This is a genomic window from Massilia rubra (assembly GCF_011682065.1).
Taxonomy (GTDB): domain Bacteria; phylum Pseudomonadota; class Gammaproteobacteria; order Burkholderiales; family Burkholderiaceae_D; genus Telluria_A; species Telluria_A rubra.
Map to the genome: position 1 here is coordinate 282,321 of NZ_VUYU01000008.1, position 57,671 is coordinate 339,991.

The following is a 57,671-nucleotide window of genomic DNA, read 5'->3' on the forward strand; positions in this document are numbered from 1 at the left end:
GGCTCGGCCACCTGCTGGCGGCGCCAGCGGTTGCGCAGGGCGATGGCGACGGCGCGCTTGGCCTTGCCCTGGCCGACCACGTGCTTGTCGAGTTCGGAAACGATGTCGCGCGGCGTCATGTTCATGTTCATGGAGTTTGGCATGGTGCTTCCCCTTAATCCAGTGTTTCGATGATGTGCGACATATTCGTATAGATGCACAGCTGGCCGGCGATGGTCAGCGATTTTTTCACGATCTCGGCCGGCGACAAATCGGTGTTTTCTTGCAGGGCCTTGGCGGCCGACTGGGCGTAGGTGCCGCCCGAGCCGATGGCGCCGACCCCGTCTTCGGGTTCGAGCACGTCGCCGTTGCCGGTGATGACCAGGGTCGATTCATGGTCGGCCACCAGCAGCATGGCTTCCAGGCGGCGCAGCACGCGGTCGGTGCGCCAGTCCTTGGCCAGTTCCACCGAGGCGCGCAGCAGGTTGCCCTGGTGCTTTTCGAGCTTGCCTTCGAAGCGGTCGAGCAATGTGAAAGCGTCGGCGGTGCCGCCGGCGAAGCCGCACAGGACCTTGCCCTGGTAGAGCTTGCGCACCTTGCGGGCCGTGCCCTTCATGACGATGTTGCCGAGCGTGACCTGGCCATCGCCGCCGATCGCCACTTGCTTGCCGCGCCGTACGCACAGGATGGTGGTGCCGTGAAATTGTTCCATTATCGTTGCCTCTCAGTGATGGAGCGGCCGGCCGGAGATGGCTCCCGCGCGGCTGCATGCCCCCCAGAAATGGGGATGCTCACGGAAATTGCAAGACAGTTAACGGCCGCTTGCCCATGCCGCGCACCGGCCGGCCATGCTCGGCGGCGCTGGTCAGTACTTGTGCGGGAACAGCTTGGCCACTTCCGTGAAGCCCAGTAGTTTGAACAGTGCGGCGACCAAATGGTTCAATTCGCGCAGCTCGATTTTTTTCTCGGCCGCGATCGGGCGCAAGCGGTTGAGCAGGGCGGCGGCCGCCGAATAGTCGACCCGCGCCAGGCGCGAGCAGTCGAACAGCACCGTTTCGGCGCTGTCGGCGGCGTAGGCGTCGATGGCGTCGAACAGGGCCGTGCCCGACCCTTCGATCACCGACGGCAGCATGAAGCCATCGGTGGCCGGCGGCGTGTGCAGGATGCTGACCGAGGTGGCGGTGCTCAAGGACGGTTCGAACGACGGCGGCGACACCTCGTAGGTGACGCAGTAATCCATCGCCGTTTCTTCGAAGTCTTTTTCGCGGTCGAGCAGCTGGAACAGGGCCAGCAGCAGCAGCCAGGGCGCTTCGCTGGCGTCGCGCTGGCCGATCTCGATGGTCGAGTGGACCAGCTCGGCCAGTTCGGCGGCGCCGGCCACGATCAGTTCGCGGTCGCTGGCGCGCAGGCGGTTCATGGTTTCGAGCAGCAGGGCGCAGCCGTCCGGCGTCACGCTCTGGATGCGCGCAAATTCGAGGCGCAGCACCGGGTTTTCGCTGGCGCGCTGCAACAGGCGTTCCAGGCGCGGGGCCACTTCGCCGTCGAGCACGCCGCTGAACACTTCAGTCGGGGTGACGCCGGCAAAGGTGCGTTCTTCCATGCCCGGAGGCATCAGCGGCGGCGACCACGACGGCGGCGAGGTTTCGAACTGGCTGGCGTAATCGATTGCAATGTTGTCAAAATCCTCCTGGCGTCCGCCGACCTGGTACAGGTCGAACAGCATCCACCAGATGGTGCGGTCGTCCTTGCCCAGCTCGGCCAGGCTGTCGAGCAGCATGTGTTCGGTCACGGCCATCTGGTCGTTGGCGAACATGATGGCGATTTCTTCGATCACGGGCGCGGTCTGGGGCGCCACCAGTGCGTCCGGCAAGTCTTCGTCGGCCAGCAGCTCGGTGGTGGCCAGTTCCAGCATCGGCAGGGTGTCGGTGGTGGCGCCATCGGCGGCCGCGGCCTTGGCCTTGCGCGGGCCGCTGCCCCAGGCCGGCTCGGGCGTGTTGAAAATATCGTTCGACATGGCCGATTCGATCGCGTCGATCTTGGCCGCGGTGGCGCGCGCGATTTCGCGCTGGCGCGCGCGGTCGGCGTCGGTGTCGGCGGCCAGGCGCGACGGTTCACCGACGCGCAGGCGCGAGTCCGGCGCATTCTTGGCGCCGGGCTGCTCAGTTTTCTTCTTGTTGAAGATGGAGAAGATACCCACGTCGTTCCCTGTCTCGTTCTACGCTGCGTACTGCGCCAACCGCACCGGGCGCATCGAGCGCAGCAAGCGCCCTGGTTGATCTGACTGCGGATCTGTCTGCGGAACCAACCGCACCGTCAAGCCGCACGGTAGCATGCCGGCCGGCACCACGCCACCCACCCCTCCTGTCCACTTGCCTGGACAATCCGACATAGTGTAGCCGATAGGCAAGCTTCGAGTCGGATTGGCGGGAGCGGCAAAACAAAAAAGCATGCGGGGGCGAACCCGCATGCTTCTTCGGAGGTGGCGCGCGGCGCGGCTCAATCGCCGTACAGCTTTTGTTTCAGCTCGCGGCGCTGCTGCGCTTCGAGCGAGAGCGTCGCGGTCGGGCGCGCGATCAGGCGTGGAATGCCGATCGGCTCGCCCGTCTCTTCGCACCAGCCGTAGTCGCCACCGTCGATGGCGGCGATCGATTGCTGCACCTTTTTCAGCAGCTTGCGCTCGCGGTCGCGCGTGCGCAGTTCGAGCGCGTGCTCTTCTTCGATGGTGGCGCGGTCGGCGGGATCGGGCACGAGCACGGTTTCGCGCAGGTGCTCGGTGGTCTCGCCGGCATTCTTGAGCAAGTCTTTTTCGAGCTGCTGCAAACGCGCCTTGAAAAACGCCAGCTGCGCCGGATTCATATAGTCCTTCTCACCCATGGCACGGATTTCGTCCTCGGAGATGAGATGGCCTTCTGTATTGACGGCGGGGGTCGATTTAGTTGTTTTAGTCATGACTTCACTTACCTTCGATACGACGGTGGTTTCATTTTATCAGCTAACCCGGTCGCGGCACCGGTAAAGCGGCGGTGCCTGCGCCCGAAGCGCCTACCTTGACGGCTTGCTGAACTGCCGCCTTGTTCGTGTCTTTCCGCCCCGGAGGACTTTTTACTGCCGGTGCGATAAAGCGGGCATCTTAAAACCCGGATAGTTTATACCAAACATTGTTCCAAACCGCTGACAAAGACATCTTTCGGTAAATTTTTGCCAATAAAAACCATTTTGCTGCCACGTTCCTCGTTTTCGCCCCATTTTGCGCCCAGATCGCTGCCCATCATCTGGTGCACGCCCTGGAATACCACCTTGCGTTCGGCGCCCTGCATCAGCAGCACGCCCTTGTAACGCAGCATGCGCGGACCGAAGACATTGACCAGGCTGGCCAGGAATTCGTCGAGCTTGGCCGGATCGAAGGGACGGTCGCTCTTGAAGACGAAGGCGGCGATGTCGTCGCTGTGGTGGCCGTGGTGGTGGTCATGGTGGTCGTGCTCGTGGTTGCAGGCGTCGGTGTGCACATGCCCGTGATCGTGGTCGTGGGCTTCTTCGGCCTTGAGGAAGTCGGGGTCGATTTCCAGCTTGTCGTTCAGGTTGAAGCCGCGGATGTCGAGCACCTCGGCCAGCGGCGCGCGCCCGAAGTCGACCGTGCTGATCGGCGCGCGCCCGAAGTCGACCGTGCTGATCGGCGCGCGCGGGTTGATGCGCATCAGGCGCGCCTTGAGCGCGTCGAGCTGGGCCGTATCGACCAGGTCGGTCTTGGAGATCAGCAGCTTGTCGGCAAACCCGACCTGGCGCTGGGCTTCCTCGTAGTCGTCGAGCTGGGTCATGGCGTGGCGCGCGTCGACCACGGTCAGCACGGCATCTAACATGTAATGCACGCCCACTTCCTCGTCCATGAAGAAGGTTTGCGCCACCGGCCCCGGATTGGCGAGACCCGTCGTTTCGATGATGATGCGGTCGAAGTGCAGCTCGCCCGCCTCGCGCTTTTGCGCCAGCTTGGTCAATGCCACGATCAGGTCGCCGCGCACGGTGCAGCAGATGCAGCCGTTGTTCATCTCGACGATCTGCTCGCTGCTGTCCTGCACCAGGATTTCATTGTCGATGTTTTCCTGGCCGAACTCGTTCTCGATGACGGCAATCTTCAGCCCGTGATCCTCTTGCAGGATGCGGTTCAGGAGCGTGGTTTTGCCGGCGCCGAGGAAGCCGGTCAGGATGGTGCTGGGTATCAAGGCCATGTTGTCGTCAATCAGTGTGCCGCCCGGGAGCGGGCGAATAATCGAGCGATTATGCCGGATTTCGCCATTTGCTTCCAACTACCGCCAGATCGCTTGACGCGGATCATGCCGCAAACGCGTATCCGGCCCTGTTGCAAGCCTATTTCGCCTTGGCGCGCGGATGGGCCTGGTCGTACACGGCGGCCAGGTGCTGGAAGTCGAGCGCGGTGTAGACCTGGGTCGAGGTGATGCTGGCGTGGCCGAGCATGTCTTGCACGGCGCGCAGGTCGCCCGACGATTGCAGCACATGCGAGGCGAACGAGTGGCGCAGCATGTGCGGATGCACGTGCACCGGGGTGCCGGCGTCGATCGCGTGCTGTTTCAGGCGCAGCTGCACCACGCGCGGCGACACGCGCGTGCCGCGCTCGGACAGGAACAGGGCGCCGCTGCCATCGGCCGGCGGCGGGCGCACCGCCAGCCAGGCCGCCAGTGCGGTGCGCGCGTGGCTGCCCACCGGCACCGTGCGCATCTTGTTGCCCTTGCCGGTGACCAGCACGTCGCCCGAGGCCAGGTCGATCCAGCCGAGCGAGGCGGCCTGGCCCTCGCCGCCCTTGGTATAGGTCACGTCGAGCCCGGCCAGCTCGGCCACCCGCAAGCCGCTCGAATACAGCAGCTCGAACATGGCGCGGTTGCACAGCTCGGCGCTGGTCGGGCTGCGGCCGGGCGGCGCGCTTGACACCAGCTGCACGGCGTCGTCCACCGCCAGCGCTTTCGGCAACGGGGCCGGGCGCTTGGGGGCGCGCACGCCGTCGGTGGGGTTGGCGGCCAGGGTGATGTGCTCCGACAGCCAGCCGAAAAAGCCACGCCAGCTCGACAGCTTGCGGGCGATCGAGCGCGGTCCCAGTTGCTGGCTGTGCAAAATCGAGGTCAGGCGCCGGATGTCGGCCTGGCGCACCTGCTGCCAGGGCATGCCCTTGGCCAGCGTATGCAACTGGTGCAGGTCGCGCCGGTAGGCGTCGATGGTGTGCGGCGAGAGCTGGCGCTGCGTGGCCAGCTGCTCGAGGTAGCGCCCGACCCAGTCGGTGGCTTCTAGCGCGACCGGATGATCCATGTCAGGCCCGCAAGGCCGCCAGCGCGGCGCTGGCGGTTTCGCCGATGTGCACCAGGAAATCGGTGCCCATGCTGGCGGTAAAGCGTTCCGGATCGGGCGAGCCGAGGATCAGCAGGCCGAAGGCGCTGCCGTTGCTGCGCAGCGGCAAAATGACGGTCGACTGCACCGCGCCCGCGTCGGCCAGCCAGCGCACCGCTTCGAAATCGTGGTTGCTGCCGCAGTAGGGCGCCAGCAGGCTGTTGGCGAACAGGCGCGCATCTTCCGACACGCCGTTGACGTACCAGTTGCCGGCGTGCGCCGGCGCCAGGTTCCACAGGCGCAGGGTGGCCTGGGGCACGCCGAAATGGGTGGCCAGGCCATCGACCAGGGCGCGCGGCATGTCGCCGTCGTGGCGCGTCTTGAGCAGGGTCTGGGTCCAGCCGTGGAACTTGTTGGCGATGGCGGCGTTCGCTTCGGCCAGGCGGACCAGGTCCGACATGCGCAGTTCGAGCGCCTTGTATTTGTCGCGCATCACTTCCATCTGGCGCTCCTGGAGCGAGACGGCCTTGCCGGTCAGCGGGCTGGACAGCTTGACCTCGCCCAGCAGATTGGCGTGTTCCTGGAAAAAAGTCGGATGGTCGGCCAGGTAGTCGGCGACGGCGGTGGAGTCCAGAGTGGCGGTCATTGAAAGTCTTTACGTGAAGTCTTAAGTAAGTGCGCATAAATTCTTGTAATTTCTGCACACTTACTTAGTGCGGGGAATCGTGTTGCATGCGAAAAAACGTCCCGCAATTCTAACCGACAGCTTGCGCTCACACGCAAAAAGACGCCCGAAGGCGTCTTTTTTGCAGTGCGGGATGGTCGCGCGCCGTGCTTAGAAGCGGTGACGCACGCCGACCTGGATGGCGTGGCTGTCTTCGCCAGCGACTTTGGTGAAGCCGCCCGGCGAACCGGCCGCGCCCGGCGTGTACTGGCCGTCGTTCTGGTTCTTGATATGCGACAGCACGGTGTAGACATCGGTGCGGGCCGAGAGGTTGTAGTCGTAACCGACCGCCACCAGGGTCGCATCGCTGTTCGACACGGTGCGGTCGTTCTGGCGCGCCGCCGAGGCCATCAGGCGGCCCTGGCCCATGCGGTAGTGCAGGCCGAACTGGTAGCTGCTGGCATCGACCTGGCTGTTGCGGGTGATGTTGGTGGTGTAGATACTGGTCAGGGCAGCCACGTTGGCAGCCGGCACGCCGGCGGCGCGCAGGCCCGGCGCGACCTGGCCGTTGAACACGGCGAGGTAATCGGCCAGCAGGGCCGAATTGCGGTTGACCTGGTCGTGGTAGCCGGCGAAGAACTTGAAGTCGCCGACCTTGACCGAACCGCCCACGGTGGTGGTGGTCAGGCTCTTGCGGCCTTGCAGGTCTTCACCCTGGTTGTGGCCGACGCCGATGTCGAAAATGCTGGTCTTGTAGGTGATCGCGCCGCCCATGAACTTGTTGTAGCGGCCCAGGTAGCCGGAGTTCTTGGTGCCGTACATGAGCGAGCCGCCGAAGCCGGACGGGGTGGCGATGCGGTACTGGATCGATTTCTGCGAGCGGATGTCCGCGCCCAGCGCGGTAAAGCCGGCGGTGCCGCCGGTGATGCCGCCCCAGGTGCCGCCGGTGCCGGTTTCGAACGCGTCAGCCGCGGCGAACACTTCGTAGCCGGGGGTGTACATGCGCCCGACCAGGATGGCGCCGAACGGCGTGACCACACCCACCATGGCGGTGCGATCGAACAGGGCTTTCTCGGCGTTGACGGCGATCGCTGGCTGCAGGCCGGCGCGCAGGGTCGCCAGGGTCGGCGCCAGGGCCGGGGTCTTGAAGGCATCCATGCCCTTGGTCAGGTAAAAGCCTTGATTCGCGTTCACCAGGCCGGGGCTCTGGGTGCCGGTGTCGAGTTCGACGCGCGCTTCCAGATTGAAGATGGCCTTGTAACCACCGCCGATGTCTTCGGTACCTTTGAGACCGATGCGCGAACCGTCCGCGATACCACTGACGAGTTTGGCCGATTCACCTTTGGTTTTCATGAAACCAGCATCGGCAATACCGTAAATGGTCACACTGGACTGGGCCAGGACCGGGGCTGCGAAACAGGTAGCGATTACACCAGCGATTAATTTTGTTTTCATTGTGTCTCCAGGAGATTATTTTATATAAAAACGAACGTGCGTACTAATTCGTTTTGACCAATATGCCATCGTTTTTTAGCCTTGTACAGAAAGCCGATCGCGCACGCAAGTGCTGGTTGCGAAAAAGACACAGACGAAGCAAAAACGTCAATACCGTCTTATCTGAAACACCACAGCCTGCGCCGTCAAAGGCAAAGGGCAGCGATGTTGCCATCGCCGCCCTTTGTTTTATCCGACCGACTTATGTTGCATACGATTTATATCGCACTGCATCAAAAAGCGTGATTCACGCCCAATGCATAGATATTCATGCTCGATGGAATGGTCGGGCCTTTCTTGTTAGAAGCATCAGCATACACATAGGTGCGTGGCGACAGGCTGTATTCGTAGCCGATCGACATTTGCTTGGTCTTTTGCATGCCCTGGTTCAAAGCGCCCTGGTTCTTCTGGCCATAACCGGCCAGGATTTTGCCCTGGCCCATTTTGTAATTGGCGCCAACCACCCACGAACGCGCTTCTTCGCTGTTAAACAAGGTATGGCCGCGGTCTTGCTGCACGCGCGTGGCCATCAGTTTCAGTTCCGGCGTGGCCATCACATAGCCGGCGATCGAGAGCAGGCGCGATTCGACCGCGTTGCGTTCGGCGGCCAGCATCAGCGAACCGGCCGCGCCGGTATACGTGGCCGAGACCGAGTAAGGATTGGCCGACGCTTCCGAGCCAGCACGGTATTGCGGGTTGGCCAGGCTGCCGCGGCCGACGATGGCTGCCGAACCCGTGCTCGCTTCCTTGGTGCCGACCGTGGCATTGATCTGGAAGCCGTTGTACACGTTCGAGTTGTAGAACAGGGCGTTGTTGAAGCGGTTGGTCGAATTGCCCACCGAGCCGAGCGGGTCCGAGGTGTAGCCAGCGACCATCAGGTCGGTCTGGAAACCGGCCGGGCTCGGCACACCGTGGAACGGCTCGAACTGGGTGCTGCTTTCCTGGAAGGCGGTCAGGCCGCGTCCCAGGCGCACCATGCCGAAGGCGCCTTGCAGGCCGACCCGGCTCTGGCCCTGGAACAGCGGACGCTGGACGCCGTTGGCGCCCTGCTCGATGGTGCCCGAGTCCGGTTCATAGCGAATTTCGAGCTGGAACAAGGCTTTCAGGCCGCTGCCGATGTCTTCCACGCCTTTGAAACCGAGGGTGTTATTCGCGCGCTTGCCGATGGCCAGCGATTGGTCAGTACGTTTGATCATGCCGGCATCAACGGTGCCGTAGATGACCACAGAAGATTGTGCTTGTGCAAAGCCGGCGCTTGCGCCCAGAATTGCCAGAGCGACCAGTGATTTTTTCATGTACACGTCCCTAAAAGTGAAACAGTCGAATCCGCAAGTGCCTTGAGTTTTCAATCTACTGAACACCCGGATTAAGAAACCTTATTGCTTGGCCAAGTCCAGCGTGGCTGTCCTGGTCGATTATGAGGGGTAGAATTGGTTGAAAGCCAATCATTCCGGCAGTGTTGTTGTATTTATGAAACGGCAGTGCGTATTGATACAGGCAAGACACTCCTCATTTTTATGAAATCGTTTCATGAGGTATCCCGGATATTCTTACTAACAAGCTTTGTGCGAAATCAAGGAAGTCGCCATCAGCGGCCATCGCGCCGCGCGCCTGACGTAGACTTTAAAACGTCGGCTGCACCCGCATCAGCCAGGCAACTGTTGTATATTGGCAACTCGACCGGCACCATGCGGCGTAGCAGGCTCAAGGAAGTAATCTCCTCCCGGGGCTTCTCCAACAAGGTGATGGCAACAATCATGGCAAACCGCGAAGAACTAGCGCTCATCCGGGGCGCGCGCGCAGGCCGCGCCCAAGCCCAGCTCGACCTGGGAACCCTCTATCTGTTCGGCAGCGCCGGCTTGCCCAAGAGCCTGCCGACGGCCCTTCACTGGCTTGACCGTGCCGCGCAGCAAGGCAGCGCCGGCGCCTGCCAGCTGATCGGCACCCATATTCCCTTCGATGTGGCGGTGCAGAGCCAGCGGCCGGTGGCGTGCTGGTTCGAGCAAGCCTGCGACGATGGCAACCTGCGTGCCGGGCTGGTGCTGGCCCAGCTGATTTTAGGCGGGCATGGCGGCGCCACGCCCGGCCCCGAGCGGCGCGAAAAAGCCTTTCGCGCGCTCGAAGCGGGCGCGGCGGCGGGCCTGGCCGAAGCCCAGTGGCTGCTGTCGCAGCACCGGCGCCTGGCGGGCGCGCTGACGATGGCGTCCGAGGCGCACGTGGCGCCGCCGGCGCGTCCGGCGCCCGCGCCGGCGCCACAGCACACGGTCGATGCGCGCTGGCTGCAGCGCGCCGCCGAGAGCGGCTTGCCGCAGGGCCAGTTGTCGCAACTCGACACCGACTGGGAAGAAGGGCGCCTGGCCGCCTACGCGCAGCGCGCCCTGCCGCTGGCGCGGGCCCTGGTGCGCCAGCTGGGCACGACGCCGCGCGCCGCCAGCGGGCTCGGTGCGGCGGACGTCACCTTGCTGTCGCGTTGCGCGCGCGCGCTGGCGGCCGCTGCCGGCGACCCTGATGGCGATGCCGGCCGTTCCGATACGCTGGACGCCGAGATGCGCCATTTCTTCGAGCTGGCCGCAGCCGAGCACGATGCTCACGCCCAGTTCGCCGTGGGACTGTGGTGCGCGCGCATGCAGGTCGACGGCAAGCGCATCGCCGTGGGCGAAGGCTCGGCCAACTTCAAGAAAGCCATCCGCTGGCTGACCCTGGCCGGCAACCAGGGGCTGGCCGAAGCCTGGTATGCGCTCTCGCGCATCTACGTCAAGCCCGAGTTCTCCCAACGCAACGTGCTTGACGCCCAGCGCTATCTGGAGCGCGCCGCCGAAATGGGTTACCGCGACGCCCAGCTCGAGTGCGGCAACAGCGCCTGGCGCGCGCGCCGCGAGAATGAAAACAATGATGTGCGGGCGGTGTACTGGTTACAGAAGGCGGCGCTGCAAGGCTGTCCGCTGGCGGCCACGGCGCTGCACAAGATCGCCCCGCGCTGCGACGGCGCGGCCTACACCGAAACCGGGGCCTTGGCAGCGTACGAGCTGGGCGGCGCGCATCCGCTGCTGGCCGCGCGTCTCGAGCTGGCCGCCCTGTTCGGGCTGACGCGCGCCGAAGCGTTGTTGCTCGATGTAACGGCGGCCGACCAGGGGCATTGCCTGGTGATCGATATCCGCGGCAGTTACGGGCGCAGCAAGCGGCGTCTGGTGGTGATCGATTCGATGCACGAACGGCACGCGCTGGACCGCATCGTGCGCCTGTTCGACGGCGTCGACTGCGGGCCGAGCGGTCCGGAGGGCAATTACCGGCAGCGGCTGTACCGGCTCAAGACCCTGGTGCCGGAGTCCGAGCATGCCGAGCTGGGGGAGGTGGAGGCGTACGAGATGGCGGCGTGAGGGGAGGGCCGGGAACCTCAACACCGTCATTCCCGGCCGAGGCCGGGAATGACGGTCGTCAATCTAGCGGCCGGAAGTGAGCTCGATCTCGCCCTCGAACACCGTCACCGCCGGTCCGCTGAGCATCACCGGCTCTCCATCGCCGGCCCACGCAATCGACAACTCCCCGCCGCGCGCAGTCACGCGCACGGGCGAATCGAGCAATCCGCGCCGGATCCCGGCCACCACGGCCGCGCAGGCGCCAGTGCCGCAGGCCAGCGTTTCCCCGGCGCCGCGCTCGTACACGCGCAGCTTGATGTGATGCCGGTCCAGCACCTGCATGAACCCCGCATTGACCTTGTTCGGAAAACGCGCATGCGCCTCGATCAGCGGCCCGGTGTCCGCCACCGGCGCGAGCTCGACATCATCGACCACCTGCACCGCGTGCGGATTGCCCATCGACACCACCGACACGAACACTGTCTTGCCGCCCTGATATTTGATCGGCAAAGGCCACAAGGTATCCCGCCCCTCGGCCCAGCCGCCCAGCCCGGACGCATCGAACGGCACCCCGGCCGGCGCGAGCACCGGCGCACCCATGTCCACCGTGATGCTGCCGTCGGCTTCCAGGCGCGGCGTGATGACGCCCTTCATGGTTTCCACCCGGATGCTGGACTGCTCCGTCAAACCCTTGTCGGTGACAAACTTGACGAAGGCGCGCGCGCCGTTGCCGCACTGCTCGACTTCGCCGCCATCGTTATTGAAGATGCGGTAACGGAAGTCGCAGCCGGCGCCCTGGGCTTTTTCCACCACCAGGATCTGGTCGGCGCCGATGCCGAAGCGCCGGTCCGCCAGGCGCTGCCACTGGGCGGGTGTGAAATCGAGCTGCTGGCTGATGGCGTCGATGACGATAAAATCATTGCCGGCGCCGTGCATCTTGGTAAATTTAAGTTTCATGCGTCTCAGTATAGTCCGTAACAACTATTGTTTCAGGTACGGCGACGGTTCGCCGGGCGGACGGGTCTTGAAGCGCTTGTGCGTCCAAAAATACTCGGCCGGCGCCTCGCGCACCCGCTCCTCGATGAAGGCATTCATCCGGCGGGCCGACTCGGCCATGTCATCGCCCGGATAATTCTCCCAGGCCGGATAAAACGTCACCTTCCAGCCAGTGTAATTCGGCAAGAATGTCGCCACCACCGGAATCACCTGCGCCCCGGTGGCCGCCGCAATGCGCCCCGGCGCGGTGAGCGTGGCGGCCGGAATGCCGAAAAACGGCACGAACGCGGCATCCTTGTCGCCAAAATCCATATCCGGCAGCATAAAGTAGGGCAAGTGCTCGCGCATGGCGCGCAGGATCGGCTTGACTCCCTCCTTGCGCGAAAACAATTGCACCGGACGAAAGCGGGAACGCCCCTTGCGCAGCACCTCGTCGAACACGGCATTTTTTTGCGGTACGTAAATCGAGCACAAACTCGTTTCCAGCATCACCGCCACGCCCGCCACGTCCAGGCTCACGAAGTGCGGGCACAGCAGGATGGTCGGCCTGGCCGCGATCTGCGCCAGCGGCACGCCGGGCTCGACATGGATCAAACGGCGCAAGCGCGCTTGCGGCGCCCACCACAAAATGCCGCGCTCCCACACGCTGCGCGAATACGACTGGAAATGCTGGCGCGCCAGCACCACCCGCTGCGCTTCCGACAATTCCGGCATGCACAGGCGCAGATTGGTCAGGGCGATATGGCGCCGTTTCCTGAGCACCAGGAAAAGCAGGCTGCCCACGCCAGTGCCGACCCGTCCCAGCACGGGCAGCGGCAACCAGTGCATCAGCCACACCAGGCCGATCAAGAGCTTCATGCGTCCACCTGGGCGTCGGGCGCGGGCACGCCGCCGGGCTGCTTGTAGCGGTTATAACTCCAGAAATACTGGGCCGGGCAGCGCGCGATCAACTGCTCCATGGCGCGATTGATCATGCCCGCCCGCTCGGCGGGGCTGCCCTCCAGTTCCTGGCCGAAAGGCACGAAGCGCACGATAAAACCGCGGCCGGCGGGACGCCGCTCGGCGTACACCAGGATGATTTCAGCATTGCCCAGTTGCGCCAGCTTGGCCGGCAGGGTCATGCTGTAGGCCGGGCGTCCGAAAAACGGCGCCCACACGCCTTCGCCCTGCTGCGGCACCTGGTCCGGCAGCACCCCGATCGGCTCGCCGCGCTTGAGGCACTTGGCCAGGATGCGCACGCCCGACAGGTTGGCCGGCGCCAGGTGCAGGTTGTGGCGCGCTCTAGCGCCCTCGATCAGCGGTTTCAGGGCGGCCTGCTTGGGCGGGCGGTACATCACGGTCAGCTTGGTGCGCAGCGCGATCTGCTGGGCGGTGATTTCGAAGCAGCCCAAGTGCGGCGTCAGGAACATGATGCCGCGCCCGCTGTCGATGACCGACTGGACATAATCCCAATTCTCGTCGGTGGCCATGCTCGCCACTTTCGCGGGCGGCGCGCACCACACGAAGGCCAGTTCGATGATCGACTTGCCGGACTCGGCAATGGCGGCCGACAAATGCTGGCCAAAGCCGGCCGCGCGCATATTGGTGCGCATCAGCTTGCGGTAAGAAGGGGAGGCGAGATACACGAACCAGCCCAGCGCGGCGCCCATGACATGCAGGACCGGCAATGGCAACTTCGATAAGGTACGGAAAAGAGGAACTAACATGGTTTTCGACTGTGGTTCAACAAACGGCTAGTTGCTTAGCCAAAATTTCTCAAGGAGCGTAAAATACCACGTATGCAGGATCCGCCGAGTTAATAGACAACTTGCGAAGCGGAATATAAATGTCGCTAAAGCGTCGCAGGCAACCCGGTTACTGCGACTTTCATCTCACACAGTAACAGGAGCATTGCATGTCAAACGACTATCTCTTCACGTCCGAATCCGTGTCCGAAGGCCATCCCGACAAAGTTGCCGATCAGATTTCGGACGCCATCCTCGACGCCATTCTCGAGCAAGACCCGAAAGCGCGCGTTGCCGCCGAAACCTTATGCAACACCGGTTTGGTAGTGCTGGCCGGTGAAATCACCACCCACGCCAACGTCGACTATATTCAGGTCGCGCGCGAAACCATCAAGCGCATCGGCTACGACAACACCGACTACGGCATCGACTACCGCGGCTGCGCCGTGATGGTCTGCTACGACAAGCAGTCGCCCGACATCGCCCAGGGCGTCGACGAAGGCGCCGGGCTCGACCTGGACCAGGGCGCCGGCGACCAGGGCCTGATGTTCGGCTACGCCTGTGACGAAACGGCCGAGCTGATGCCGGCCGCCATTCATTACGCGCACCGCCTGGTCGAACGCCAGTCGCAGCTGCGCAAGGATGGCCGCCTGCCGTGGCTGCGTCCGGATGCCAAGTCGCAAGTGACCCTGCGCTACGTGGACGGGCGTCCGGTTGGCGTCGACACCGTGGTGCTGTCGACCCAGCACGCGCCGGAAGTGACGCACGCGCAGATCGAAGAAGCGGTGATTGAAGAAATCATCAAGAAAGTGTTGCCGGCCGAATGGCTGCACAACACGCGCTACCTGGTCAACCCGACCGGTCGCTTCGTCATTGGCGGTCCACAAGGCGATTGCGGCCTGACCGGTCGCAAGATCATCGTTGACACCTACGGTGGCGCGGCGCCGCACGGTGGCGGCGCGTTTTCGGGCAAGGACCCATCCAAAGTCGACCGTTCGGCGGCTTACGCGGCCCGTTACGTGGCCAAGAACGTGGTGGCGGCCGGGCTGGCGCGCCAGTGCCAGGTGCAGGTCAGCTACGCGATCGGCGTGGCCAAGCCGATCAATATTACTGTGTACACCGAAGGCACGGGCGTGATTTCCGACGAAAAAATCGCCGCCCTGGTGATGGAACACTTCGATTTGCGTCCGAAAGGCATCGTCCAGATGCTCGACCTGCTGCGTCCGATTTACCAGAAGACAGCGGCCTACGGCCACTTCGGCCGCGAAGAGCCGGAATTCACGTGGGAGCGCACCGACAAAGTCGCCTTGCTGCGCGCCGAAGCCGGCCTGTCCTAAGCAACACGGTCGCAAACCGCCAACAAGCGCGGTTTGCCTCTAAACCGGGGTCCGTGCCTCCAAACCGGGGTCAGAGCTTTAACTCGAAACATTTCTAGTTAAAGCTCTGACCCCGGTGTTTGTTTCGGGGCTGTTCCTGCTGAAAGCGCAAGAATCTGACGAAATGGCGTCCGCTGTTTCGATTTACCCGAAATCCTGCACCGGGGTCAGAGCTTTAATTAGAAATGTTTCGAGTTAAAGCTCTGACCCCGGTTGTAGGCGCTCTGCACCCAGGCGTAGGCGCTTTTGCCGCACCCGAGAAATTTGGCTGGCGCAACTTGACGTTAGCGGCTACACTTCTTAGTTCCGAGGAGCGTTGCGACGAAATTGCTATTTCGCCAGGCTCGGAAATTCCACCGCAACTGCGCTCACGTTACTTTTTTCTAACTGAAAGGAGGGCGTGATGAACGCCGTACTCAAATCTTCGCAAGACTTCCATATCGCCGACATTTCCCTGGCCGCCTGGGGCGACAAGGAAATCAAGATCGCTGAAACCGAAATGCCCGGCCTGATGGCTATCCGCGAGGAATTCGCCGCGGCCCAGCCACTCAAAGGCGCGCGCATCACCGGTTCGCTGCATATGACGATCCAAACCGCCGTGCTGATCCAGACCCTGGAAGCCCTCGGCGCCAAGGTCCGTTGGGCATCGTGCAATATCTATTCGACCCAGGACCACGCCGCCGCCGCCATCGCCGCCGCCGGCACCCCTGTGTTCGCCGTCAAGGGCGAAACCCTCGACGAATACTGGGATTACACCCACCGCATCTTCGAATGGCCAAGCGAAGCCGGCCAGCCGGTGTATTCGAACATGATCCTCGACGATGGCGGCGACGCCACCCTGCTGCTGCACCTGGGCACGCGCGCCGAAACCGATCCGTCGGTGCTGGCCAAGCCAGGTTCGGAAGAGGAAATCTGCCTGTTCAACTCGATCAAGACCCACCTGGCGAAAGATGCCACCTGGTACTCCAAGCGCCTGCCGCAAATCCTGGGCGTGACCGAGGAAACCACCACCGGCGTGCACCGCCTGTACCAGATGCACAAGGAAGGCAAGCTGGCCTTCCCGGCAATTAACGTCAACGATTCGGTCACCAAGTCGAAATTCGACAATCTGTACGGTTGCCGCGAGTCGCTGGTCGACGGCATCAAGCGCGCCACCGATGTGATGATCGCCGGCAAAGTCGCCGTCATCGCCGGCTACGGCGACGTCGGCAAGGGCTCGGCCCAGGCCATGCGCGCGCTGTCGGCGCAAGTGTGGGTCACCGAAATCGATCCGATCTGCGCCCTGCAGGCGGCGATGGAAGGCTACCGCGTCGTGACCATGGATTACGCCGCCGAACACGGCGACATCTTCGTTACCTGCACCGGCAACTATCACATCCTGACCGAACAGCACATGCTGGCCATGAAAGACCAGGCCATCGTCTGCAACATCGGTCACTTCGACAACGAGATCGATGTCGCTTCGCTGAAGAAATATCAGTGGGATAACATCAAGCCCCAGGTCGATCACGTGATCTTCCCGAGCGGCAAGCGCATCATCCTGCTGGCCGAAGGCCGCCTGGTCAACCTCGGTTGCGGTACCGGTCACCCGTCGTATGTGATGAGCTCCTCGTTCGCGAACCAGACCATCGCCCAGATCGAGCTGTTCGCCAATACCGACAAGTACCCGGTCGGCGTGTACGTGCTGCCGAAGCACCTGGACGAGAAAGTCGCGCGCCTGCAGCTCAAAAAGCTCAACGCGCAACTGACCGTGCTGACCGACGAGCAAGCCGCGTACATCACCGTCAGCAAAGAAGGCCCTTACAAGCCTGACCACTACCGTTATTAATCGGTAGCAACGGCGCGCATCTGGAGGGGCCTCGAAAAACCGTAGCGAGCGGTGCAAGTTTTGTCCGAGAAGCGCAGCCGTACCCATGTACGGTGAGCATCGCAGGATGAAATTGCGCCGCGCAGTAGGTTTGTCGAGGTCCCGGCAAAGAGCGCGCCGTTTTTTTGTCCTACACAATATCTTTTTCATATCAACCGGACTCCCGCTTCCCTTATGCGCTTACTTTTGACGTGGTTGATTAACGCAGTGGCGCTATGCGCGCTGCCATTCCTGATGAGTTCGGTTCAAGTCACGAACCTGGTGTCGGCCTTGATTGCCGCGCTGGTGCTCGGGCTGGTCAATACCCTGATTCGTCCGGTGCTGGTACTGCTGACCCTGCCCGTAACCCTGCTATCCATGGGGTTGTTTATCCTGGTGATCAACGCGCTGCTGTTTTGGGCAGTCGCCAACTTGATCGACGGATTCCAAGTGTCAGGTTTCTGGTCGGCCTTTATCGCCGCCATCCTGTACAGCATCATCTCGTGGGCGCTGTCTACCTTACTCCTCAAAAAAGATGGCAACTCCTGACTTCAGCATTGAATTCTATCCGCCCAAGACTCCCGACGGGGCGGACAAGCTGCGCGTGGCGCGCGCCAAACTGGCGCTGCTGCAACCTAAATATTTCTCGGTCACCTTCGGCGCCGGCGGCAGCACGCAGCAAGGCACGCTCGACACGGTCGTCGAGATCCTCGGCGAGGGCCACGACGCCGCTCCCCACTTGTCGTGCGTGGGCGCCACGCGCGAATCGATCCGCACGATCCTGAAACAGTTCCAGTCGCATGGGATCAAACGCGTGGTGGCCTTGCGCGGCGACTTGCCAAGCGGCTACGGCGGCGCGGGCGAGTTGCGCTATGCCAGCGATCTGATCGAGTTCATCCGCGCCGAGACGGGCGACTGGTTTCACATCGAAGTGGCGGCCTATCCGGAAGTGCATCCCCAGGCCAGGTCGCCGCAGGATGACTTGCAGAACTTCGCGCGCAAGGTGCAGGCCGGCGCGAACGCGGCCATCACCCAGTATTTCTACAATGCCGACGCGTACTTTGCGTTCATGGACCAGACCCGCAAGCTGGGGATCGATATTCCCGTCGTGGCGGGGATCATGCCGATTACCAATTACACGCAGTTGATGCGGTTTTCGGATATGTGCGGAGCGGAAATTCCGCGCTGGGTGCGCTTGAAGCTGGCCAGTTTCGGGGATGACACGGCATCGATCAAGGCGTTCGGGCTCGACGTGGTGACGCAGCTGTGCGAGAGATTGCTCGCCGGCGGCGCGCCGGGGCTGCATTTTTACAGCATGAACCAGGCGGTGGCGACGACCGCGTTGTGGGAGCGCTTGAAGGCTGCTTGATGGGTGCCGACAGCGGCTCGCTTGTTTTACCGCTACCATAAAACGTCGTCCCCGCGAAGTGAAGTGACCCAAGTTCATGCTGAAGTCGTTGGCGACGCAACGAACTTGGGTTCCCGCCTTCGCGGGAACGACGGTCTGAATGGTAGCGTTATCTGTGGCGTAAAGCTCGGCGCCACTAGCATCACCCCTCCGTTAGCACCCAATCGAGCGCCACATCATGCGGACTCGCGGCAAACGCCACCAGGTCGCCCGCGTACGCAATGCCCACAGTAAGCGGCCTCGGCGCCTCTTCCAGCGTGCGGTCGTAATACCCCCCGCCATACCCCAGCCGGTAGCGCTCCGTCGTAAACCCCAGGCAAGGCACCAGCAGCACCCCCGGCCGGTCCACCATCCTTTGCTCAGCCGGCACCGCCACCCCCATCCGGTCGCTTACCATCGCCTCCCCGGGCACCCACTCCACGAACGCCAGCGCGCAATCGGGCGCCACCACCAGCGGCAGCGCCAGCGGCACGCCCGCCCTTGCCAGCTCAAGATACAGCGGCTGCAAATCGGGCTCGCCCCGCAGCGGCCAGTACACCCCCAGCACCGGGTCCGCTTCGCGCGCGCTGTGCGCACCCCACCACGCCAGCACGCGTGCCCCGATCAGCGCGTCGCGCCGCGCCTTTTCCAGGGGATCGAGCGCGCGCCGGGCCGCTTTTAAGGTGGCGCGCAAACTTGCCTTGTCGGCACTATGTGCATTTGCATCATTTGCGTGCGCCGATGCTGGCTGCGCGGCATGCCCGCATGGTATTCTAGGTTCGCCGGTCATGTGTTAAATGAAGTATCAATGGAGAGTTGCATTCAGATGTTCCTGCCGAAATTGTTTGCCTTCGCGATTGCCGCCGGAGCCTGCCTGATTCCAGCGTACGCCCAAGCGCCCGCGCCCCCGTACGACCCGCGTGCCGACGACGATACCTTCCTGCTGCTGCGCGAAGCCGCGCGCCAGGACGATGCCGCCAAGGCCAATGCCTACGCCTCGCGCCTGCAGAACTATGCAGTGCCGTCGTATGTCGATTATTATCGGCTCAAAACCCGGATGCGGGTGGCCTCAAGCGACGAATTCCGCGATTTCCTCAGGCGCTACCAGGGCCTGGCCATCGCCGACCGCCTGCGCAACGACTGGCTGCTGGAACTGGGCCGCGCGCGCGACTGGGCCAATTTCGACCAGCAGTATCCCCTGTTCGTGCTCAACGACGACACCCAGGTCAAGTGTTACGTCCTCATGGCGCGCGTGGCGCGCGGCGAAAAAGTGGCCGACGACGCCCGTGCGCTGCTGGCCAATCCGCCCGGCTATGGCGACGCCTGCGGCTCCCTGATTTCCACCCTGGCCCAATCGGGCCAGTTCGACGCCAACGACCTGCTGGCCCAGCTGCGCCTGGCCGGCGAAACCAAGGCCACCGGCCCGGCGAAACGCATCGCCGCGCTGCTTGGCGTATCCGAACTGCACGCCTCGCAGGCGGTCGACCTGCCGGCGCTGGCCATGGCGCGCGGCATCGGCGAGACCCGCGCCGACCACGAAGTCTATCTGGTGGCGGTGGCCCGCATGGCGCGCACCAGCCAGAACCTGGCCGTGGTCGCCCTGAACAAGAACGCGCCGCGCCTGTCGGCCCAGGAACAAGCCATCGGCTGGGCCGGCATCGCGCACGCCGCCTCGCTCACGCTCGCCCCCGAAGCCTACGATTACTGGCGCAAGAGCGCCGGCGCACCGCTCACGGCCGAACAGATTCAGTGGAAAACCCGCATCGCCCTGCGCCGCGGCGACTGGAAAACCGTCAAGGCCACCATCGAAGCGATGCCGGCCCCGCTGCGCGCCCAACCCGGATGGACCTACTGGCTGGGCCGGGCGCTGCAGGCCGAACACGGCGCGCACGAAGCGGCCGTGGCCCTGTACCAGCGCATCGCCGACCAGAACAGCTTCTATGGCCAGCTGGCGCTGGAAGAACTGGGCCAGCTCATTTCGATCCCGCCGCCGGGGCCGGCCCTCACGCCCGAGGAAATGGCGCCCATGGCCAGCAACCCCGGCCTGCGCCGCGCGCTCAAGTTCTTCAGCCTGCGCCTGCGCCCCGAAGGCACGCGCGAGTGGAACTGGGAACTGCGCAAGTTCAGCGAACGCGAACTGCTCGCCGCGGCCGAATTCGCACGCCAGAACCAGATCCTCGACCGCATGGTCAATACCTCGGACCGCACCCGCACCCAGTTTGACTACACCCAGCGCTTCCCGGCGCCGCACAACGACATCCTGCATCCGACCGCGCAGCAACTGGGCCTGGACCGGGCCTGGGTATATGGCCTGATCCGCCAGGAATCGCGCTTCATCATGGATGCGCAGTCGAACGTCGGCGCGTCCGGCCTGATGCAGGTCATGCCCGCCACCGGCGCCTACGTGGCGCGCAAGATCGGCCTGGGTGACTACGTCAAGAACAAGCTGACCGACGTGCGCACCAACATCCTGCTCGGCGCGAACTACATGAGCATGGTGCTCGAAAACGCCGACGGTTCGCAGACCCTGGCCACGGCCGCCTACAACGCCGGCCCGGGACGCATGCGCAACTGGCGCGGCAAGCTCGCCGAGCCGATGGAAGGGGCCATCTTCGCCGAGTCGATCCCGTATATGGAAACCCGGATCTATGTGAAGAATGTGATGTCCAACGCGACCAACTACGCCGCGCTGTTCGAGAACAAGCCGCAGTCGCTCAAGGCGCGCCTTGGCAAAATCACGCCGCGCAGCGCCCAGGGCAACGACTTGCCCTGATGCGCCTGCGGGCACATTTCGGAGCGTGCACGATGAAAGACATGACTGTAGTGGTGTTTGGCGGCTCCGGCTTCATCGGCAGCCATCTGGTGGCGCGCCTGTCGCAGGAGGGCGCACGGGTCATCGTGCCGACCCGGCGCGCCGAACGCGCCAGGCACCTGATCTTTTTGCCGCGCGTCGATGTCGTCGGCGCCAACGTCGCTGACGACGCCACCGTGCGCCGCCTGCTGGCCGGCGCCGACGCCGCCATCAACCTGGTGGGCGTGCTGCATTCGCGCCGCGGCCAGCCCTACGGGCCCGACTTCAAGCGCGCCCATGTCGAGCTGCCGCGCCGCATCGTGGCCGCCTGCGCCGCCACGGGCGTGACGCGCTACCTGCACATGAGCGCCCTGGGCGCGGCCGCCGACGGCCCGTCCATGTACCAGCGCTCCAAGGCCGACGGTGAAGTGGCCGCGCGCGCCGAGCCCTCGGTGGCGGCCACGATTTTCCGGCCATCGGTGGTGTTCGGTCCCGGCGACAGTTTTCTCAATACCTTTGCGCGCATGCAGAAGTGGCTGCCGTTCATTCCGCTGGCCGGCGCCGCCACCGATTTCCAGCCGATCTACGTGGGCGACGTGGCCGACGCGTTCGTGCACGCGCTGGGCGACCTGAAAACGCGCCACCAGGTGTATTCGCTGGGCGGGCCGCAGATTTATTCGCTGGCCGAACTGGTGCGCCTGGCGGGCCGCTATGCCGGCCATCCGCGCCCGGTGTTCGGCATTCCCGAGCCGCTGGCGCGCCTGCAGGCGGCGCTGTTCGCACTGCTGCCGGGCGAGCCGCTGATCAGCCGCGACAACCTCGACTCGATGCGGGTCGATAACGTCGTCGATCCGGCCATCCAGGCCACCACCGCCGCCGCCCTCGGCCTGCAACTGCGCGCGCTCGAAGCGGTGGCGCCGCACTACCTGGCGCCGCACGAGCGCTTTGACGACTACCGCGCCCGCGCCGGGCGCTGATTTCTCACCTTTCACCGGAAAGCGTAACAATGCAAACCACCGAACTCGATCCGACCCTGTCGCAAACGCTGGACGACGCCAAAAAGGCCGGCCTGACGCTCATCATCGGCAACAAGAATTATTCGTCCTGGTCGATGCGGCCGTGGGTGGCGGCCACCGCGTTCGGCATTCCGTTCAACGAAGTGCGGGTGCTGCTCGACCAGCCAGATACGTCGGCGCGCATCGCCGAGTATTCCGGCGCCGGCCGGGTGCCGGTGCTGATCGCCGGCGAGATGACCATCTGGGACAGCCTGTCGATCTGCGAATACCTGGCCGAGCAGTTCCCGGAAAAGCATCTGTGGCCGCGCGACGTGGCGGCGCGCGCCATGGCGCGTTCGGTCACGGCCGAAATGCACAGCGGCTTTGCCGACCTGCGCAACGCGATGTCGATGAATATCCGCATGAGCCTTCCCGGGCGCGGACGCACCCCGGGCGCGCAGGGCGACATCGGCCGCATCAGCGAGATCTGGGAAGAGTGCCTGTCGCGCTTTGGCCACCACCAGTTCTTGTTCGGCGACTTTTCGATCGCCGACGCCTTTTTCGCGCCGGTGGTGATGCGCTTTAAGATCTACGGCGTGGCGCTGGCGCCGGCCCTGCAAGCCTATTGCGAGCGGGTCCAGGCCCACCCGGCGGTGGCGCGCTGGGTGCGCGAAGCGCTGGCCGAAACCGAAATGGCCGCCCATCACGACGAAGAAATCCGCGGCAAGCCATAATAGCGGTTTAGGCAATATTGACTTGAGCATGAAAACATACATCGTTGGCGGCGCGGTGCGCGACGGCCTGCTGGGCCTGCCGGTGCAGGACCGCGACTGGATCGTGGTCGGCGCCACACCCGAAGACATGCTGGCCGCCGGCTTTCGCCCGGTCGGCAAGGACTTCCCGGTCTTCCTGCATCCCGCCACGCAGGAAGAATACGCGCTCGCCCGCACCGAGCGCAAGACCGCGCCCGGCTACCGCGGCTTCGTGTTCCACACCTCGCCCGACGTCACGCTCGAAGAAGACCTGGTGCGGCGCGACCTGACCATCAATGCGATCGCGCGCGCCGACGACGGCAGCGTCACCGACCCGTTCGGCGGCCGGCGCGACCTGGAAGCGAAAATTTTCCGTCATGTGTCCGACGCCTTTGCCGAAGACCCGGTGCGCATCCTGCGCCTGGCGCGCTTCGCGGCGCGGTTTCCCGACTTTACGGTGGCGCCCGAGACCATGGCGCTGATGCGCAGCATGGTGGCGGCCGGCGAAGTCGACGCCCTGGTGGCCGAGCGGGTGTGGCAGGAAGTGGCGCGCGCCCTGATGGAGCAAACCCCGTCGCGCATGCTCGCCGTGCTGCGCGAGTGCGGCGCCCTGGCGCGCATCATGCCGGAACTGGACGCCCTGTGGGGCGTGCCGCAACCGCCGCTGCACCACCCCGAAATCGACACCGGCGCGCACATGATGCTGGTGATCGATTACGCGGCCGAACGCGGTTTCGACTTGCCGGTGCGCTTCGCAGCCCTGATGCACGACCTGGGCAAGGGCGCCACGCCCTGCGAGCACTGGCCGCGCCACCACGGCCACGAGCAGCTCGGCCTGGCGCTGATCGACGCCGTCTGCGCGCGCCTGAAGGTGCCGGGCGAGTGCCGCGACCTGGCCGTGATGACCGCGCGCGAGCACGGCAACGTCAGCCGCGCGCAAGAGCTGCGCGCCAACACCCTGGTCACCCTGTTCGAGCGCTGCGACGCGTTCCGCAAACCGGCCCGCTTCGGGCAGATGCTGCTGGCCGCCGAGAGCGACTCGCGCGGGCGCGGCGGCGCGGGTGACGATTTCCGCACCCGGCCCTATCCGCAAGGGCCGTACCTGCTGCGCGCCCTGGACGCGGCGCGTGGCGTCAACGCCGGCGAAGTGGCGCTGCGCTGCGGCGAGAACAAGCAGCAAATCGCCCACGCCGTGCACAGCGCGCGCGTTTCGGCCGTCAAGGCGGCGCTGCGCCTGGGCGACGACCCTGCTCAGGCGGACGACAGGGAAGAGCCGAATCCTGCTATTCTTTGAGCCGATATTGGCATTGACACGGAGAAACGGGATGCTGTCCACCTTGCGCCGGGCCCTGCGTCGGACTCTTGGCGCGCTCGCCTGCTGCGTTGCAGGCGTCGCCGCGGCCCAGGCGCTTGTCAATGAGCCAATCCGGCCGCTGCCCGTGAAGGCGGTGGGCGACCCTGCGCGCATCGCCCTGGGCGAGCGCTTGTTCCAGGACCCGCGTTTTTCGCGCGAGAGCACCTACAGCTGCGCCAGCTGCCACCAGTTGCGGCGCGGCGGCGCCGACGGCAAGGCCATTTCCCCTGGCGCGAACGGCAAACCGGCGCGCTTTAACACGCCCACCGTCTATAACAGCAGTTTCAACTTCCGCCAGACCTGGACCGGGCGCTACAGCGGCGTCGAGCAGTTGCTCGACCACGTCATCGGCAAGCCGGCGGTATTTGCCGACAACTGGGACGTGGTGGCCGCGCGCCTGACCCGCGACGAGGCGCTGGCGGCCCAGTTCAAGGATGTCTACGGCGACGCCCTGCGCCCGGCCTACGTGCGCGATGCGCTCGACCAGTATCTGCGCTCGCTGGTGACGCCCTCGCGCTTCGACCGCTACCTGCGCGGCGAGGCCGGCGCCATCACGGCCGAGGAAGAACGCGGCTACCTGCGCTTCAAGAGCTTCGGTTGCGCGGCCTGCCACCAGGGCATCAACCTGGGCGGCAACCTGTTCCAGAAACTGGGCGCCATGCGCGAGATGCCGGGACAGGAAACGAGCGGCGCGGACCTGGGCCGCTACCACGAGACCGGCCGCAATATCGACCGCCACGTGTTCCGCGTGCCGGGCCTGCGCAATGTGGCGCTGACGGCGCCGTACTTCCATGACGGCTCGGTCGCTACCCTCGACCAGGCGGTGGAACTGATGTTCAAATACCAGCTCGGGCGCACCGCCTCGCAGCAGGACAAGGAATTGATCGTGCGCTTTTTGCACACCCTGAGCGGCGAGAAGCTGGTGCCGGCCGCGTCGCCGGGAGCGTCGCCGTGAGAGGGGTGCTCAGTTCCTGGCGCCGCGTCGCCTCGCTGCTGCTGCTGATCGCGCTGATGGTGGTGCTGGGCGTGCTGTTCAACCGCACCCAGGCCGTCGACCTCGAAGCGCAGAACCGGGTCATGCTCAACCTGCGCGAGCTGGAAAAGCTCGACTCGGAGTGGAACGTCAACATCCTGCGCTCGCACATTGGCTTGAACAGCAACTACGATCCGCTCTCGACTCCGCTGCCGCGCATGCGTGAACTGCAGCTGCGCCTGGCCGCCGCCTTGCCGATGACCGGCAACCCGAGGGCCGGCGACGCGCTCGAAGAAGTCAAGCGCGCGCTGGTGAAGAAGGAAGAACTGGTCGAGCAGTTCAAGACCCAGAACGCGATCCTGCGCAATTCGCTGATCTTTTTCCCGCCCGCGATCACCGACCTGAAGACCGAATTGAATGGCATCGAAGGGGCGATCGTGCCCGGCCGCGTGGTGCTGGCGCTCGATACCGCCTTGAACAGCCTGCTGAGCGACATCCTGCGCTACAACCTGGCGCCGTCGCCGGCGCTGGCGGCGCAGATCGAACGCACGATCGCCTCGATGCAGCCCTTGCGCGGCGACTTTTCGGACAGCGTGAGCGACACCATCGACGAACTGGGACGCCACGCGCACGCCATCCTGCGTTACCGCCAGCTGGAAAACGAACTCGAAATGCATATCGCGAACAGCCGCACGGCCGAGGCGATGGAAAAGCTGGGCGGCCTGTTCGACACCTCGTTCGACCAAGTGCTGATCGAAAAACAGCGCTACCGGACCTATTTGTTCGCCTATTCCGGCTTGCTGTTGCTGCTGCTGATGTACGTGGCGCGGCGCCTGCTGCGCAGCTACAGCATCATCGGCGAGGTCAATCGCAGTTTGCAGGCGGCCAACGAGACGCTCGAACATCGCGTGGCCGAGCGCACCGCCGAGCTGGAAGCGCAGTCGGAGCGCTTGAAGCAACTGGCGCAGCACGACAGCCTGACCGGCTTGATCAACTACGGCGAGCTGACCCGCCTGCTGGCGCACGCGCTGGTGCGGGCCGGGCGACGCGGCGACGTGGTAGTGGCCATGTTCATCGACCTCGATGGCTTCAAGGCGGTCAACGACACCTACGGGCACGCCACCGGCGACCTGGTGCTGTGCGAAGTGGCCAAGCGGGTGCAGGACAAGCTGCGCAAGGAAGACGCGCTGGCGCGCCTGGGCGGGGACGAATTCGTGATCTTGCTGGAAGAGGTCAGCGGGCGCGATGGCGCGCTGCGGGTGGCCCAGCAGACGCTCGACGCGATCCGCTCGATCACCGAGGCGGGCGGCTTCCCGGTGCGTATTTCGGCCAGTATCGGCGTGGCCAGCGCCAAGGGCAAGGAAGGCTTCATGCGCGGCGCGCCGGCGCTGCTGGCCGACGCCGACCAGGCCATGTACCTGGCGAAGCAAGGCGGCAAGAATGGCATTTCGTTCAGCCCGCAGGCGCAGTGGAGCGAGGCGCCGCTGGCGCCGGTCGACTTCACCAGCGCGGTGTGAACGGCCGGCGCGGACCTCCATCACGCTTCAGGAAATGCCCAGCTGCTCCAGGCGATAGCGCATTTCGGCGGCGATGCCTTCATTGGGCGACGAGGCAAATTCGCGGATCAGGGCGATCGATGCGGGCGTGCCAATGTCGGCCAGCGCGTGGCTGAACCATTTGGCGATGACTTCATCCTCCGAACACGTATATTGGAGTGTGTCGAAGCCATTTTCAAGCATGGTTCGTATGCAAGGAATGCTTGATGGATGGCCGAGATGCTGGATCTTCCTGGTGATCTCCTGATGATGATAGTGCCCCGGCATTATCAGCAAATTGTTCAGAATATACGCTTTGACATGCTCATCCTTAATGCAGCCAATCATGCCGTCCAGTGACATCCAGTTGTCTTCATCGCTCGCGATGTCGGTCTGCATTTCGCCGAGAATGTAGTTTTTCAGGCTATCGGCGTCGATGCCCGCCAGTTGATGTCGCTCAGAAAGGTTGGCGCGGATAGTATCGAGCAGCGTGCGTTGCGATTTGTCCATTGCGATGCGAAAGCCTGTCTGGTTAGAGGTGGAATCATATCAACTTGATAGCCTTTCCATGAGCAATTGTCTCAAATTAGTCAGCCTGGACATGTTCCAACGCGTTGCGCGTAGAATCGCTTGTAGTCATGCCTCATGCATGCATTCGCGACGTCAAAAGTGGCGGCGTGCAAGCAGGGGCTCCCGTGCATGCGCTACAATGGGCAAATTGGTGCACTGCACAATAGACGTCACGGAGTCCGGCTCATGTTCACAAACCCCTTCAGCAGCTGGCTCGGCAACCGCAAGAGCAGCAAAACCCGGCGCAAGGTGCTGGTCAAGCAGCTCCACGAACGCGACCGCCGCCGCGTGCTCAAGCATTTCCTCGCGCTTGACGATAGTGACCGCTTGCTGCGCTTCGGCACCAGGCTGCCGGACGAACTGGTCGAATCCTACGTCGGCAAGATCGACTTTTCGCACGACACCGTGTACGGCGTCTACAACCCGGTGTTCAAGCTGGTCGCGGTCGGCCACCTGGCGTTCGCGCCCAAGCAAGCCTCGACCCACGCCCTCTCCAGCACCACCAAGGACATCGTGGCCGAATTCGGGGTCTCGGTGTCGGCCTCCGCGCGCGGCCTGGGGATCGGCTCCAAACTGTTCGAACGCGCCGCCATCCGCTGCCGCAACCTCGATGTCGACACCTTGTATATGCACTGCCTCTCGTCCAACCAGACCATGATGCACATCGCCAAAAAGGCCGGCATGGAGATCCAGCGCGATTACGGTGAAGCCGACGCCTACCTGCGCCTGTTGCCGCCCGACCCGGCCAGCATGCTGCGCGAAGCCATCGACGAGCAGTTCGCCACCATCGACTACACGCTCAAGGCAAACACCCGCGCCGCCGTCAAGTTCTTCGTGCCTAAAAAGTAGGCGGCTTTACACCAGCGGCAGCGCGGTCGTATCCTTGATCCGCTGCAGCGCAAAGCTCGACTTGACGTCGGCCACCGCCGGGTGGCTGAGCAAGGTCTGCATCATGAAGCGCGAAAAGTGGTCCATGTCTTCCACGTGCACGCGCAGCAGGTAATCCATCTCCCCCGTCATCGCATAGCAGGCCACCACTTCCGGCCAGTGCTCGACCGACAGCGCAAAATCGGCGTGCGGCGAGCTGGTGGCGCGGCGCGCCCCGGCCGCGTTGCTGGACGCCTCGCTGTGCTTTTCCAGGCGCACGTTCACATACGCCAGCAAACCGAGCCCGATCTGGGCCGGATCGAGCAGCGCCACATACTGGCGGATCACGCCCGCCTCTTCGAGCCGCTTGATGCGGCGCAGGCAGGGAGAGGGCGACAGGCTGACCCGGTCGGCCACATCCTGGTTCGACAGGCGTCCGTCCGCCTGCAAGATCGCCAGAATCTTCCGATCTGTTTTATCGAGCACAATTTTTGGCATATTTTCTCCGAAAGCCGCATTTCAACGCAATATTATTGCCCAAATTGCCGGCCGTGGGGCAGTGTTTGAAATTTAATGCCTGTGTCGCGGGACTATACTGTGCCCTATTAAAATAGGAGACTGTCATGCAATTTACGCCTTGGGAAAACCCGATGGGGACCGATGGATTCGAATTTGTCGAGTACGCGGCGCCGGATCCGAAAGCGCTCGGCGCGCTGTTCGAGCAGATGGGCTTCACCGCCATCGCACGCCACCGCCACAAGGACGTGACCTTGTATCGCCAGGGCGAGATTAACTTCATCATCAACGCCGAAAAAGACTCGTTCGCCCAACGTTTTGCGCGCACCCACGGCCCGTCGGTCTGCGCCATCGCGATCCGCGTCGACGACGCCGCCATGGCTTACCGCCGCGCGCTCGAACTGGGCGCCTGGGGTTTCGACAACAAGACCGGCCCGATGGAACTGAACATCCCCGCCATCAAGGGCGTGGGCGATTCGCTCCTGTATTTCGTCGACCGCTGGCGCGGCAAGGGCGCCAACGCCGGTTCGGCGCCCGGCACCATCGGCGACATCAGCATCTATGACGTCGACTTCGTCGCCATTCCGGGCGCCGTGGCCAACCCGGTCGGCAACGGCCTGACCTACATCGATCACCTGACCCACAACGTGCACCGCGGCCGCATGAAGGAATGGGCCGAGTTCTACGAGAACCTGTTTAACTTCCGCGAAGTGCGCTACTTCGACATCGAAGGCAAGCTGACCGGCCTCAAATCGAAGGCGATGACGTCCCCGTGCGGCAAAATCCGCATTCCGATCAACGAATCGTCGGACGACAAGTCGCAGATCGCCGAATACCTCGACGCCTACCACGGCGAAGGCATCCAGCACATTGCACTGGGCACCGACGATATCTATCACTCGATCCAGGGCATGCGCGACACCGGCATCGTGTTCCAGGATACGATCGAAACCTACTATGAGCTGATCAACCGCCGCCTGCCGGGCCATGGCGAGAACCTCGACGAACTGCGCCGCCTGCGCATCCTGGTCGATGGCCACAGCAGCGAGACCGAACGCGAACTGCTGCTGCAGATTTTCACGCAGACCGTGATCGGCCCGATCTTCTTCGAAATCATCCAGCGCAAGGGCGACCAGGGTTTCGGCGAAGGCAATTTCCGCGCACTGTTCGAGTCGATTGAACTCGACCAGATCAAGCGCGGCGTGCTGCAAGATACGACCGTGGCGTAAGCAGGGTACAAGCGCACCGCCAAGACGGTGCGCGCAGCAATGCACAAGAACATACGGAGACAAAGACAATGAACGCACCACTAGACCGGGCTCACCTCGATGCCGAGCCGTCGCACGAGATTTCGCTCGACGACAAATGGACGCTCGAGCGCGGCCGCGCCTTCATGACCGGCACCCAGGCGCTGATCCGCCTGCCGATGATGCAGCGCGAACGCGACCTCAAGGCCGGGCTGAACACCGCCGGCTACATCACCGGCTATCGCGGCTCGCCGGTCACCTCGGTCGACATGACCGCGGTCAAGGCCAAGAAGCACCTCGACGCCCACCACGTCAAGTTCCATCCGGGGATGAACGAAGACCTGGCCGCCACCGCTGTCTGGGGCACGCAGCAAACGAACCTGTTCAAGGACGCCAAGTACGACGGCGTGTTCTCGATGTGGTACGGCAAAGGCCCCGGCGTGGACCGCTGCGGCGACGTTTTCAAGCACGCCAACAACGCCGGCTCTGCCCGCCATGGCGGCGTGCTGGTGCTGGCCGGCGACGACCACGCGGCCAAGTCCTCGTCGACCGCGCACCAGTCCGACCATATTTTGAACGCCTGCGGCATTCCGGTGCTGTACCCGGCCTCTGTGCAGGAATACATCGACTACGGCCTGCACGCCTGGGCCATGAGCCGTTACACCGGCTTGTGGGTGTCGATGAAGTGCGTCACCGACATCATCGAATCGGGCGCCGTGGTCGACTTCGACCCGGACCGCGTGCAGATCGAACTGCCGACCGACTTCGTGCTGCCGGAAGGCGGCCTGAATATCCGCTGGCCCGACACCGTGCTCGATATGGAAGTGCGGATGAACAGCTTCAAATGGTACGCGGCCCTGGCTTACGCGCGCGTCAACAAGCTCAATAAGATCATCTGGGACAGCCCGAAACCGAAGATCGGCATCATCACCGCCGGTAAATCGTATCTGGACACGCGCCAGGCGCTGGCCGACCTGGGCATCGACGAGCAGGCCGCCGCCGACATCGGCATCCGCCTGTATAAAATCGGCATGACCTGGCCGCTCGAAGCGGAAGGCGTGCACGAATTCGCCAAGGGCCTCGACGAAATCCTGGTGGTCGAGGAAAAGCGCCAGATCCTGGAATACGCGCTCAAGGAAGAACTGTACAACCTGCCGGACGGCCAGCGTCCGCGCGTGGTCGGCAAATTCGACGACACCGGCGAATGGTCGAACAAGGGCGGCACCGGCCACGGCGACTGGCTGCTGCCGGCCACCTATGAGCTCAACCCGGCCCAGATCGCGCGCGCGATCGCCAGCCGCATCTCGCACTACTGCGCCGGCCATCCGGTCGAGCAGCGCGTGAAAGAGCGCATCGCCTACCTGGAAGCGAAAGAGCTGGTCCTGAAAAACGTCAGCACCAAGCCCAATCCCGACACCGACCGCACCCCGTACTTCTGCTCCGGCTGCCCGCACAATTCGTCGACCAAGGTGCCGGAAGGCTCGCGCGCGCTGGCCGGCATCGGCTGCCACTACATGGTGCTGTGGATGGACCGCGAAACCTCGACCTTCACCCACATGGGCGCCGAAGGCGTGACCTGGGTCGGCCAGGCGCCGTTCACCAACGAGAAGCACGTCTTCACCAACCTCGGTGACGGCACCTACTTCCACTCGGGGATCCTGGCGATCCGCGCGGCGGTGTCGGCCAAGGTCAACATCACCTACAAGATCCTGTTCAACGACGCCGTTGCCATGACCGGCGGCCAGGAATTCGACGGCCCGCTCGATCCGGGCATGATCAGCCGCCAGATCGCGGCCGAAGGCGTCGGTCCGATCATCGTCGTCACCGACGAACCCGAAAAATACCCGTCCGACTACAAGTGGGCCGAAGGCGTGACCGTGCGCCACCGCAGCGAATTGATGGACGTGCAGCGCGAACTGCGCGAAAAACCAGGCGTGTCGGCCATGATCTACGACCAGACCTGTGCGTCCGAAAAACGGCGTCGCCGGAAACGCAACGAGTATCCGGATCCAGCCAAGCGCGCCGTCATCAACGAGGCGGTGTGCGAAGGCTGCGGCGACTGCTCGGTGCAGTCGAACTGCCTGTCGGTCGAACCGCTGGAAACGGAACTGGGGCGCAAGCGCCAGATCAACCAGTCGTCGTGCAACAAGGACTTCTCGTGCGTGACGGGTTTCTGCCCGAGTTTTGTCACGGTCGAAGGCGGATCGCTCAAGAAGCCGAAGAAAGCCGCCACCGGCGACGCGGCCCCGCCGCAGCTGCCGACGCCTGTGCTCAAGAGCACGGCCGCGCCGTACGGCATCCTGATCACCGGCATCGGCGGCACCGGCGTGGTCACCGTCGGCCAGATCCTGGCGATGGCGGCCCACGTCGAAGGCAAGGGCGCCATTGTGCTCGACATGAGCGGACTGGCCCAGAAGGGCGGCCCGGTGATGTCGCACGTGCGCCTGGCCGACAAGCAGGCCGACCTGCATTCGACCCGCGTGGGCACCGGCAGCGCCGACCTGGTGATCGGCTGCGACCTGATCGTCACGGCCAGCCGCGACGCCCTCTCGCGCATGGGCGAAGGCCGCACCTACGCTGCGATCAATTCGACCGGTTCGTCCACGGCGGCTTTTGTGAAGAATCCTGACTGGCAGTTCCCGGGCGCGTCCTCGCAGGCCGAAATCGTCAAGGCCTGCGGCGCCGAGCGCGTCGACTTTGTCGACGCCGGCCAGATCGCCACCGCGCTGATGGGCGACTCGATCGCCACCAATATGTTCATGCTCGGCTACGCGTGGCAAAAAGGCCAGGTGCCCCTGACCGAAGCGTCGATCCTGAAGGCGATTGAACTGAACAACGTATCGGTGGGCTTTAACAAGAGCGCCTTTACGTGGGGCCGCACGGCGGCGCACGATTTGCAGTCGCTGGTGAAGATGACCACGCCGGCCAAGGTGATTGAATTCAAGCGCACGCAAACCCTGGACGAGATCATCAACAAGCGCATCGATCTGCTGACCGCTTACCAGGACGTCGCCTACGCCAACCAGTACAAGGCGTTCGTGGACCAGGTGCGCGCCGAGGAAGCGAAGCTGGGCAAGGGCACGCGCCTGACCGAAGCGGTCGCGCGCTACTTCTACAAGCTGATGGCGTACAAGGACGAGTATGAAGTCGCGCGCCTGTACACCAACGGCGCCTTCCAGGAGAAGATCGCGGGCATGTTCGAGGGCGACATCAAGCTCAAGTTCCACCTGGCGCCGCCGCTGTTCGCCAAGCACGACTCCAAGGGCCAGCTGATCAAGCAGGAATTCGGTCCGTGGATGATGAAGGCGTTCGGCCTGATGGCCAAGATGAAGGGCCTGCGTGGCGGCGCGCTCGATATCTTCGGCTACACGGCCGAGCGCAAGATGGAACGCGCGCTGATCGGCGAGTACCGTACTACGGTCGGTTCGCTGCTGCCGAAGCTCACCGCCGAGACCCTGTCGCAAGCGGTGGCCATTGCCAGCATCCCTGAAGATATTCGCGGGTATGGGCATGTGAAGGAACGTCACCTGAAGGCGGCCAAGGAGAAGGAAGCCGCGCTGCTGGCGGCCTTCGGCAAGCCGGCCTCGCCGGACGGCGTGATCCAGATCCATCGCGTCGCGTAGACCGGGTCGCGTAAGACCGCGTCGCGTAGACCGGGTCGCGTAACACCGGTTGGCGCAAGATGAATGGCCCGCTCTCAAGCGGGCCATTTTTTCGTCTCGGGTTATGATATAGGCATCGCAATCGACCGGGGCAGACCACCATGTTTATCACCGCCAAAGGCACTTTCGAGATCACCATGCAGGCGCCGCCATCGGGGGAGGGCGCAGGGCGCGTCTCGCTCGGGCGTATGCTGATCGATAAATACTACAGCGGCGACTTGATCGGCATCGGCCAGGGCGAGATGCTCTCGGCCGGCAATCCGGCAGGCGGGTCGGCGGGCTACGTGGCCATCGAACACGTGACCGGCACCCTGGACGGCATGAGCGGCAGCTTCGCCTTGCAGCACGCGGGCACCATGCACCAGGGCGCCAGCCACCTGTCGATCAGCATCGTGCCGGGGTCGGGAACGGAAGGACTGACCGGCATCCAGGGCAAGTTCAAGCTCGATATCGTCGACAGCAAGCATTACTATGAACTTGAGTACACGATGGACTTGGGGTGACAAAGGTGAGCGGCGCATCGGCTACGCAATCGCGTAGCGATAGCGTCCTAACCGTCGCCCCCGCGCAGGCGGGGGCCCAAGTTTGTGGTTTAGTCACCGGCTGCGGAATAGACTTGGGCCCCCGCCTGCGCGGGGGCGACGGCGCGTAGTGTGGCGGTATCAGACCGCGCCGGTTCCTACGGCATTAAAATCGCCGCCAGCACCATCCCGAGTCCCACCAGCGACACCGACCACACCATCGAACGCACCACCGGAATACCCGCCGCGTACAGCGGCACGTACACCACGCGCGCGATCAGGTACATCCACGCGCCCCACAAGGTCAGGTCGCCCTCGCGCCCGCCCACATGCGCGATCAGCACGGCGGCCGCGAACAGCGGCAGCGTCTCGAACAGATTGGCCTGCGCCCGCTGCAGGCGCGCCGTGACCACGCCCGGCGGCGGCGCCGGCTTGTCGCGCGCACTCATGTTGTATTCCATCCCGGTCTCCTTGTTGCGGAAGGCCCCGGTCGCCATGATCTGCACCAGCGCCAGCACCAGGGTCCAGCCCAGGATCATCAGTTCGGTCGTCATCGCTTTTTCCCTTGAACGCCGGCGGTCGCCGGCAATATGGTCAGATTAACAAAGAAAACGCCAAGCCTGTGCACGCTTGGCGTTGCTTTTTGTGCATATATATTGCAACTAGAGAATTTTCACCACGGCTTGTGCCTTAAAATTGCATGTTGTGCAGCATCCTCTGTGCCTGGAGAACCCCATTAACGCCCCGATCAACGCCATCCCGCCCGACCTGGCCGCGCGCCTGACCGCGCCCAGCGCCGCCTACAAGAACAGCGTGCGCCTTGCGGTGGCCTGCCTGCTGCTGTTCGTCGCCCTGTACTGCGGTCTGGCCGGCTGGTTCGTGTACACCGCCTGGCAAGTGTTCGTCGACGGCGCCGGCAGCGACCTTGGCAGCCTTTCCTACTTCATGGCCGCCTGCTCGCTGTTCATCGGCGCGTTGATGATCAAGGCGATGTTCTCGGTACGCCATGCCGGCTATGACGGCCTGCTCGAAGTGACCGAACAGGACCAGCCACGCCTGTTCGCCTATCTGTTCGAGCTGGCCGACGCCGCCCGCGCGCCGCGTCCGCACAAGGTATTCCTGTCGGCCCGGGTGAACGCCGCCGTGTTCTACGACCTGTCGCTGTACAACTTGTTTTTCCCGTCGCGGAAAAATCTCGAGATCGGCCTGCCGCTGGTGAACGCGCTCTCGCGCGGCGAATTGCGCGCTGTGCTGGCCCACGAATTCGGCCATTTCGCGCAGCGTTCGATGGCGGTCGGCAGCTGGGTGTATGTGGCCCAGCAGATTGCCAGCCACATGGTCACGCAGCGCGACAAACTCGATGCCTTCCTGGAGGGGGTATGCAGGATCGATGCCCGCCTGGTCTTTCTGGTTGGCCCGCTGCAGCTGATCATCTGGTCGATCCGCTCGCTGGTCGAATCGGTGTTCCGCCTGGTGGTGGCGATGCAGCGCGCCCTCTCGCGCGAGATGGAAATGCAGGCCGACCTGGTGGCCGTGTCGCTGACCGGCAGCGACGCCCTGATCCACGCGCTGCACCGCACCCGCGGGGCCGACGACGCGTGGACGCGCGCGCTCGCCTTCCTCGCCAGCGAACATGCGCAGGGGCGCGCCACGCGCGACGTGTTCTCGCTCCAGACCGAAATGCTGCGGCTGATGAGCGGCATTCTCAACGACCCCACCTACGCCGACGTCCCGCCCTTGCCCGGGCAAGGCCGCGACCAGCACCGCATTTTCAAGGCCGGCCTGGCCCAGCGCCCCAAGATGTGGCTGACCCACCCGCTCAATCACGAACGCGAAGACAACGCCAAGCGCATTTACGTGGCCGCGCCGCCCGATCCGGTCAGCGCCTGGTCGGTCTTCGACCACACCGCCTCGCTGCGCACGGCGGTGACCACCTCTCTGCGCGGCGACGGCGACAGCGTTGCGGTCGACCTGGACCAGTCGCTGCGGGCGCTGGCACAGCCCTTCGAGCGCGAGCAGTTCGACGCGCGCTATCGCGGCATCTATTTTGGCCGCGCGCTGACCCGTCATGCGCCAGATCTGAGCACACTGCGCGCGGGCCACTACCAGGCCAGGCAGGAGCTGCTGGAGACGCTGTACCCGGCCGCGCTGGCGGCCGATATCGAACTGCTGCGCACCCTGGAAAGCGAACGCGCCCAGCTCGAGGCCCTGATCGCCGGCACCTTGACCGCGGCCGGCAGCGTGCTGCACGTGCGCGGCGAAAAATTCGGCATGGCGCAGTTGCCGGCCGCGCTGGCGCGGGTGCGGGAAGACTGCGCCAGGATCGCCGCGCGCTTGCACCAGCACGACTGGCTGTGCCGCAGCTGGCACCAGAACATGGGGCACCAGCTCGGGCGCGGCTGGGATGCTTATCTGGACGGCCTGCTGGCGCTGGTGCACTACGCCGAACATCGCCTGGCCGCCCTGCGCGACGCCCAAGGGATGCTCGACAACGCGGTGGCGATCATCACCGCGGTGCGCCGCGTGAATGTCGACGGCGTCACGCGCGTGGTCGGCGAGGCCAATGAACTGTATAACGTGATGGCCCAGCTTTACCGCGAAGCCGGCTCGGTGCACCTGTCGCCCCGCCTCATCGAGCAGCTTGGCATGGCGTCCGGCTGGCGCGCGACGCTGGGCCAGTTCTCCATGGAGTTCGCTTATGAAGGCAACATCAACGCATGGATGCGCGAGGCCGCGCCGCTGGTCACGTCCCTGTCCGGCCGGCTCGATGCCTTGCGCGGCGCCGCCCTCGACGAGTTGCTGGCCACTGAAGCGAAGATCGCGCGCTGCTCGCGCATCGGCGAAGGGATGCGCAGCGCCCCGGCGCACTCGCGCGTGCCGCCGTCGTACCCGGTGCTGCTGGCCGGCGGCGAACGCCAGCGCCAGCAACAGCTCGGCTGGTGGGCGCGCTTTCAGCTGGCCGACGGCCGGGCGCCGGCCGCCGCGCGCCTGCTGGTGGCGGGGGCGATCGTCATTGCCGCGCTCAGCGCCGGCAAGTTCGGCGCCGGCGGCGTGTCGGTGTTCGCCAGCGATCCGGTGATCATGGTCTACAACGGCCTTGGCATGCCGGTGCGGGTCAACATCGACGGCAGGCAGCAGAACGTGGCCGCCCATGCGCACGTAGCCTTCAGTGTGCCGGTGCTGGGCAAGCACCATGTGGAGGCGCGCAGCGAAGACGCTCGCCTGATCGAAGCGTTCGATGCGCTCGCGACGCCGCGCGCGCATCCGGTCTACAACGTGGCCTCGGCCGCGCCGCTGGTGGAGTGGACGGTCTCCTACGGCCCGGTCGACCCGGTTCCGCAAAAGATGCTTGGCACGCCGCGCTGGATCGAGAGCAAGGCCAATCTGTTGTTCGAGGAACCGCCCATGGGCATCTCCGGCAGGGAGGGCGGCTACCGCAGCGTGTTGAGCGGCATGGACGACGCCACGCCGCAAGTGCAGTTGTCGGCGCTGGCGGATGCGGCGCAGGCCATGAGCCTGGCCCTGGTGCACGCGCGCTGGGACAGCAGCGCCACGGCGGACGCCGAAACCTGGCTTGGCATGGCCGGACAGCTCCCGCAGTTCGCCGCCGTGCTCGAGGAGCGGCTGCGCGCCGCGCCGCGCGACGTGATGTTGCGCCGCGTCGAGATGGACCGCGCCAGCGCCGCGCGCAAGCCGGCGCTGTGCGGGGAACTCGCCGCCCAGGCGGCGGCGCGGCCCGAGGACGGCGACCTGGCCTACCTCGCGTTGCGCTGCCGTGGCGACGACGCCGGCGTCGCGACCCGGATGGCCGAGGCGCGCGCGCGCTGGCCGGACAACCTGTGGCTGGCGCGCTGGATTGCCTACGACAAGATGCAGGCCAGGGATTACGCCGCTGCGGTGCCGGCGCTCGAGCAACTGGTGCGCGGCCCGCCCGCCATGGCCGACGATGCCGGCATGAGCCTGGCGCGGGTGCGGCGCATGCTGGCGCCGGATTCGTCTCTCGAGGACCTCGGCGCGCTGGCGGCGAAGTCGCGCCACTTGAAGCGCCTGCTGGCGATCGCAGAGGCCCCGACACCGCAAGGGCGGATGAGCATCTACCGGTCGCTGGCGATTGGGGACCTCGACGACGCCACCCGGGAGGCGGGAGCGGAACCGGGGCGCGCGGCGCACGTGCTGCGGCTGGCGGGGGCCTCGGACGGCGCCAATGCCGCCATGATCAAGCGCGCCATGGCGCTGCCGTTCGCGCAAGGCCAGGACAGCGCCACCATCTGGACCGGGCTGGCGCTGGCGACCCGCCATGGCTACGACGCGGCGCCCTGGCGCGGCGCGACGCGCGTTGCCTCCGGCGCGGACCAGGAGCGCATGTTGGCCTTCTTCGACCGCATCGCCGCAGGCAAGGACCCGCTCGCGGCCGACCGCCTGCTCGACGCGGCCGATCCCGAGATGCGCTTGCACGCCTGGAGCGCCGCGCTGGTGCTGCTGGGCCAGAAGGCGCCGGCCGAGTGGCGCAAGGCGGTCACGCGCATGCTGTTTGCCTCCGAGCGGCCGTATTTCGCGGAGACCTAAGCACAGCAGCTTGCCGATACCGGGGTGCGCAAAGCCGACTATAATTTCCGGTTCGCGCACCCCGTGCGCCCTGTATTGACAACTTTGCCGGAGCTTTACCGATGATCCGTTCTGCGCTGCTGCTTGCCCTGCTGTCCGCCATTCCCTTCGCCCACGCCGCTCCCGACCTGACCACCGTCGCCGAGCGCTCGCAGTTCCAGAAAACCGGCCGCTACGACGAAGTCATCGCCCTGTGCGCCGCGTTCCAGAAAGCGTATCCGAAGCAGGTCAAGTGCATCGAATTCGGACGCACGCCGGAAGGGCGGCCGATGCAGGCGCTGGTGGTCACACGCACCGGCGCCATGAGCCCGCAGGCGGCGGCGGCGCGCGCGCTGCCGGTGGTGCTGGTCCAGGGCGGCATCCACGCCGGCGAGATCGATGGCAAGGACGCCGGCTTCCTGGCGCTGCGCGAAGTGCTCGAAGGGCGCGCCGCTCCCGGTGCGCTCGACAAGCAGGTGCTGCTGTTCGTCCCGGTTTTCAACGTCGACGGGCATGAGCGCTTCAAGGCGTGGAACCGGCCCAACCAGCGCGGCCCGGCCGAAATGGGCTGGCGCACCACCGCCCAGAACTTCAACCTGAACCGCGACTACGCCAAGGCCGACTCGATCGAGATGCAATCGATGCTGGCGCTGGTGAACGCGTGGGACCCGCTGGTCTACGTCGACCTGCACGTGACCAACGGCGCCAAGTTCGAACACGACATCTCGATCCAGGTCGAACCGGTGCATTCGGCCGATGTGGACTTCCGCCAGGCCGGGCTGGCGCTGCGCAGCGGCGTGCTGGCCGATATCACCAAGCTCGGTTCGATGCCGCAACCGTTCTACATGTCGTTCGCCGAAGAAGAAAATCCGGCGTCGGGCTTTGCCGATGGCGTGTCGGACCCGCGTTTCTCGACCGGCTATTTTGCCTTGCGCAACCGCATCTGCATGCTGGTCGAGACCCATGCGTGGAAGGATTATCCGACCCGCGTGCGCATCACGCGCAACTCGGTGGTGTCGGTGCTCGACCAGGTGGCGCAGCACGGCAAGGCATGGCAAACGGTGGCGCGCGAAGCCGATGCGCGCGCGGCGCGCCTGGGCGGCACCGAACTGCCGCTCACTTACAAGCCGACCGACAAAAAGCGCATGATCGACTTCCGGGGTTACGCCTACACGCGCACCCAATCGGACGTCTCGGGCGCCCTGATGACGCGTTACGACGAATCGAAGCCGCAGATCTGGACCGTGCCGCTGCGTGACGAAGTGCTGCCGGACGTGATGGTGAGCGCCCCCAAGGCCGGCTACATCGTGCCGGCCGCGCATGCGGCCATGGTGGCGCGCAAACTGGGCCAGCACGGCATCAGCTACCGCACCTTGGGCGCGGAGCAGGCCAGGGCCGAGGTCGAGACCTTCCGCGCCGAGAAAGTGACGTACGCACCGGGCTCGCTCGAATCGCACCAGCGCGTGACCTTGCAGGGGGCGTGGAAGGCGGAGCCGCGCGCGATCGGGAAGGGCGCGCTGTTCGTGCCGGTGGCGCAGGCCAAGGCGCGCCTGGTGATCGCTTTGTTCGAGCCGGCTGGCCCGGATTCGCTGCTGCAGTGGGGCATGTTCAACACCGCGTTCGAGCGCAAGGAATACATGGAGGATTATGTGGCCGAAGATGTCGCGCGCGAGATGATGGCGGCCGATCCGGCGCTGGCGGCGACGTTCAAGGCGAAGGTGGACAGCGATCCGGCCTTCGCCAAGGATGCGGATGCGCGCCTGGCATTCTTCGCCAAGCGGCATTCTTCGTATGACGAGCGCCTGAATCTGTATCCGGTGATGCGCACGGCGGTGGCGCCGTAAAAGATGTCGTACGCTGAAAACGGCGTAAAATTTGATTTGAAGTTCTTTGGTGTCGAAAAACACTTGTTTGCACTTGGTGCCTAAAAGCACTTTTTCCGAAAGGGCGCATATTTCTATGCGCCCTTTTCCGTCTGGGGGCTCGCGTGTGTCGCGGTGCCGGGAGCAAGGTGGTGTAGCGCGTTCATATGCAGGCGAGCGACGTCCATCTTGAACTCCCGCGAAATGCGGGGATCAACCATGACATCCTCCCAAAATACGAGCGCCATGCGGCAGCAAGCGTCAAAGTGGTGTAAATCGAGGCGGGCGGTCAGATGCGGTACCCATTCCTGCTCGATGACTTCACCGTGCGCAGTGGGCCGGTACAGCATCGGCAGCATGTCGTAGGCTTCGACCAGGCAGCGCTTGCCGTCCGCTGTCCACGTCACCGCAATGTTCCCGTGATGCCGGTCCGTGTTGCCGATCAGCGCGCCGTACAGATCGAGGATCGCCACTGTGGCGACATCGTCCCCGGCGAGCTTGCCCGAGCGTTCCATTTCAAGCGCAACTGCGGTCCAGCGTTGATCGAGCATGCCCAACTCGCCGTCGAATGCTTCAAACGTCGCCATTGGCCGGCGTCCTTCGAGTCCCACCCTGTCGACGCGCACCACTTCCAGAAATACCCGGTCCCCGCTCTCAAGAATCGACGTGGTCGCGGCAGCGATGCCGTTGCGCGCGAGGACTGCCAGCGCCAGATGTTCGCACACCAGTAAATCGCCCCAGCGACGCCCACCCGGCGTGCTGGTGGGTGGCGAGAACTTCACCATCACATGTTCGATCAGGTCACCCGCGCTGCGTTCGACCATCGCGGTAAATTTGGGCTGTTCCCCTCCTGCTGAGGAACCCGGCGGCTCTCCCTGCATCACCTGTCGGGCCATCACCGGATACAGTTCGGCGCGTCTGGCCTGCGGGATGAGCGACTCGCGCCGCCTGCTTCGGTCGAGCATATACCGCGCGTACGATTCATTGCCGAGAATGAGGTTGCCAGCCGCGTTTTCACTGCGCCGCGCCAGGTACTGGAGCACATGCTCATCGGTCCACGTGCGGATATCGTCCGGCAGCCCGAGGTCGCGATGTCTGCGCGGCTCGAAGCGCCCCAGAAAACCGTGCGGCCGCAAGTCGCTGAGAAACCAGGGGATGCCTTGGTACAGCCGGTAGGCTCTCGCGTTTGCATGAGTGAGCACGTAAAATCCGCCCTCGAGCGGAGCCAGGTTGCCGGTGACAGTCACTGTTGCGTCGTCCGATACGCAAAACAGGGGTAACGGGGCCATGGCCCCTGGCACCTGGCGTTGCAAAGCGTATTGGCGCGTCTTGCCCGCACCCAGCACGACGCCATCGGGAATGCTTTGCCACAGGCGCGACAAAGTCGACTGACTGATGACCAGCGCATCCATGATCGCGGATGCCTTGGCCGGCCCGCGCGACAATAGCAGTCTCAACTTCTCAATATGTTCATTTCTGGCCATCTCACCGGCGCTCAGTGAATAGATTCGTGAATAGATCATACCCCTCGCACCTGCGGACGTAAAAAAGCCCGCATCAGCGGGCTTTTCGGTTAGAACCGCCAGCCTCACATCGGCTGCAGCGGAATCGTCCCCATCACCGGCGTCGAACACGGTTCTTCATCGAAGGCGATATCGCCCAGCGGGCTGGCCACGCCATCGGCCTTGATATCCTTGAACCCGAACAAATCCTGGTCCATCAGGTGCGACGGCACCACGGTCGACAGCGACGAGAAAATGCTCTCGACCCGGCCCGGATATTTTTTCTCCCATTCGCGCATCAAATTCTTGATCTGCTTGCGCTGCAAATTCTCTTGCGAGCCGCACAGGTCGCACGGGATGATCGGGAACTGCTTGACCTCGGCGTAGCGCTCCGAATCGGCTTCTTTCACATACGCCATCGGGCGGATCACCATGTGCTTGCCGTCGTCCGACACCAGCTTGGCCGGCATGCCCTTGAGTTTTCCGCCGAAGAACATATTCAGGAAGAAGGTCTCGAGGATGTCGTCGCGGTGGTGGCCCAGCGCGATCTTGTTGCACCCGAGTTCATCGGCCACCCGGTACAAAATCCCGCGCCGCAGCCGCGAGCACAGCGAGCAGGTGGTTTTCCCTTCCGGGATCAGGCGCTTGACGATGCTGTAGGTGTCCTGGTTCTCGATGTGGAACGGCACGCCCAATTTGGTCAGGTACGCCGGCAGGATATCGGCCGGGAAGTTCGGCTGCTTCTGGTCCAGGTTGACGGCGATGATCTCGAAGTGGATCGGCGCGCGCTCGCGCAGGGTCAACAGGATATCGAGCAGCGCGTAGCTGTCCTTGCCGCCCGACAGGCACACCATCACCTTGTCGCCGTCTTCGATCATATTGAAGTCGCCGATGGCCTGGCCGACCAGGCGGCACAGGCGCTTGTGCAGCTTGTGGTTTTCGTGGGCCAGCTTGTCAGCGCTGAGCTCGCTGCGCTCGATCACGTCCGCTTCGCTCATGCTTCTTCCTTGATCTGGAATACTTCGACGCCCACGCCTTCGCAGTCCGGATACACATCCGGCTTCATGGTCGACACCCGCACCGCGCGCACGTTCGGGTGCGCCAGCATCGAGCGCACCACGTCGTCACACAGGGTTTCCTGCAAATGCACGTGGCCTTGCGCCATGCGGCGCGCGATGGTCTCGCGCATGAAGTCGTAGTCGACCACTTCCTGCAACTGGTCGTCCCTGGGCGTGGACAGCGCCAGCGGGATGTACAGGTCGACGTTGATCAGGACGCGCTGCTCGCCCTTCTTTTCGAAGTCGTGTACGCCGATGTTGATCATCACTTCGTAATTGCGCAGGAACAGGCGGCGGCAGGCGCTCAGCTTGGGGTGGGTCAGGGCGGACAGCATAGGGAGTCTTTCAGGTTGTTTTATTTGGTAAGGAACATCACGTCGCGCGCCAGCGGCACCAGGTGCTGGCCGCCGTCGACCACCAGGGTGGTGCCGGTAATCGCACGCGCGCCGGCCAGGTAGCACACGGCCGCCACGATGTCGTCCGGCGTGCTCGATTGCCCGAGCGGCGTATTGCGGTGGGCTTGTTCGAAGCTCGCCTCGGTCTGCTCGCCCGACACCATCGTGATCCCGGGCGCCACGCCGACCACGCGCACCGTGGGCGCGAGCGCTTGCGCGAGCAGGCTGGTGGCGGTGTGCAGGGCGGCTTTGGACAGGGTGTACGACAAAAAGTCGGGATTGAGGTTGTACAGCTTCTGGTCGAGCAGGTTGATCACGACCGCCTGTTCGCCGCTTGGCGTGGCCGCGTGCAGGGCCTGGGCCAGCAAAATGGGCGCGGCCACGTTGGCCTGCATGTGCTGGGCCAGCAGCGCCGGCGAAAAGTCGGCCGCGCTGTCAAAATCGAATTGCGAGGCGTTGTTGACGACGCAGCCGACCGGCCCCAGTGCGGCGGCCGCGCGGCCCACCAGGGCGCGTACGCCCGCTTCATCGGCCAGGTCGCATTGCAGCAGGGCGGCGCGGCGGCCCAGCGTTTGGATCGCGTCGGCCACCGCGCGCGCCTCGGCTTCTGAAGCGCGGTAGTGCAGCGCCACGTCCCAGCCGGCGCGCGCCAGGCCGAGCGCGATGGCGCGGCCGATGCGGCGTCCGGCGCCGGTCACGAGGGCGACCGGGGGACGTTCGGTGGGTGCGGGTTGTTGCATAAATGAGCAGAAACTTATTGGCTGAACATCGACAGAAAAACAGGCGGATCGGGCGCCGTGCCGGCGCGAGTCGCTATTATCGCCTAAAGTTCGCTCATGCCTCTTAAAAGGAAGCCTTTATGCCCCCATCCGTTGTTCCGTCACCGGATCGAACAGGATCGCCTTGGACAGGTCGAAGGCCAGGTTGATGCGTTCGCCCGGCATGGCGTGCGCGCGCGGGTGGGTGCGGCAGGTGGCGCGCACGCCGCCAACCCAGGTGAAGACCAGCGTATCGGGACCGGTCGGCTCGGTCATTTCGACCAGGCAGGTCACTTCGGTCGGTTCGTACCCTTCGTGCGCATGCGACTGGCGCGCGCTCAGGGCGTCGGTGACGTGCTCCGGGCGGATGCCGAGGATGACTTCACGCCCGTGCAAGGCGCCGTATTCCGTGCCGCCGGCCGGCAGCGGCAGCAGGGCGATGTCGCCATCGACGTCGAGCGTGAAGGCGGTGCCGCCGCCGTGCTGCACCAGTTTGCCTTTCAAGAAATTCATCGACGGCGAACCGATAAAGCCGGCCACGTACAGATTGTCCGGGCGGTCGTAGATTTCTTGCGGGCTGCCGTACTGCTGCACCACGCCGTCGCGCATGACGGCGATCTTGTCGCCCAGGGTCATCGCTTCGATCTGGTCGTGGGTAACGTAGACAATCGTCGTGCCCAGGCGCTGGTGCATCAGTTTGATCTCGGCGCGCATTTCCACGCGCAGCTTGGCGTCCAGGTTCGAGAGCGGTTCGTCGAACAAGAACAGCGAGGGGTCGCGCGCAATCGCCCGGCCCATGGCCACGCGCTGACGCTGGCCGCCCGACAGCAAGGCCGGCTTGCGGTCGAGCAGGTGGGTCATCTGCAAGGTTTCGGCCACCCGCGCCACGATCTTTTCCTGTTCCGCCTTGGGCACCTTGCGGATGCCCAGGCCGAACGAGATGTTCTCGCGCACCGTCATGGTCGGGTACAGCGCATACGACTGGAACACCATGGCGATGTCGCGCGACTTCGGCGGCACGTCGTTGACGACCCGGTCGCCGATCAGGATTTCGCCTTCGGACACCGTCTCCAGGCCGGCGATCATGTTCAGCAAGGTCGACTTGCCGCAGCCGGAGCCGCCGACCAGGATCAGGAATTGTCCATCCTCGATCTCGAGGTTGATGCCTTTTAAAATTTCAGCGCCGTTCGGGTACACCTTGCGCACATTGCGGATCGATAAACTGGCCATCGTTGTGTTTCTCCTGCCTTGAATGAGTTGAAATCAGCCCTTGACCGCGCCGGCGGTCAGCCCGCGCACGAAGTATTTACCGGCCACCAGGTACAGCCCCAGGGTCGGCAAAGCGGCGATGATGGCCGCGGCCATGTTGACGTTGTATTCGGTTACCCCGGTCGATGTGTTGACCAGGTTATTGAGCGCCACCGTGACCGGCTGCGCATCGGCGCCGCCGAACACCACGCCGAACAGGAAATCGTTCCAGATCTGGGTGAACTGCCAGATGAAGCACACCATGAAGATCGGCAGCGACAGCGGGAAGATCACGCGGCGGTAGATGGTAAAGAAGCCGGCGCCGTCGATGCGCGCGGCGTTGACCAGTTCTTCCGGCACCGTGACGTAGTAGTTACGGAAGAACAGCGTGGTAAACGCCACCCCGTAGATGATGTGGACGATGATCAGGCCGGTGGTGGTGTTGGCCAGGCCCGCCATGCCGAGCAGGCGCGCCATCGGCAGAATCACCACCTGGAACGGGATGAAGCAGCCGACCATGAGGGCGGTGAACACCACGTTCGAACCGCGGAAGCGCCAGTGCGCCAGCACGTAGCCGTTGATCGACCCGATCAGGCTCGAAATGAGCACCGCCGGAATGGTCATGCTGACCGAGTTCCAGAAGTACGGCGCCAGGCCTTCGCAGCGCACGCCGGTGCAGGCGCCGCTCCAGGCGCGCGACCAGGCTTCGGTGGTCGGCTGCAGCGGCAAGTCGAGGATGGTGCCGGTGCGGATCTGTTCGAGCGACTTGAAGGACGTCGTCAGCATCACGTACAGGGGCGCCAGGTAGTACAGCGCCACCAGCGTGAGCAGCGCGTAAATGAAAATGCGTCCGGCGGTGAGGCGGGGTTGTTCAGCGACCATGGCGCGCTCCTTTGGTTTCGAGGTACATGAGCGGCACCAGCACCGCCAGCACGGTGGCGAGCATCATCATGGCCGACGCCGCGCCCAGGCCCAGCTGGCCGCGCGTGAACGAGAACTGGTACATGAAAATGGCCGGCACGTCGGACGAGGTGCCCGGTCCGCCCGCGGTCAGCGCCATGACCAGGTCAAAACTCTTGATGGCGATGTGCGAGAGCACCAGCAGCACGCTGAAGAACACCGGCCGCAGCGCGGGAATGACGATGCGAAGGTAGATCGTCGGCAGGCTGGCGCCATCGACCATGGCGGCCTTGATGATGGCGTCGTCCACCCCGCGCAGGCCGGCCAGGAACAGCGCCATCACAAACCCGGAGGACTGCCATACGCCGGCCACGACCACCGTGTAGATCGCCATGTCGGAGTCGACCAGCCAGTCGACCCTGGCGTTGACGAAGCCCCAGTCGTGCAGCATTTTTTCCAGCCCGAGGCCGGGGTTGAGAATCCATTTCCAGGCAGCGCCGGTCACGATGAACGACAGCGCCATTGGATACAGGTAGATGGCGCGCAGGGCGCCTTCGGCGCGGATGCGCTGGTCGAGCAAAATGGCGATGGTCAGGCCGATCGCCAGGCATAGCAGGATGAACAGGCCGCCGAAGATGCCCAGGTTGGCGGCGGCGGTCCACCAGCGGTCCAGGCCGAACAAGGTGGTGTACTGGCCGAAGCCGGCGTACTCGAAGCGCGGCATCATGCGCGATTCGGTCAGCGACAAAAATGCGGTGAGCACGATGAAGCCGTACACGAACACCAGCGACATCAGGATGGTGGGCGCGAGCATCAGGCGCGCCATCCAGGCGTCGATGCGGGCGGCCCAGCGGCTCGGAACCGCGGGGGCGCGCGTGCGCGCCTGCGGCCCCGGACTGGAAGTCAGTGAGGAAGCGGACATGAATTAGATCTCCAAAAGACGGGTGCAGGCCGGCGTCGTGCCTGCGTCAGTGCGGGCGCCGGCCTGGCAGGTACGCGCGCGGCCGTGGGCCGCGCGGGGGTACTACGAGAGGCTTATTGCGTTTTTGCCGCTTTGGCCAGTGCCTGCACCGCTGCCTGCGGGGTCATGGTCGAGTTCATGAACTTGGCGACCACGTCCTGGATCGCGCCGGCCTTGGCCGAGTCGAGCGCCATGCCGTGGGCCAGGCTTGGCAGCAGGGCGTTGCCCTTGTTGCTGGCGGCCATGTCATCCATCGACTTGGTGGCGCAGCTGTCGAACTTGGTGCGGGCGATGTTGGCGCGCGCCGGGATCGAACCTTTGTTCAGGTTGAAGACTTCCTGGAATTCCGGGCTCATCACGGCCGACGCCAGGGTCAGCTGGGCTTTCTGCTCTTCCGGATTCTTGACCGTGAACATGGCCAGCGAATCGATGTTGAAGGTGAACGATTTCTCGGTGCCAGGCGCTGCCACGCACAGGAAGTCCTTGCCCGCGACCTTGCCGGCGGCGGTGAATTCGCCCTTGGCCCAGTCGCCCATGAATTGCATGCCGGCCTTGCCGTTGATAACCATGGCGGTGGCCAGGTTCCAGTCGCGTCCGGCGGCATCCTTGTCGATGTAGGTCTTGATCTTGGCCAGCGTTTCGAAGGACTTGATCATGGTCGGGCCGGTCAGGCTGGCCGGGTCGAGCTTGACCAGCGACTTGTTGTAGAAGTCGGCGCCGCCGACGCCCAGGACCACCGTTTCAAAGATGGTCGTGTCCTGCCATGGCTGGCCGCCGTGGGCGACTGCTACCAGGCCGGCTTTCTTGATCTTGTCGGCGGCGGCGAAGAATTCGTCGAAGTTGGTCGGGGTCTTGGCGCCAGCCTTGGCCAGTACCGCTGGGTTGATCCAGAGCCAGTTGACGCGGTGCACGTTGACCGGCGCGGCGACGTAGTGGCCCTTGTATTTCATCACGTTGGAGATGACCGGTGGCAGCAAGCTGTCCCATTTGCCGGCGGTGGCGGCGCTGTCGATATTGGCCAGCACGCCTTCATTGCCCCATTCCTGGATGGCGGGGCCCTTGATCTGGGCTGCGGTTGGCGGGCTGTTGGCGATCACGCGCGCTTTCAGCGCGGTGGTGGCGTTTTCGCCGGCGCCGCCAGCGACCGCGAAGTCTTTCCAGACGACGCCTTTGGCTTCCATCATTTTCTTCAGTTCGGCGATCGACTTGGCTTCGCCACCGGAGGTCCAGTAGTGCAGCACTTCGACTTGCGGCGCCGCTTGTGCCACGCCAGCGAGGGTGACCAGGCCGGCCGCGGCCAGGAAGAATTTGATTTGTTTGATTTTCATCTGGTTCGTCTCCAACGATTTTTTGGTTTGACTGCGAGTTTGATTGCGTTGGCAAGAGGGCGCGGCGTTCACCGCGCACCCTTGCTACCTCATTGCTGCTGTTACCACCACGCTTCCAGGTGCACGCCGTACGAGGTGCCGCTGGTTTTGTCGCCATACACCGGGCCGCCGTTGTTGAAGGCGTTCACGGCGCCCTTGGCGGCGTCGTTCCATTTGCCGTAGCTGACAAAGGCGCGCAGTTCTGGACGCGCATAGTAGTCGCGGCCCAGGGTGATGGTCGGGGCGATGGTCAGCTTGGTCAGGCGCTGGGCCGACGGATTGGCCTTGTCTTTCAGGCGCGTTACACCCAGTTCGGCTTGCATCTTGAAGTTTTCGGCCAGGGCGTACACAGGGCGCGCGCCGACGGTGGTCCAGGTGCTGCTGCCGCCCAGGTCCGACTTGTCGCGCTGGTACAGGGCCACGAATTCCATGCTGAAGTCGCGCGTTGGCTGGATCACGATATCGTCGAACACGCGCACGCGCGTCACGTCCGAACCGAGCAGGGTGCTGCCCGACGGGCCGATACGCGCGCAGCAAGGGCCGTTGATGCCAGTGCCGGGACCGACGCCGTATTGCACGCCGAAGGTATTGCCGCCGCCCAGGAACTTGGCCTGGCGGTGGAACAGCGAGACCTGGTAGCCGTCGTGGGTCTTGATGTTGTCGTTGTCGTTCTGGGCATGGATCAGGCTGACCGCGACGTCCAGGGTGCCGTCGGTATTGACCGGCAAGCCTTCGTAGACGACGTTCTGGCGCAGCGCGGAATTGGTGCTGCGCAGGGTGCGCACGCCGGTCAGCGGATCGGTGGCGTAGACGTTGTCGTCGTTATCCTTGAACACGGCGTAGCTGATCTTGCCCGGGCCGAGCGGGTAGCCGTCGACGCCGCCGCCGGTGCCGTTCATGTTGATGTACTGCATGTCCAGCATGTGGATGTCGGGACGGTAGTAGTGACGCTTACCGGCCCAGATAATGCCGCCATTCATGAATGGGAGGTTTTTCGCTTCGACATAGGCTTTCGAGACGGCCATTTTGGCGTCGCCGAAGTCCGAGCTGTTCTTGTAGGCGTCGACCCAGAACGTGCCGACAAAGGTGGCGCCGTTGGCCGACTTGGCCAGGGCGTGGGTGTAGCCGAATTCGGTGAAGCTGTCGCACTCGTTGCCGAGGCGATAAGACATGGTCATGCCGCCCAGGCCATAGCAGCTTTGCGAGCCGCCTTCGCTGGCCGAACCCACACCGGCGCGCAGGTAACCATGGAATCCCTCGGTCTCATGGTCGCCCGCGATGGCGCCGCTGCTGGCGAAAGCGAGCAGCAATGCGGTGGCTAATGTGCTTTTGGTAATACGTTTCATTTAGTCTCCTTATTAGTATGTAAAGTAGCGTGGCGAGGCGGCGCTACCTTGTTCAGCACGCTTGTGGCACTGTTTCGTCGACATCCCGGCCACCGTTCTGCGTGTTCAAGCGACAACGTGGGCGACAGTAGCATCGTGTCGCCCGCTTCGGCCACTTCTTGCATATGGTTATGAGTAATATTACAAGTGACTGATTTGTATGATAAAACTTTATTTGGAGCGGCTGAGCTTGCAACATAAACTTACAATCACCGGCAGCGCCCAAGAGCGCGCTGTCACTGTGCCGTGGAGGGGCCATCGGTGGCTGGACAGGCACATGCCGCTTGCAACAAAACGAAACAATTCGCAAAAGAACTTTGCATAGTGCTGTAGTAAAATTACATTTTGCGTGTGGAATTTTCGTTATACACTGTCCCGCAAACAGGAGAGCGTGATAGAGGCGCAAGCGACAACGGACAACGTGCCCCAGCAGTCAAGCGCCCGCAAGGACCGGCGCGGCAAGCGCCTGACGGCGCTGTTGGCGCTGGCCGTGCCTTTACTGGCCGTGCCTTTACTGGCTGTGCCTTTACCGGCCGTGGCCGGTCCCAAGGCGCCGAACAATGCCGATCACGGCGAATCCCTGCAAGTGCTGCACTGGTGGCAGTCGGCCAGCGAGCGGCGCGCGGTCGACCTGCTGGCCGAGCGCCTGGGCCAGCAAAACGTGCTGTGGCGCGACGCCATGGTGCCGGGCGGCTCGGGCATCGGCGCCGGGATCGTGCTGCGCAGCCGGGTGCTGGCCAAGGATGCGCCCGAAGTGGCCCAGCTCAACGGCATCGTGATCCGCGACTGGGCCCGCCTCGGTTTGCTGGCCGACCTCGACCAGGTGGCCGCGCGCGGCGACTGGGATCGCCAATTGTTGCCCGGCGTTGCGGCCCTGATCCGGCCCGGCCCGCATGTGGTGGCGGCCCCGCTCGGCATCCACCGTATCAATATCCTGTTCCACAACCGCGCCCTGTTCGCCCGCCACGGCCTGGCCGCCCCTGTCACCTGGCCCGAGTTCGAACGGGCCGCCGAGGTGCTCGCGCGCGCCGGCGTGACGCCGCTGGCGCAAAGCAGCGAGCCGTGGCAGGTCGCCACCCTGTTCGAAACGCTGGTGCTGGCCGAAGGCGGGGCGGTGTATTTCCGCCAGCTGTTCCAGCAGCGCGAGCCGGCCGCCTTCACCGATCCGCGCCTGGGGCGCGCCCTGGCCCGCCTGCGCGGCCTGAAGAAATGGATGGGCGCGCCCATCCGCGAGCTGACCTGGGCCGAGGAAGCGCGCAAGCTGGCCGACGGCAGCGCCGGCATGCTGGTCATGGGCGACTGGGCCAAGGGCGAGCTGAACGCCATGGGATTGAACAGCGAGCGCGATTTCGGCTGCGGCGCGGTGCCGGGCACGGCCGCCTTTCACCTGTATAACATCGACATGCTCAGCATGCTGGCCGAGCGCCCGGCCCAGCGCGCCGCCCAGGAAACCCTGGCGGCCATGGTCATGCAGCCGGCCATGCAGCGCGACTACAGCCGGGTCAAGGGCTCGGTGCCGGTCTTGCGCGCCCCCGACCTGGGCGCCATGGATGCCTGCGCGCGCGCTTCCTGGACCCTGTTTGCCACCTCGGCGGCCGGGCAGGCGCCGAGCATGGTGCACCGCATGGCCACCGACGAAACCGCACGCGACGCCCTGGTGGCCGAGCTGCACCGCTTTTTTCTTAACGAAAGGGTCAGCGTGGCCGATACCCAACGCCGTTTAGGCGTCATCGGCCGCCGCCCGCAAGACAGGTAACAGACTTACAATGCGAAACATCCTTATCGTCGACGATGACCAGAAGATCAGGACACTGCTCAAGACCTACCTGGAAAAGAATCAGTACTCGGTCACCCTGGCCCACAACGGCGCGTCCTTTTTTACCGAATTTAACCGCAGCGTGGACACCCTGTCGCTGGTGATTCTCGACGTCATGCTGCCCGACACCGACGGCTTCGCCCTGTGCCAGGCGATCCGGCGGCGCTCGAACGTGCCGATCATCATGCTCACCGCCAGTTCCGACGAAGCCGACCGCGTGGTCGGGCTCGAACTCGGGGCCGACGACTATATTTCCAAGCCGCACAGCCCGCGTGAATTGCTGGCGCGCATCAAGGCGATCCACCGCCGCACCGGCATGGAAGCGGCCGCGCCGCCGCGCTACCACCGCTTCGGCGGCTTTACCATCGACAATGTCGAGCGCAGTGCGGTCGACCACAACGGCACGCTGGTGCCGCTGTCGGGGCTGGACTTTCAGTTGCTCAAGTATTTCATCGACCACGCCGGCGAAATCCTCGACCGCAGCGTGCTGTGCGAAGCGACGCGCGGGCGCGACGCCGGGCCGTTCGACCGCTTCCTGGATGTCCAGATCAGCCGCCTGCGCCTGCGCTTCAACGATTGCGGCAAGCAACCCTGGCTGATCAAGACCGTGCGCGGGGCCGGCTACGTGTTCGCCGCCAGCGTCTCGAGCAGCCATGAATAAGCGCCCCCGCGGCTGGGAGCGCTGCCTGCCGCAATCCTTGCTCGGACGGCTGACCTTGCTGATGGTGGCCGGCGTCATGCTGACCCAGCTGGCCGGCAACTACATCTGGGCCAGCCAGCGCCGTGCCGAGTCGCAGGTCGAAGTGGCCAACGCCGCCCAGCAGCTCGGCCACAGCGCCGCCAGCGCGGTGCGCTTTTTCGTCAGCCTGCCGCCGAATTACCGCCCGCTGATCATCCAGCAATTCGGCGAGATGGGCGGCACGCGCTTTTTCGTGAACCTGAACCGCGCGCCGGTGGCGGCCGAAAGCATCGGCCCGCAGCCGCTGGCCGACATCGCGCTGGCCAATGTGCAATCGACCCTGCACGCCGACCTGCCCAACCACCGCAATGTGCGCGTGGCCTTCGTGTGGCCCGAACAGCTGGTGGTGGGCGACGACGGCACGCGCCTGTCGGCCCTGCCCGAAAACCGGGTGCGCCAGATCATGCTGGCCAAGCCGGCCCCGGTGCTGCTGATGCAGGTCGAAATGGAACCTGGCCACTGGCTGTACCTGGCCACCCTGATGCCAAGTCCGTATTTTCTCGAGAGCGGTAAGCTCTTCACGCGCGATCATTTGCTGCTGCACGCGCTGTCCCTGCTGGCGGTGGTGATGCTGTCGATCCCCGTGGTGCGCTGGACCACGCGCCCGCTCGCGGCCTTGTCCGAGGCGGCCACCGCCTTCGGCAACGGCGAGCGCATGCCGGCCCTGCCGGAAACCGGCAGCCGCGAATTCGTCAATACCGCGCGCGCGTTCGGCGCCATGCGCGAGCGCATCGGCCGCTATATCGACGACCGCGAGCGCCTGTTCGTGTCCATCTCGCACGACCTGCGCACGCCCATCATGCGCCTGAAACTGCGCGCCGAACTGCTCGACGACGACACCCTGCGCGCCGAATTCCACGAAGATATCGACGAACTGGAAATGATGGTCAAGGGCGCGCTGCAGTGCGTGAAAGACAGCGACATCCACGAAACCCCGACCGAAATCCGGCTCGACACCTTTTTGGCGCGCATGGTGCGCGGCGCCCAGCTGGCCGGGCACGAAGTCTCGTTCGACCCGGTCGGGCTGTCGGTGACGGCCAAGCCGCTCGCGCTCAAGCGCGCCATCGGCAACCTGCTGGAAAACGCGCTGCATTACGGCGAGCGGGCCCAGATCGCGGTGCGCGCGGTCGGTTCGAGCATCCGCATCGCCGTGCGCGACCACGGCCCCGGCGTGCCGGAAGACGCGCTGGCGCAGTTGTTCGAACCGTATGTGCGCCTCGAACACGGGCGCAAGCAAAACAGCAGTGGCATGGGGCTGGGACTGGGCATCGCGCGCGGCATCGCCCAGGCCCACGGCGGCCAGCTGCTGCTGCAAAACGCCGAAGGCGGCGGCTTTTGCGCCACCCTGGTGCTGCCCAACGGGTCGACCTCGGTGGACGCCGACTGACGCAATTGTTGATCGGGGCCGTTGTCGCTACAATGCCCGCATGACCCTACCTGTCCCCGATAGCGACGCGCTGGCTGCGTCCCACGCCCTGCAAAACATGATCGCCGCCGAGATCGCGCGCCACCACGGCGCGCTTTCCTTCACCCGCTTCATGGAGCTGTCGCTGTACGCGCCCGGCCTGGGTTACTACACCGGCGGCGCCTCCAAGCTCGGCGCGGCCGGCGACTTTGTCACCGCGCCCGAAATCAGTTCCCTGTTCGGGGCCGCGCTGGCGCGGGTGGCCGCGCCCATCATGGCGCAGAGCGCGCCGGCCATTCTGGAATTCGGCGCCGGCACCGGCAAGCTGGCGCGCGACGTGCTTACCGCGCTGGCGGCCGATGGCGTGCACGTGGACAGCTACGCGATCATGGAACTGTCGGGCGAACTGCGCGCGCGCCAGCAGGAAGCGTTACAAGACTTTCCGCAGGTGCGCTGGCTCGATGATTTTCCGGCCTCGTTCGACGGCGTGGTGCTGGCCAACGAAGTGCTCGACGCCATGCCGGTGGCGCTGGTGCGCAAGGATGCCGGCCACTGGCGCGAGCTGATGGTGACGGTGGAAGAGGGCGAATTCGCCTGGACTGCGCGCGCGCCGGGGGACGAACTGGCCGCCCACATCGCGCGCCAGATTCCCGATGCCGACCTGCTGCCCGACGGTTACCTGACCGAAGTGCATCCCATCGCCTGCGGCTTCATGGCTTCGCTGGCGCGCATGTTCGGCAAGGGCAAGGGCGCCGCCATCCTGCTCGACTATGGCTTTCCGGCGCACGAATACTATCTCGACCAGCGCATGGGCGGCACCCTGATGTGCCACTACCGCCACCATGCCCATCCGGAGCCGTTCTACCTGCCCGGCTTGCAGGACATCACCGCCCACGTCGATTTTACCGCCATGGCGCTGGCCGCCCAGGATGCCGGGCTCGAGGTGCTGGCCTACATGAACCAGGCCTCCTTCCTGCTCGGCGCCGGCATTGGCGAGTTGCTGCTGCAGCGGCACGACCCATCCGACCTGCTGGGCTATCTGCCGCAGTCCGGCGCCCTGCAAAAACTCGTTTCCCCGGCGGAAATGGGCGAATTGTTCAAGGTGCTGGTGGTTGGCAACGGAGTGGCCCTGCCGGACGCGCTGGTGCGGGCCGATCGCAGCCATCGTCTGTAGACTATCTGGCAACTTGCGCTAAAGCTACAATATGGACTTCGTGTTACGCCGGGCGGGCTTGCCGGCGTGACGACATCGGCTATCATGGACGACCGCCCGCTACTCCGACCCGACGACAATGGCCAAGATTCACACACATTATGACAACCTGAAGGTAGCGCGCCTGGCGCCGCAGGAAGTCATTCGTGCCGCCTACAAGGCCTTGAGCCAGAAGTACCATCCCGACAAGAACCCCGGCGACGACAAGGCCGCGCGCATCATGGCGATCCTCAACAGCGCCTACGGCACCTTGTCGGACCCGGTGCGGCGCAAGGAGCACGACGAGTGGATCGCGGCCGAGGAATGGGAAATCGAATGGCTTGAAAGCACCCGCGAGGACGGGCGCGACAAGTCGCGCGCCGAGGCGGGGTCCGGTTGGGATGGGGCGCCGGTCGAGGTGCTGGCGCCCTATCGGGCCGTGCGCGACCCGCGCTGGTGGTTCGGGCTGATGCTGTGTTTCGGCCTCGGTTGCGCGGCCGGCGCGTTTTTCCTGGGGCAGGAGCGGGTGATGCCGGAGGCGCTGGCGTCGGCCATGGGCACGCAGCGGGCGGCGTCGTCGGCTTCCGCCTCGGCGCCGGCGCGGGTCGAGGCGCCGCCTGACGCGCGCGCCGACAGCTGGGCCGTGGCCAAGCCGCACGTGGCCGACGCCAGCGCCCGTTCGCCCGACATCCGCGCGCTGGGCGTGACCGAGCTGGTGGTGCCGGCGCGGGTGGCCGACTGCGAAACCGAACTGCATTCGCTGATCGCGCCCAACGGCGAGCCGTGGCCGGTGCAGTCGGGCTATGTGGACGGTTTCCCGGTTGGCAACCAGGGAGCGGAGACGCAGATCCGCATCGACAACACGCGCAACGGCTCGCCGGTGCTGGTCAAGGTATTCGACCTGGACCGGCGTTCGAACGTGCGCCATGTGTACGTGCTGGCGCGCGACAGCTTCCTGGTCGAGCGCCTGGCGGCGGGCAAATACGAGGTGCGCTACCAGAATGTGGACGTGGGCGGCAGCCAGGAAGAATGCGTCGGGCGGCGCAAGCAGGCGGCATCGCCGCCGCCGCCTCCTGCGGAACCGGCTTAAGCCCGGATTTTTTCATCCCGGGTGCGCCCGGACTTACCGGATTTCCCCCATGACTTTATTGCGTTCGATTCTCCTGCTGGCGCTGGCCGCCGGCGCCATGCCCGCAGTCGCCCAGGATGGCGCGGGCAGCAAGCAGTACCGGCGCTGCATGGACAAGGCCGTCAGCAACCCGGCGATCATGGAATGCATCGCCGTGCAATACGACACGGAGGACAAGCGCCTCAATGTCGCGTATCGGGCGCTGATGGCGCGCCAGCAGGGCGAGCGCAAGAAGCAGCTTCAGGAAGCCCAGCGGCTGTGGCTGAAATACGTCGAGGCGAACTGCATGTTTTATCACGATCCCGACGGCGGCACGGCGGCGGTCCTGTTGGCCGAAGAGTGTTCGATGAGCGCCCGCGCTGCACGCGCGACCGAGCTCGAGGAGCTGGCCGGGGGGCGCTGAGCGGCGTCGCCATGGCAACGCTTGCCGATTTTCATTTCCATACACAGCAACACGCTCACGCCGCACGGCCATGAAACAGATCACCGAAGCGCGCCAGCTGGTCGACCAGGCCTGGCAGCGCCTGGAACACTGGGAGCGCGACATGGACGCCGCGCAGGCACTGCTGGAGCACGCGCGCGCCAGCCATCCGCACGATGCGCATGTGCTGACCTGCCTGGGGGCAGTGCTGTGCGACCGCGCGTTGTACCGCGAGGCCGAAGCCGTGCTGCGCGCGGCGCTGGCGCAGGGGTCGCTTGATCGCCATACCACCTTCAACCTGGCGGTGGCGGTGTTCAACACCGGCACCCGCAGGCAGGCGCTGGCGCTGTTCGGCGCTGCCGCGAAGATGCCGCCTTCGGCCCTCACCTGGGCCGCATATTTCGATCCGCATGGAACCTGAAGCGCGCAACATCTGATCTGCCAGCATCTTGCTGCGCATGGACTGATCAATTACTCTGCCCTATGAACGCATTCGTAGTGCAATGCGCGCAGCTCGGTCATTTTTTCCGCATTTGCCGGGCTGTCCCTGGCGATAAACTGGCCGATTTTGATCAAATCGTTGATAGCCTGTTTTTTTCAGCGGACGACATGCATGGACTTCCCTTATGAGCGCTTCATTGCCGCGCGAATCTGGCGCATCGCCTCGTCATGCGGAACGCTGGGGCTGGTATCGTCGATTGCTTCCTGCACCTCTGCCTTCAGCCATTCGGCGTAGGCGGCAACGGAATGCGCGTCCGGTATCGCGGAAGGGCGGTCAGGACCCCCGGTGCGGGAAATAGTCGTTGGGCCGAAATTCCCGGCATCCACATCAAAACGCACAATCCCGATCTCCTTCAGATAGGCGGCAAGGGTGTCGAGCTTTGGAAAAATGCGAACCTGCCCGTTGCGATCCTCCGCAAGCGTCTGCTCAGACATGCCGTGCGTCACCAGTATGCTCCAGCCCTCCGCTTGCCCTACTACGCGTGCATTGCTCACCTGGCCAGCTTCGGCCA

50 protein-coding genes and 1 riboswitch (2 of these 51 cut by a window edge) are annotated in these 57,671 nt (G+C 64.5%); of the genes, 24 read left to right on the plus strand and 26 right to left on the minus strand.

What is annotated here, in order from left to right; genetic code table 11:
* From hslU to F0185_RS15265, 9 genes are all read right to left on the minus strand, one after another.
* On the minus strand, positions 1–125 hold the start of the coding sequence (gene hslU / locus F0185_RS15225) for an ATP-dependent protease ATPase subunit HslU (RefSeq protein ID WP_306667699.1). 1,216 nt of this gene lie to the left of the window's left edge; the window shows 125 of its 1,341 coding nt (coding positions 1–125); the start codon lies at positions 123–125; its stop codon lies off the left edge, out of view.
* A gap of 29 nt (positions 126–154) precedes the next feature.
* Entirely contained in the window at positions 155–691 is a 537-nt protein-coding gene (hslV, locus tag F0185_RS15230; protein WP_099873691.1) for an ATP-dependent protease subunit HslV, read from the minus strand.
* A gap of 153 nt (positions 692–844) precedes the next feature.
* Entirely contained in the window at positions 845–2,176 is a 1,332-nt protein-coding gene (locus F0185_RS15235; protein WP_167225733.1) for an STAS domain-containing protein, read from the minus strand.
* Positions 2,177–2,475: 299 nt separating this feature from the next.
* Positions 2,476–2,928, minus strand: a complete 453-nt coding sequence (gene dksA, locus F0185_RS15240) for an RNA polymerase-binding protein DksA (RefSeq protein ID WP_054265697.1) — start codon at positions 2,926–2,928, stop codon at positions 2,476–2,478.
* 197 nt (positions 2,929–3,125) lie between these two features.
* A complete protein-coding gene (locus F0185_RS15245; protein ID WP_167225735.1) occupies positions 3,126–4,202 on the minus strand; it encodes a CobW family GTP-binding protein in 1,077 nt (358 codons plus the stop codon).
* 139 nt (positions 4,203–4,341) lie between these two features.
* Positions 4,342–5,292 (minus strand): tyrosine recombinase XerC, encoded by a 951-nt coding sequence (locus F0185_RS15250; RefSeq protein WP_167225737.1) that lies wholly within the window; start codon positions 5,290–5,292, stop codon positions 4,342–4,344.
* Position 5,293: 1 nt separating this feature from the next.
* Positions 5,294–5,956, minus strand: coding sequence for a DUF484 family protein (locus F0185_RS15255; protein ID WP_167225739.1), 663 nt, complete (start codon positions 5,954–5,956; stop codon positions 5,294–5,296).
* A gap of 189 nt (positions 5,957–6,145) precedes the next feature.
* Positions 6,146–7,429, minus strand: a complete 1,284-nt coding sequence (locus F0185_RS15260) for a porin (RefSeq protein WP_167225741.1) — start codon at positions 7,427–7,429, stop codon at positions 6,146–6,148.
* A 272-nt stretch (positions 7,430–7,701) separates the two neighbouring features.
* Positions 7,702–8,763: a porin gene (locus F0185_RS15265; protein ID WP_167225743.1), complete on the minus strand. Its 1,062-nt coding sequence runs from the start codon at positions 8,761–8,763 to the stop codon at positions 7,702–7,704.
* Positions 8,764–9,225: 462 nt separating this feature from the next.
* Between F0185_RS15265 and F0185_RS15270 the strand changes: the two genes are divergently transcribed.
* Complete coding sequence (locus F0185_RS15270) at positions 9,226–10,845, plus strand: tetratricopeptide repeat protein (RefSeq protein WP_167225745.1); 1,620 nt, start codon at positions 9,226–9,228, stop codon at positions 10,843–10,845.
* 63 nt (positions 10,846–10,908) lie between these two features.
* On the opposite strand, the gene dapF is transcribed toward F0185_RS15270, so the two are convergent.
* The 3 genes from dapF to F0185_RS15285 are packed head-to-tail and all read right to left on the minus strand — an operon-like array spanning position 10,909 to position 13,526.
* A complete protein-coding gene (dapF, locus tag F0185_RS15275) occupies positions 10,909–11,781 on the minus strand; it encodes a diaminopimelate epimerase (RefSeq protein WP_167225746.1) in 873 nt (290 codons plus the stop codon).
* Positions 11,782–11,805: 24 nt separating this feature from the next.
* Positions 11,806–12,678: an LpxL/LpxP family acyltransferase gene (locus F0185_RS15280; RefSeq protein ID WP_167225748.1), complete on the minus strand. Its 873-nt coding sequence runs from the start codon at positions 12,676–12,678 to the stop codon at positions 11,806–11,808.
* Positions 12,675–13,526, minus strand: a complete 852-nt coding sequence (locus F0185_RS15285; protein ID WP_167225750.1) for a lysophospholipid acyltransferase family protein — start codon at positions 13,524–13,526, stop codon at positions 12,675–12,677. Before F0185_RS15285 ends, F0185_RS15280 begins: the two co-directional genes overlap by 4 nt.
* A 188-nt stretch (positions 13,527–13,714) precedes the next feature.
* Here F0185_RS15285 and metK point away from each other — a divergent pair, with 188 nt between their 5' ends.
* The 4 genes from metK (at position 13,715) to metF (ending at position 18,135) form a co-directional block, all read left to right on the plus strand.
* Positions 13,715–14,881 carry a methionine adenosyltransferase gene (gene metK / locus F0185_RS15290; protein WP_166891968.1) on the plus strand — a complete coding sequence of 389 codons (1,167 nt, stop codon included), beginning with the start codon at positions 13,715–13,717 and terminating at the stop codon, positions 14,879–14,881.
* A gap of 341 nt (positions 14,882–15,222) precedes the next feature.
* Positions 15,223–15,297, plus strand: a riboswitch (S-adenosyl-L-homocysteine riboswitch).
* Positions 15,298–15,323: 26 nt separating this feature from the next.
* On the plus strand, positions 15,324–16,748 hold the full coding sequence (gene ahcY / locus F0185_RS15295; RefSeq protein ID WP_167225752.1) for an adenosylhomocysteinase: 1,425 nt from the start codon (positions 15,324–15,326) through the stop codon (positions 16,746–16,748).
* A 213-nt stretch (positions 16,749–16,961) separates the two neighbouring features.
* Entirely contained in the window at positions 16,962–17,315 is a 354-nt protein-coding gene (locus tag F0185_RS15300) for a phage holin family protein (protein ID WP_166891962.1), read from the plus strand.
* Positions 17,302–18,135: a methylenetetrahydrofolate reductase [NAD(P)H] gene (gene metF, locus F0185_RS15305; protein WP_167225754.1), complete on the plus strand. Its 834-nt coding sequence runs from the start codon at positions 17,302–17,304 to the stop codon at positions 18,133–18,135. The genes F0185_RS15300 and metF overlap by 14 nt, the downstream gene beginning before the upstream one ends.
* A gap of 181 nt (positions 18,136–18,316) precedes the next feature.
* Here metF and F0185_RS15310 read toward each other — a convergent pair whose 3' ends face one another.
* Entirely contained in the window at positions 18,317–18,943 is a 627-nt protein-coding gene (locus tag F0185_RS15310) for a 5-formyltetrahydrofolate cyclo-ligase (RefSeq protein WP_167225756.1), read from the minus strand.
* A 36-nt stretch (positions 18,944–18,979) separates the two neighbouring features.
* On the opposite strand from F0185_RS15310, the gene F0185_RS15315 reads away from it, so the two are divergent.
* From F0185_RS15315 to F0185_RS15340, 6 genes are read left to right on the plus strand one after another with little or no spacing between them, the layout of a single operon-like run.
* A complete protein-coding gene (locus F0185_RS15315; RefSeq protein WP_167225758.1) occupies positions 18,980–20,926 on the plus strand; it encodes a lytic transglycosylase domain-containing protein in 1,947 nt (648 codons plus the stop codon).
* A 32-nt stretch (positions 20,927–20,958) separates the two neighbouring features.
* Positions 20,959–21,921, plus strand: a complete 963-nt coding sequence (locus tag F0185_RS15320) for a complex I NDUFA9 subunit family protein (RefSeq protein ID WP_167225760.1) — start codon at positions 20,959–20,961, stop codon at positions 21,919–21,921.
* 29 nt (positions 21,922–21,950) lie between these two features.
* Positions 21,951–22,673 (plus strand): glutathione S-transferase family protein, encoded by a 723-nt coding sequence (locus tag F0185_RS15325; RefSeq protein WP_167225762.1) that lies wholly within the window; start codon positions 21,951–21,953, stop codon positions 22,671–22,673.
* 28 nt (positions 22,674–22,701) lie between these two features.
* Positions 22,702–23,985 carry a multifunctional CCA addition/repair protein gene (locus F0185_RS15330; protein WP_167225764.1) on the plus strand — a complete coding sequence of 428 codons (1,284 nt, stop codon included), beginning with the start codon at positions 22,702–22,704 and terminating at the stop codon, positions 23,983–23,985.
* Between the two features lie 31 nt (positions 23,986–24,016).
* Positions 24,017–25,000: a cytochrome-c peroxidase gene (locus F0185_RS15335; RefSeq protein ID WP_167225765.1), complete on the plus strand. Its 984-nt coding sequence runs from the start codon at positions 24,017–24,019 to the stop codon at positions 24,998–25,000.
* Positions 24,997–26,535: a DAHL domain-containing protein gene (locus F0185_RS15340; RefSeq protein WP_370664019.1), complete on the plus strand. Its 1,539-nt coding sequence runs from the start codon at positions 24,997–24,999 to the stop codon at positions 26,533–26,535. Before F0185_RS15335 ends, F0185_RS15340 begins: the two co-directional genes overlap by 4 nt.
* A 27-nt stretch (positions 26,536–26,562) precedes the next feature.
* Here the strand turns inward: F0185_RS15340 and F0185_RS15345 are convergent, their stop codons facing one another.
* Positions 26,563–27,063 carry a hypothetical protein gene (locus F0185_RS15345; RefSeq protein WP_167225767.1) on the minus strand — a complete coding sequence of 167 codons (501 nt, stop codon included), beginning with the start codon at positions 27,061–27,063 and terminating at the stop codon, positions 26,563–26,565.
* Positions 27,064–27,309: 246 nt separating this feature from the next.
* Here F0185_RS15345 and F0185_RS15350 point away from each other — a divergent pair, with 246 nt between their 5' ends.
* Complete coding sequence (locus F0185_RS15350) at positions 27,310–27,972, plus strand: GNAT family N-acetyltransferase (protein ID WP_167225769.1); 663 nt, start codon at positions 27,310–27,312, stop codon at positions 27,970–27,972.
* A 6-nt stretch (positions 27,973–27,978) separates the two neighbouring features.
* Here F0185_RS15350 and F0185_RS15355 read toward each other — a convergent pair whose 3' ends face one another.
* Positions 27,979–28,488 carry an Lrp/AsnC family transcriptional regulator gene (locus F0185_RS15355; RefSeq protein WP_099873715.1) on the minus strand — a complete coding sequence of 170 codons (510 nt, stop codon included), beginning with the start codon at positions 28,486–28,488 and terminating at the stop codon, positions 27,979–27,981.
* Between the two features lie 125 nt (positions 28,489–28,613).
* On the opposite strand from F0185_RS15355, the gene hppD reads away from it, so the two are divergent.
* The 3 genes from hppD (at position 28,614) to F0185_RS15370 (ending at position 33,918) form a co-directional block, all read left to right on the plus strand.
* Entirely contained in the window at positions 28,614–29,735 is a 1,122-nt protein-coding gene (gene hppD, locus F0185_RS15360; RefSeq protein ID WP_166891937.1) for a 4-hydroxyphenylpyruvate dioxygenase, read from the plus strand.
* Positions 29,736–29,803: 68 nt separating this feature from the next.
* Positions 29,804–33,376, plus strand: coding sequence for an indolepyruvate ferredoxin oxidoreductase family protein (locus tag F0185_RS15365; protein ID WP_167225771.1), 3,573 nt, complete (start codon positions 29,804–29,806; stop codon positions 33,374–33,376).
* A gap of 140 nt (positions 33,377–33,516) precedes the next feature.
* A complete protein-coding gene (locus F0185_RS15370; RefSeq protein WP_166891932.1) occupies positions 33,517–33,918 on the plus strand; it encodes a DUF3224 domain-containing protein in 402 nt (133 codons plus the stop codon).
* A gap of 176 nt (positions 33,919–34,094) precedes the next feature.
* Here F0185_RS15370 and F0185_RS15375 read toward each other — a convergent pair whose 3' ends face one another.
* Positions 34,095–34,490, minus strand: coding sequence for an MAPEG family protein (locus F0185_RS15375; RefSeq protein ID WP_167225773.1), 396 nt, complete (start codon positions 34,488–34,490; stop codon positions 34,095–34,097).
* A 151-nt stretch (positions 34,491–34,641) separates the two neighbouring features.
* On the opposite strand from F0185_RS15375, the gene F0185_RS35190 reads away from it, so the two are divergent.
* A complete protein-coding gene (locus F0185_RS35190) occupies positions 34,642–38,502 on the plus strand; it encodes a M48 family metalloprotease (protein ID WP_167225775.1) in 3,861 nt (1,286 codons plus the stop codon).
* A gap of 101 nt (positions 38,503–38,603) precedes the next feature.
* Entirely contained in the window at positions 38,604–40,364 is a 1,761-nt protein-coding gene (locus tag F0185_RS15385; RefSeq protein WP_167225777.1) for a M14 family zinc carboxypeptidase, read from the plus strand.
* A 113-nt stretch (positions 40,365–40,477) separates the two neighbouring features.
* Here F0185_RS15385 and yjjJ read toward each other — a convergent pair whose 3' ends face one another.
* The 9 genes from yjjJ to F0185_RS15430 form a co-directional block, all read right to left on the minus strand.
* Positions 40,478–42,016 (minus strand): type II toxin-antitoxin system HipA family toxin YjjJ, encoded by a 1,539-nt coding sequence (gene yjjJ / locus F0185_RS15390; RefSeq protein WP_167225779.1) that lies wholly within the window; start codon positions 42,014–42,016, stop codon positions 40,478–40,480.
* Positions 41,971–42,882: a tRNA 2-thiocytidine(32) synthetase TtcA gene (ttcA, locus tag F0185_RS15395; RefSeq protein WP_167225781.1), complete on the minus strand. Its 912-nt coding sequence runs from the start codon at positions 42,880–42,882 to the stop codon at positions 41,971–41,973. Before ttcA ends, yjjJ begins: the two co-directional genes overlap by 46 nt.
* Complete coding sequence (locus F0185_RS15400) at positions 42,879–43,277, minus strand: dihydroneopterin aldolase (protein WP_166891920.1); 399 nt, start codon at positions 43,275–43,277, stop codon at positions 42,879–42,881. Before F0185_RS15400 ends, ttcA begins: the two co-directional genes overlap by 4 nt.
* A 20-nt stretch (positions 43,278–43,297) precedes the next feature.
* Positions 43,298–44,077, minus strand: a complete 780-nt coding sequence (locus tag F0185_RS15405; protein ID WP_167225783.1) for an SDR family oxidoreductase — start codon at positions 44,075–44,077, stop codon at positions 43,298–43,300.
* Positions 44,078–44,194: 117 nt separating this feature from the next.
* A complete protein-coding gene (locus F0185_RS15410; protein ID WP_167225785.1) occupies positions 44,195–45,325 on the minus strand; it encodes an ABC transporter ATP-binding protein in 1,131 nt (376 codons plus the stop codon).
* A 33-nt stretch (positions 45,326–45,358) separates the two neighbouring features.
* The gene (locus F0185_RS15415) at positions 45,359–46,225 is read right to left on the minus strand and encodes a carbohydrate ABC transporter permease (protein ID WP_167225787.1); all 867 of its coding nucleotides are present in this window, start codon (positions 46,223–46,225) and stop codon (positions 45,359–45,361) included.
* Positions 46,215–47,069, minus strand: coding sequence for a carbohydrate ABC transporter permease (locus F0185_RS15420; RefSeq protein ID WP_229477050.1), 855 nt, complete (start codon positions 47,067–47,069; stop codon positions 46,215–46,217). The genes F0185_RS15415 and F0185_RS15420 overlap by 11 nt, the downstream gene beginning before the upstream one ends.
* A 209-nt stretch (positions 47,070–47,278) precedes the next feature.
* Positions 47,279–48,532, minus strand: coding sequence for an ABC transporter substrate-binding protein (locus F0185_RS15425; RefSeq protein WP_167225791.1), 1,254 nt, complete (start codon positions 48,530–48,532; stop codon positions 47,279–47,281).
* Between the two features lie 101 nt (positions 48,533–48,633).
* Positions 48,634–49,917 carry a maltoporin gene (locus tag F0185_RS15430; protein ID WP_167225793.1) on the minus strand — a complete coding sequence of 428 codons (1,284 nt, stop codon included), beginning with the start codon at positions 49,915–49,917 and terminating at the stop codon, positions 48,634–48,636.
* Positions 49,918–50,377: 460 nt separating this feature from the next.
* Between F0185_RS15430 and F0185_RS15435 the strand changes: the two genes are divergently transcribed.
* The 7 genes from F0185_RS15435 (at position 50,378) to F0185_RS15465 (ending at position 57,079) form a co-directional block, all read left to right on the plus strand.
* Complete coding sequence (locus F0185_RS15435) at positions 50,378–51,712, plus strand: ABC transporter substrate-binding protein (RefSeq protein WP_370664020.1); 1,335 nt, start codon at positions 50,378–50,380, stop codon at positions 51,710–51,712.
* 10 nt (positions 51,713–51,722) lie between these two features.
* Entirely contained in the window at positions 51,723–52,433 is a 711-nt protein-coding gene (locus F0185_RS15440; protein ID WP_166891901.1) for a response regulator, read from the plus strand.
* On the plus strand, positions 52,426–53,898 hold the full coding sequence (locus F0185_RS15445; protein WP_167225795.1) for an ATP-binding protein: 1,473 nt from the start codon (positions 52,426–52,428) through the stop codon (positions 53,896–53,898). Before F0185_RS15440 ends, F0185_RS15445 begins: the two co-directional genes overlap by 8 nt.
* A 40-nt stretch (positions 53,899–53,938) precedes the next feature.
* Positions 53,939–55,090, plus strand: coding sequence for a class I SAM-dependent methyltransferase (locus F0185_RS15450; RefSeq protein WP_167225797.1), 1,152 nt, complete (start codon positions 53,939–53,941; stop codon positions 55,088–55,090).
* Between the two features lie 118 nt (positions 55,091–55,208).
* Complete coding sequence (locus F0185_RS15455) at positions 55,209–56,198, plus strand: J domain-containing protein (RefSeq protein WP_167225799.1); 990 nt, start codon at positions 55,209–55,211, stop codon at positions 56,196–56,198.
* A gap of 49 nt (positions 56,199–56,247) precedes the next feature.
* The gene (locus tag F0185_RS15460; RefSeq protein ID WP_167225801.1) at positions 56,248–56,640 is read left to right on the plus strand and encodes a lysozyme inhibitor LprI family protein; all 393 of its coding nucleotides are present in this window, start codon (positions 56,248–56,250) and stop codon (positions 56,638–56,640) included.
* Between the two features lie 70 nt (positions 56,641–56,710).
* A complete protein-coding gene (locus tag F0185_RS15465) occupies positions 56,711–57,079 on the plus strand; it encodes a hypothetical protein (RefSeq protein ID WP_223164515.1) in 369 nt (122 codons plus the stop codon).
* A 203-nt stretch (positions 57,080–57,282) separates the two neighbouring features.
* On the opposite strand, the gene F0185_RS15470 is transcribed toward F0185_RS15465, so the two are convergent.
* On the minus strand, positions 57,283–57,671 hold the 3' portion of the coding sequence (locus F0185_RS15470; RefSeq protein ID WP_223164516.1) for a ParC-related protein. Its footprint extends 217 nt past the window's final position; the window shows 389 of its 606 coding nt (coding positions 218–606); its start codon lies off the right edge, out of view — the gene reads right to left on this strand; the stop codon is at positions 57,283–57,285.

What these genes read in the sequence shown, in the direction of transcription:
- hslV (WP_099873691.1), bottom strand. Translation starts at nt 691, where the DNA reads ATGGAACAATTTCACGGCACCACCATCCTGTGCGTACGGCGCGGCAAG.
- dksA (WP_054265697.1), bottom strand. Translation starts at nt 2,928, where the DNA reads ATGACTAAAACAACTAAATCGACCCCCGCCGTCAATACAGAAGGCCAT.
- F0185_RS15245 (WP_167225735.1), bottom strand. Translation starts at nt 4,202, where the DNA reads ATGGCCTTGATACCCAGCACCATCCTGACCGGCTTCCTCGGCGCCGGC.
- F0185_RS15250 (WP_167225737.1), bottom strand. Translation starts at nt 5,292, where the DNA reads ATGGATCATCCGGTCGCGCTAGAAGCCACCGACTGGGTCGGGCGCTAC.
- F0185_RS15255 (WP_167225739.1), bottom strand. Translation starts at nt 5,956, where the DNA reads ATGACCGCCACTCTGGACTCCACCGCCGTCGCCGACTACCTGGCCGAC.
- F0185_RS15260 (WP_167225741.1), bottom strand. Translation starts at nt 7,429, where the DNA reads ATGAAAACAAAATTAATCGCTGGTGTAATCGCTACCTGTTTCGCAGCC.
- F0185_RS15265 (WP_167225743.1), bottom strand. Translation starts at nt 8,763, where the DNA reads ATGAAAAAATCACTGGTCGCTCTGGCAATTCTGGGCGCAAGCGCCGGC.
- F0185_RS15270 (WP_167225745.1), top strand. Translation starts at nt 9,226, where the DNA reads ATGGCAAACCGCGAAGAACTAGCGCTCATCCGGGGCGCGCGCGCAGGC.
- dapF (WP_167225746.1), bottom strand. Translation starts at nt 11,781, where the DNA reads ATGAAACTTAAATTTACCAAGATGCACGGCGCCGGCAATGATTTTATC.
- F0185_RS15280 (WP_167225748.1), bottom strand. Translation starts at nt 12,678, where the DNA reads ATGAAGCTCTTGATCGGCCTGGTGTGGCTGATGCACTGGTTGCCGCTG.
- F0185_RS15285 (WP_167225750.1), bottom strand. Translation starts at nt 13,526, where the DNA reads ATGTTAGTTCCTCTTTTCCGTACCTTATCGAAGTTGCCATTGCCGGTC.
- metK (WP_166891968.1), top strand. Translation starts at nt 13,715, where the DNA reads ATGTCAAACGACTATCTCTTCACGTCCGAATCCGTGTCCGAAGGCCAT.
- ahcY (WP_167225752.1), top strand. Translation starts at nt 15,324, where the DNA reads ATGAACGCCGTACTCAAATCTTCGCAAGACTTCCATATCGCCGACATT.
- F0185_RS15300 (WP_166891962.1), top strand. Translation starts at nt 16,962, where the DNA reads ATGCGCTTACTTTTGACGTGGTTGATTAACGCAGTGGCGCTATGCGCG.
- metF (WP_167225754.1), top strand. Translation starts at nt 17,302, where the DNA reads ATGGCAACTCCTGACTTCAGCATTGAATTCTATCCGCCCAAGACTCCC.
- F0185_RS15310 (WP_167225756.1), bottom strand. Translation starts at nt 18,943, where the DNA reads ATGACCGGCGAACCTAGAATACCATGCGGGCATGCCGCGCAGCCAGCA.
- F0185_RS15315 (WP_167225758.1), top strand. Translation starts at nt 18,980, where the DNA reads ATGTTCCTGCCGAAATTGTTTGCCTTCGCGATTGCCGCCGGAGCCTGC.
- F0185_RS15320 (WP_167225760.1), top strand. Translation starts at nt 20,959, where the DNA reads ATGAAAGACATGACTGTAGTGGTGTTTGGCGGCTCCGGCTTCATCGGC.
- F0185_RS15325 (WP_167225762.1), top strand. Translation starts at nt 21,951, where the DNA reads ATGCAAACCACCGAACTCGATCCGACCCTGTCGCAAACGCTGGACGAC.
- F0185_RS15330 (WP_167225764.1), top strand. Translation starts at nt 22,702, where the DNA reads ATGAAAACATACATCGTTGGCGGCGCGGTGCGCGACGGCCTGCTGGGC.
- F0185_RS15335 (WP_167225765.1), top strand. Translation starts at nt 24,017, where the DNA reads ATGCTGTCCACCTTGCGCCGGGCCCTGCGTCGGACTCTTGGCGCGCTC.
- F0185_RS15345 (WP_167225767.1), bottom strand. Translation starts at nt 27,063, where the DNA reads ATGGACAAATCGCAACGCACGCTGCTCGATACTATCCGCGCCAACCTT.
- F0185_RS15350 (WP_167225769.1), top strand. Translation starts at nt 27,310, where the DNA reads ATGTTCACAAACCCCTTCAGCAGCTGGCTCGGCAACCGCAAGAGCAGC.
- F0185_RS15355 (WP_099873715.1), bottom strand. Translation starts at nt 28,488, where the DNA reads ATGCCAAAAATTGTGCTCGATAAAACAGATCGGAAGATTCTGGCGATC.
- hppD (WP_166891937.1), top strand. Translation starts at nt 28,614, where the DNA reads ATGCAATTTACGCCTTGGGAAAACCCGATGGGGACCGATGGATTCGAA.
- F0185_RS15365 (WP_167225771.1), top strand. Translation starts at nt 29,804, where the DNA reads ATGAACGCACCACTAGACCGGGCTCACCTCGATGCCGAGCCGTCGCAC.
- F0185_RS15370 (WP_166891932.1), top strand. Translation starts at nt 33,517, where the DNA reads ATGTTTATCACCGCCAAAGGCACTTTCGAGATCACCATGCAGGCGCCG.
- F0185_RS15375 (WP_167225773.1), bottom strand. Translation starts at nt 34,490, where the DNA reads ATGACGACCGAACTGATGATCCTGGGCTGGACCCTGGTGCTGGCGCTG.
- F0185_RS15385 (WP_167225777.1), top strand. Translation starts at nt 38,604, where the DNA reads ATGATCCGTTCTGCGCTGCTGCTTGCCCTGCTGTCCGCCATTCCCTTC.
- ttcA (WP_167225781.1), bottom strand. Translation starts at nt 42,882, where the DNA reads ATGAGCGAAGCGGACGTGATCGAGCGCAGCGAGCTCAGCGCTGACAAG.
- F0185_RS15400 (WP_166891920.1), bottom strand. Translation starts at nt 43,277, where the DNA reads ATGCTGTCCGCCCTGACCCACCCCAAGCTGAGCGCCTGCCGCCGCCTG.
- F0185_RS15405 (WP_167225783.1), bottom strand. Translation starts at nt 44,077, where the DNA reads ATGCAACAACCCGCACCCACCGAACGTCCCCCGGTCGCCCTCGTGACC.
- F0185_RS15410 (WP_167225785.1), bottom strand. Translation starts at nt 45,325, where the DNA reads ATGGCCAGTTTATCGATCCGCAATGTGCGCAAGGTGTACCCGAACGGC.
- F0185_RS15415 (WP_167225787.1), bottom strand. Translation starts at nt 46,225, where the DNA reads ATGGTCGCTGAACAACCCCGCCTCACCGCCGGACGCATTTTCATTTAC.
- F0185_RS15420 (WP_229477050.1), bottom strand. Translation starts at nt 47,069, where the DNA reads ATGGCGCGCCTGATGCTCGCGCCCACCATCCTGATGTCGCTGGTGTTC.
- F0185_RS15425 (WP_167225791.1), bottom strand. Translation starts at nt 48,532, where the DNA reads ATGAAAATCAAACAAATCAAATTCTTCCTGGCCGCGGCCGGCCTGGTC.
- F0185_RS15430 (WP_167225793.1), bottom strand. Translation starts at nt 49,917, where the DNA reads ATGAAACGTATTACCAAAAGCACATTAGCCACCGCATTGCTGCTCGCT.
- F0185_RS15440 (WP_166891901.1), top strand. Translation starts at nt 51,723, where the DNA reads ATGCGAAACATCCTTATCGTCGACGATGACCAGAAGATCAGGACACTG.
- F0185_RS15445 (WP_167225795.1), top strand. Translation starts at nt 52,426, where the DNA reads ATGAATAAGCGCCCCCGCGGCTGGGAGCGCTGCCTGCCGCAATCCTTG.
- F0185_RS15450 (WP_167225797.1), top strand. Translation starts at nt 53,939, where the DNA reads ATGACCCTACCTGTCCCCGATAGCGACGCGCTGGCTGCGTCCCACGCC.
- F0185_RS15455 (WP_167225799.1), top strand. Translation starts at nt 55,209, where the DNA reads ATGGCCAAGATTCACACACATTATGACAACCTGAAGGTAGCGCGCCTG.
- F0185_RS15460 (WP_167225801.1), top strand. Translation starts at nt 56,248, where the DNA reads ATGACTTTATTGCGTTCGATTCTCCTGCTGGCGCTGGCCGCCGGCGCC.
- F0185_RS15465 (WP_223164515.1), top strand. Translation starts at nt 56,711, where the DNA reads ATGAAACAGATCACCGAAGCGCGCCAGCTGGTCGACCAGGCCTGGCAG.